The organism is Amycolatopsis sp. cg9 (assembly GCF_041346945.1).
Taxonomy (GTDB): Bacteria; Actinomycetota; Actinomycetes; order Mycobacteriales; family Pseudonocardiaceae; genus Amycolatopsis.
The window spans coordinates 1,299,234-1,356,137 of sequence record NZ_CP166850.1; the positions used below are offsets into that span (position 1 = coordinate 1,299,234).

The 56,904-nt window shown below is 71.3% G+C and carries 54 protein-coding genes, 1 tRNA gene and 1 pseudogene (2 of these 56 running past the window's edge); 18 read left to right on the plus strand and 38 right to left on the minus strand.

The window, feature by feature from the left end:
* On the plus strand, positions 1-586 hold the 3' portion of the coding sequence (locus AB5J73_RS05765) for a hypothetical protein (RefSeq protein WP_370968668.1). Its footprint begins 413 nt before the window's first position; only the last 586 of its 999 coding nucleotides appear in the window; its start codon lies beyond the left edge, outside the window; the stop codon is at positions 584-586.
* Positions 587-1,298: 712 nt separating this feature from the next.
* On the opposite strand, the gene AB5J73_RS05770 is transcribed toward AB5J73_RS05765, so the two are convergent.
* The 4 genes from AB5J73_RS05770 to AB5J73_RS05785 all read right to left on the minus strand — a co-directional run bounded on the left by AB5J73_RS05770 (position 1,299) and on the right by AB5J73_RS05785 (position 5,923).
* Positions 1,299-1,375 (minus strand) — tRNA-Leu (locus AB5J73_RS05770).
* Positions 1,376-1,398: 23 nt separating this feature from the next.
* Entirely contained in the window at positions 1,399-2,727 is a 1,329-nt protein-coding gene (locus AB5J73_RS05775; RefSeq protein WP_370968669.1) for a ricin-type beta-trefoil lectin domain protein, read from the minus strand.
* Positions 2,728-2,918: 191 nt separating this feature from the next.
* Positions 2,919-5,054 (minus strand): hypothetical protein, encoded by a 2,136-nt coding sequence (locus AB5J73_RS05780; protein WP_370968670.1) that lies wholly within the window; start codon positions 5,052-5,054, stop codon positions 2,919-2,921.
* Positions 5,051-5,923, minus strand: a complete 873-nt coding sequence (locus AB5J73_RS05785; protein ID WP_370968671.1) for a purine phosphorylase — start codon at positions 5,921-5,923, stop codon at positions 5,051-5,053. The genes AB5J73_RS05780 and AB5J73_RS05785 overlap by 4 nt, the downstream gene beginning before the upstream one ends.
* Before the next feature lie 169 nt (positions 5,924-6,092).
* Between AB5J73_RS05785 and AB5J73_RS05790 the strand changes: the two genes are divergently transcribed.
* From AB5J73_RS05790 to AB5J73_RS05800, 3 genes are all read left to right on the plus strand, one after another.
* Positions 6,093-6,803, plus strand: a complete 711-nt coding sequence (locus tag AB5J73_RS05790) for an NUDIX domain-containing protein (protein WP_370968672.1) — start codon at positions 6,093-6,095, stop codon at positions 6,801-6,803.
* 70 nt (positions 6,804-6,873) lie between these two features.
* Positions 6,874-7,083 carry a hypothetical protein gene (locus AB5J73_RS05795; protein ID WP_370968673.1) on the plus strand — a complete coding sequence of 70 codons (210 nt, stop codon included), beginning with the start codon at positions 6,874-6,876 and terminating at the stop codon, positions 7,081-7,083.
* Positions 7,080-8,006, plus strand: coding sequence for a toll/interleukin-1 receptor domain-containing protein (locus tag AB5J73_RS05800; protein ID WP_370968674.1), 927 nt, complete (start codon positions 7,080-7,082; stop codon positions 8,004-8,006). Before AB5J73_RS05795 ends, AB5J73_RS05800 begins: the two co-directional genes overlap by 4 nt.
* A gap of 52 nt (positions 8,007-8,058) precedes the next feature.
* Here the strand turns inward: AB5J73_RS05800 and AB5J73_RS05805 are convergent, their stop codons facing one another.
* The 3 genes from AB5J73_RS05805 to AB5J73_RS05815 all read right to left on the minus strand — a co-directional run bounded on the left by AB5J73_RS05805 (position 8,059) and on the right by AB5J73_RS05815 (position 10,817).
* Entirely contained in the window at positions 8,059-9,393 is a 1,335-nt protein-coding gene (locus AB5J73_RS05805; RefSeq protein ID WP_370968675.1) for an NAD(P)/FAD-dependent oxidoreductase, read from the minus strand.
* A gap of 84 nt (positions 9,394-9,477) precedes the next feature.
* On the minus strand, positions 9,478-10,161 hold the full coding sequence (locus AB5J73_RS05810) for a uracil-DNA glycosylase (protein ID WP_370968676.1): 684 nt from the start codon (positions 10,159-10,161) through the stop codon (positions 9,478-9,480).
* Positions 10,158-10,817 carry an endonuclease V gene (locus tag AB5J73_RS05815; RefSeq protein WP_370968677.1) on the minus strand — a complete coding sequence of 220 codons (660 nt, stop codon included), beginning with the start codon at positions 10,815-10,817 and terminating at the stop codon, positions 10,158-10,160. Before AB5J73_RS05815 ends, AB5J73_RS05810 begins: the two co-directional genes overlap by 4 nt.
* Positions 10,818-10,848: 31 nt before the next feature.
* Here AB5J73_RS05815 and AB5J73_RS05820 point away from each other — a divergent pair, with 31 nt between their 5' ends.
* A complete protein-coding gene (locus tag AB5J73_RS05820) occupies positions 10,849-12,342 on the plus strand; it encodes a S10 family peptidase (protein WP_370968678.1) in 1,494 nt (497 codons plus the stop codon).
* Positions 12,343-12,574: 232 nt separating this feature from the next.
* On the opposite strand, the gene AB5J73_RS05825 is transcribed toward AB5J73_RS05820, so the two are convergent.
* From AB5J73_RS05825 to AB5J73_RS05900, 16 genes are all read right to left on the minus strand, one after another.
* On the minus strand, positions 12,575-13,411 hold the full coding sequence (locus AB5J73_RS05825; RefSeq protein ID WP_370968679.1) for a hypothetical protein: 837 nt from the start codon (positions 13,409-13,411) through the stop codon (positions 12,575-12,577).
* A complete protein-coding gene (locus tag AB5J73_RS05830; RefSeq protein ID WP_370968680.1) occupies positions 13,408-14,193 on the minus strand; it encodes a hypothetical protein in 786 nt (261 codons plus the stop codon). Before AB5J73_RS05830 ends, AB5J73_RS05825 begins: the two co-directional genes overlap by 4 nt.
* Positions 14,194-14,242: 49 nt before the next feature.
* Positions 14,243-15,025, minus strand: coding sequence for a hypothetical protein (locus tag AB5J73_RS05835; RefSeq protein WP_370968681.1), 783 nt, complete (start codon positions 15,023-15,025; stop codon positions 14,243-14,245).
* 46 nt (positions 15,026-15,071) lie between these two features.
* On the minus strand, positions 15,072-15,908 hold the full coding sequence (locus AB5J73_RS05840) for a hypothetical protein (protein ID WP_370968682.1): 837 nt from the start codon (positions 15,906-15,908) through the stop codon (positions 15,072-15,074).
* Between the two features lie 83 nt (positions 15,909-15,991).
* Positions 15,992-17,683: a S8 family serine peptidase gene (locus tag AB5J73_RS05845; RefSeq protein ID WP_370972951.1), complete on the minus strand. Its 1,692-nt coding sequence runs from the start codon at positions 17,681-17,683 to the stop codon at positions 15,992-15,994.
* 103 nt (positions 17,684-17,786) lie between these two features.
* Entirely contained in the window at positions 17,787-18,785 is a 999-nt protein-coding gene (locus AB5J73_RS05850) for an ABC transporter ATP-binding protein (RefSeq protein WP_370968683.1), read from the minus strand.
* The gene (locus AB5J73_RS05855; protein WP_370968684.1) at positions 18,778-19,773 is read right to left on the minus strand and encodes an ABC transporter ATP-binding protein; all 996 of its coding nucleotides are present in this window, start codon (positions 19,771-19,773) and stop codon (positions 18,778-18,780) included. The genes AB5J73_RS05850 and AB5J73_RS05855 overlap by 8 nt, the downstream gene beginning before the upstream one ends.
* A 6-nt stretch (positions 19,774-19,779) precedes the next feature.
* The gene (locus tag AB5J73_RS05860; protein ID WP_370968685.1) at positions 19,780-20,733 is read right to left on the minus strand and encodes an ABC transporter permease; all 954 of its coding nucleotides are present in this window, start codon (positions 20,731-20,733) and stop codon (positions 19,780-19,782) included.
* Complete coding sequence (locus AB5J73_RS05865) at positions 20,726-21,655, minus strand: ABC transporter permease (RefSeq protein ID WP_370968686.1); 930 nt, start codon at positions 21,653-21,655, stop codon at positions 20,726-20,728. Before AB5J73_RS05865 ends, AB5J73_RS05860 begins: the two co-directional genes overlap by 8 nt.
* Before the next feature lie 105 nt (positions 21,656-21,760).
* Positions 21,761-23,386 (minus strand): ABC transporter substrate-binding protein, encoded by a 1,626-nt coding sequence (locus AB5J73_RS05870; protein WP_370968687.1) that lies wholly within the window; start codon positions 23,384-23,386, stop codon positions 21,761-21,763.
* 595 nt (positions 23,387-23,981) lie between these two features.
* Positions 23,982-24,935, minus strand: coding sequence for an exopolyphosphatase (locus tag AB5J73_RS05875; RefSeq protein WP_370968688.1), 954 nt, complete (start codon positions 24,933-24,935; stop codon positions 23,982-23,984).
* A gap of 140 nt (positions 24,936-25,075) precedes the next feature.
* Positions 25,076-26,248: a lytic transglycosylase domain-containing protein gene (locus AB5J73_RS05880; protein ID WP_370968689.1), complete on the minus strand. Its 1,173-nt coding sequence runs from the start codon at positions 26,246-26,248 to the stop codon at positions 25,076-25,078.
* A gap of 140 nt (positions 26,249-26,388) precedes the next feature.
* Positions 26,389-26,898, minus strand: coding sequence for a DUF501 domain-containing protein (locus AB5J73_RS05885; protein ID WP_370968690.1), 510 nt, complete (start codon positions 26,896-26,898; stop codon positions 26,389-26,391).
* A gap of 24 nt (positions 26,899-26,922) precedes the next feature.
* Entirely contained in the window at positions 26,923-27,285 is a 363-nt protein-coding gene (locus tag AB5J73_RS05890) for a septum formation initiator family protein (protein ID WP_370968691.1), read from the minus strand.
* 194 nt (positions 27,286-27,479) lie between these two features.
* A complete protein-coding gene (gene eno, locus AB5J73_RS05895) occupies positions 27,480-28,766 on the minus strand; it encodes a phosphopyruvate hydratase (protein ID WP_086865093.1) in 1,287 nt (428 codons plus the stop codon).
* 96 nt (positions 28,767-28,862) lie between these two features.
* Complete coding sequence (locus tag AB5J73_RS05900; RefSeq protein WP_370968692.1) at positions 28,863-29,309, minus strand: VOC family protein; 447 nt, start codon at positions 29,307-29,309, stop codon at positions 28,863-28,865.
* Between the two features lie 72 nt (positions 29,310-29,381).
* On the opposite strand from AB5J73_RS05900, the gene AB5J73_RS05905 reads away from it, so the two are divergent.
* Complete coding sequence (locus AB5J73_RS05905) at positions 29,382-29,786, plus strand: tetratricopeptide repeat protein (protein WP_370968693.1); 405 nt, start codon at positions 29,382-29,384, stop codon at positions 29,784-29,786.
* A 224-nt stretch (positions 29,787-30,010) separates the two neighbouring features.
* Here AB5J73_RS05905 and AB5J73_RS05910 read toward each other — a convergent pair whose 3' ends face one another.
* A complete protein-coding gene (locus tag AB5J73_RS05910) occupies positions 30,011-30,757 on the minus strand; it encodes a murein transglycosylase (RefSeq protein WP_370972953.1) in 747 nt (248 codons plus the stop codon).
* A gap of 370 nt (positions 30,758-31,127) precedes the next feature.
* On the opposite strand from AB5J73_RS05910, the gene efeU reads away from it, so the two are divergent.
* The 7 genes and pseudogenes from efeU (at position 31,128) to AB5J73_RS05945 (ending at position 36,578) form a co-directional block, all read left to right on the plus strand.
* The gene (gene efeU / locus AB5J73_RS05915) at positions 31,128-31,973 is read left to right on the plus strand and encodes an iron uptake transporter permease EfeU (RefSeq protein ID WP_370968694.1); all 846 of its coding nucleotides are present in this window, start codon (positions 31,128-31,130) and stop codon (positions 31,971-31,973) included.
* Positions 31,970-33,115 (plus strand): iron uptake system protein EfeO, encoded by a 1,146-nt coding sequence (gene efeO, locus AB5J73_RS05920; protein ID WP_370968695.1) that lies wholly within the window; start codon positions 31,970-31,972, stop codon positions 33,113-33,115. The genes efeU and efeO overlap by 4 nt, the downstream gene beginning before the upstream one ends.
* Positions 33,112-34,371 (plus strand): iron uptake transporter deferrochelatase/peroxidase subunit, encoded by a 1,260-nt coding sequence (gene efeB, locus AB5J73_RS05925; protein WP_370968696.1) that lies wholly within the window; start codon positions 33,112-33,114, stop codon positions 34,369-34,371. Before efeO ends, efeB begins: the two co-directional genes overlap by 4 nt.
* A gap of 48 nt (positions 34,372-34,419) precedes the next feature.
* Entirely contained in the window at positions 34,420-34,989 is a 570-nt protein-coding gene (locus tag AB5J73_RS05930; RefSeq protein WP_370968697.1) for a TetR/AcrR family transcriptional regulator, read from the plus strand.
* Positions 34,986-35,351: pseudogene (locus AB5J73_RS05935) on the plus strand (lipase); the annotation flags it as partial. The gene AB5J73_RS05930 and the pseudogene AB5J73_RS05935, both read left to right, overlap by 4 nt.
* 247 nt (positions 35,352-35,598) lie before the next feature.
* Entirely contained in the window at positions 35,599-36,150 is a 552-nt protein-coding gene (locus tag AB5J73_RS05940) for a hypothetical protein (RefSeq protein WP_370972955.1), read from the plus strand.
* Positions 36,151-36,167: 17 nt separating this feature from the next.
* On the plus strand, positions 36,168-36,578 hold the full coding sequence (locus AB5J73_RS05945; protein ID WP_370968698.1) for a PPOX class F420-dependent oxidoreductase: 411 nt from the start codon (positions 36,168-36,170) through the stop codon (positions 36,576-36,578).
* 3 nt (positions 36,579-36,581) lie between these two features.
* Here AB5J73_RS05945 and helR read toward each other — a convergent pair whose 3' ends face one another.
* The 10 genes from helR to AB5J73_RS05995 all read right to left on the minus strand — a co-directional run bounded on the left by helR (position 36,582) and on the right by AB5J73_RS05995 (position 47,750).
* Positions 36,582-38,765, minus strand: coding sequence for an RNA polymerase recycling motor ATPase HelR (helR, locus tag AB5J73_RS05950; protein WP_370968699.1), 2,184 nt, complete (start codon positions 38,763-38,765; stop codon positions 36,582-36,584).
* 8 nt (positions 38,766-38,773) lie between these two features.
* Positions 38,774-40,207, minus strand: coding sequence for a rifampin monooxygenase (gene rox / locus AB5J73_RS05955; protein WP_370968700.1), 1,434 nt, complete (start codon positions 40,205-40,207; stop codon positions 38,774-38,776).
* Positions 40,208-40,234: 27 nt separating this feature from the next.
* Positions 40,235-41,458: a glycosyltransferase gene (locus AB5J73_RS05960; protein WP_370968701.1), complete on the minus strand. Its 1,224-nt coding sequence runs from the start codon at positions 41,456-41,458 to the stop codon at positions 40,235-40,237.
* 154 nt (positions 41,459-41,612) lie between these two features.
* Positions 41,613-42,176 carry a hypothetical protein gene (locus AB5J73_RS05965; RefSeq protein ID WP_370968702.1) on the minus strand — a complete coding sequence of 188 codons (564 nt, stop codon included), beginning with the start codon at positions 42,174-42,176 and terminating at the stop codon, positions 41,613-41,615.
* Complete coding sequence (locus AB5J73_RS05970) at positions 42,173-43,531, minus strand: hypothetical protein (protein ID WP_370968703.1); 1,359 nt, start codon at positions 43,529-43,531, stop codon at positions 42,173-42,175. Before AB5J73_RS05970 ends, AB5J73_RS05965 begins: the two co-directional genes overlap by 4 nt.
* Positions 43,531-44,334, minus strand: coding sequence for an ABC transporter ATP-binding protein (locus AB5J73_RS05975; protein ID WP_370968704.1), 804 nt, complete (start codon positions 44,332-44,334; stop codon positions 43,531-43,533). Before AB5J73_RS05975 ends, AB5J73_RS05970 begins: the two co-directional genes overlap by 1 nt.
* 10 nt (positions 44,335-44,344) lie before the next feature.
* Positions 44,345-45,175 (minus strand): zf-HC2 domain-containing protein, encoded by an 831-nt coding sequence (locus AB5J73_RS05980; protein WP_370968705.1) that lies wholly within the window; start codon positions 45,173-45,175, stop codon positions 44,345-44,347.
* Positions 45,172-45,729, minus strand: a complete 558-nt coding sequence (locus tag AB5J73_RS05985) for an RNA polymerase sigma factor (protein ID WP_370968706.1) — start codon at positions 45,727-45,729, stop codon at positions 45,172-45,174. Before AB5J73_RS05985 ends, AB5J73_RS05980 begins: the two co-directional genes overlap by 4 nt.
* A gap of 54 nt (positions 45,730-45,783) precedes the next feature.
* The gene (locus AB5J73_RS05990; protein WP_370968707.1) at positions 45,784-46,716 is read right to left on the minus strand and encodes a MazG family protein; all 933 of its coding nucleotides are present in this window, start codon (positions 46,714-46,716) and stop codon (positions 45,784-45,786) included.
* The gene (locus AB5J73_RS05995; RefSeq protein WP_370968708.1) at positions 46,713-47,750 is read right to left on the minus strand and encodes a hypothetical protein; all 1,038 of its coding nucleotides are present in this window, start codon (positions 47,748-47,750) and stop codon (positions 46,713-46,715) included. Before AB5J73_RS05995 ends, AB5J73_RS05990 begins: the two co-directional genes overlap by 4 nt.
* Before the next feature lie 85 nt (positions 47,751-47,835).
* On the opposite strand from AB5J73_RS05995, the gene AB5J73_RS06000 reads away from it, so the two are divergent.
* On the plus strand, positions 47,836-48,243 hold the full coding sequence (locus AB5J73_RS06000) for a hypothetical protein (RefSeq protein WP_370968709.1): 408 nt from the start codon (positions 47,836-47,838) through the stop codon (positions 48,241-48,243).
* A 66-nt stretch (positions 48,244-48,309) separates the two neighbouring features.
* Here AB5J73_RS06000 and mfd read toward each other — a convergent pair whose 3' ends face one another.
* A complete protein-coding gene (mfd, locus tag AB5J73_RS06005; RefSeq protein WP_370972957.1) occupies positions 48,310-51,864 on the minus strand; it encodes a transcription-repair coupling factor in 3,555 nt (1,184 codons plus the stop codon).
* A gap of 52 nt (positions 51,865-51,916) precedes the next feature.
* Positions 51,917-52,840 (minus strand): LLM class flavin-dependent oxidoreductase, encoded by a 924-nt coding sequence (locus AB5J73_RS06010; RefSeq protein ID WP_370968710.1) that lies wholly within the window; start codon positions 52,838-52,840, stop codon positions 51,917-51,919.
* Positions 52,841-52,914: 74 nt separating this feature from the next.
* On the opposite strand from AB5J73_RS06010, the gene AB5J73_RS06015 reads away from it, so the two are divergent.
* Entirely contained in the window at positions 52,915-53,688 is a 774-nt protein-coding gene (locus AB5J73_RS06015; protein WP_370968711.1) for a helix-turn-helix domain-containing protein, read from the plus strand.
* On the opposite strand, the gene AB5J73_RS06020 is transcribed toward AB5J73_RS06015, so the two are convergent.
* Positions 53,664-54,152, minus strand: a complete 489-nt coding sequence (locus tag AB5J73_RS06020; protein WP_370968712.1) for a DedA family protein — start codon at positions 54,150-54,152, stop codon at positions 53,664-53,666. The genes AB5J73_RS06015 and AB5J73_RS06020 overlap by 25 nt on opposite strands.
* Positions 54,124-54,720: a class I SAM-dependent methyltransferase gene (locus tag AB5J73_RS06025; RefSeq protein ID WP_370968713.1), complete on the minus strand. Its 597-nt coding sequence runs from the start codon at positions 54,718-54,720 to the stop codon at positions 54,124-54,126. Before AB5J73_RS06025 ends, AB5J73_RS06020 begins: the two co-directional genes overlap by 29 nt.
* A 132-nt stretch (positions 54,721-54,852) precedes the next feature.
* On the opposite strand from AB5J73_RS06025, the gene AB5J73_RS06030 reads away from it, so the two are divergent.
* The 3 genes in view from AB5J73_RS06030 to AB5J73_RS06040 are tightly spaced (at most 46 nt apart) and all read left to right on the plus strand, a layout consistent with a single transcriptional unit that may run on beyond the window.
* Positions 54,853-55,971 carry a sensor histidine kinase gene (locus AB5J73_RS06030; protein ID WP_370968714.1) on the plus strand — a complete coding sequence of 373 codons (1,119 nt, stop codon included), beginning with the start codon at positions 54,853-54,855 and terminating at the stop codon, positions 55,969-55,971.
* Positions 55,968-56,624: a response regulator gene (locus AB5J73_RS06035; protein ID WP_370968715.1), complete on the plus strand. Its 657-nt coding sequence runs from the start codon at positions 55,968-55,970 to the stop codon at positions 56,622-56,624. Before AB5J73_RS06030 ends, AB5J73_RS06035 begins: the two co-directional genes overlap by 4 nt.
* Positions 56,625-56,670: 46 nt before the next feature.
* Positions 56,671-56,904 carry the 5' end (the start) of an alpha/beta fold hydrolase gene (locus AB5J73_RS06040; RefSeq protein ID WP_370968716.1) on the plus strand. It continues 612 nt past the right edge of the window, so only the first 234 of its 846 coding nucleotides appear in the window; the start codon lies at positions 56,671-56,673; the stop codon falls past the right edge of the window.

A 56,904-nucleotide genomic window follows, 5' to 3' on the forward strand; every position in this document is an offset into this window, starting at 1 on the left:
TCAGTTCGAAGCTACGCCATTGCGCCTGCTGATCGACTTCATGAAGAACGTGTACCCGTTCGCCGAGGAGGATGCAAAGAAGGCACTCGCGGCCCTCCCGGAAGTTAAGCGAAATCAGCGTCGATCTGGCTCTCAGCAGGGACGAGCTGACGAATTGCATCAAGTCGACGCGGCGCGCGAAGAAATCCTGAAGCGTATCGAAGAGCAGGAAGGGATCATGCGAACAATTGAGATATTGGAGCGCGACCTCTTGTCTTCGCCGATGGTTGACTTGATATTTCGACAGTCTGGATTTTCTGGACTGGTAACTGCGAATCGCGAGTACTTTACCTCGGAGGTTGCGGCGGCGCTTGTGGGCGGCCGGTTCTCTATGATCGGTAAAGTCACCGCAGTAGACGTGAGGGAGAATGCTTCTAATTCGGTTGTCCGCAGGGGCGGAATGGGAGCATTTGCAAATAGTATCGTTGTGCCAATGTTGAAGCAAATGAGAGAAGATATGCCAATTCACGGAGTCGAAATAGAGTTGCCTGAAGCTCACATCGGAGGACATTATATTCAGGTTATTCCCTTGGCTATCTTTGTCTAAGAATGCCAGTGAATATCACTTCTTAGTGGGTGGCCTTTCGGCATCTCGACGACCTGGCGCAGCCCGATCACGCTGTGTCAAGGGGGCACTTCCCGCCCGACCGCCGCTGACCTGCTCGGCCGCCCCCTGGACGCGGCGTGATAGCCCTCTGGGAGGTCGTCGAGATGCCGTTTGGCCGCACACGGACGCAACCGCCGCGCACGTCCCGGCCATCTCGATGACCTGCCCGTCCGGCGAGGACATTCTCTTCTTCTTGAGCTGCCGCTCCCGGTGCAGCCGCCGGCCGGTCGCGTGGGTGCCGGAGGCGGGCCCCGCGCGTGCCGGCCGATAGCGGCGCGGCCCCGGAGGGGCCGCCTTGAACAAGAAAAGAAACTCTGAACACAGTGATCAATCGCGCTTAGGCGGGAGCTGTTAGGCCGGAGTGAACTCGGCTAGGCAGCGGTAGCACTTGGAGTCCCAGTAGGACACCTCGCGGTTACCGCAGTTCGGGCACTCGTTCAGGCGCGCGGGGCTACTCGCCGCGCCAGATCGCCGACCTCCTCGGGCACGCGCGCCCGTCGGTTACGCTCGTCCGGTACGTCGGCCGTGGCGCGTGGCTTCGACCATCACGGACGCGATGGAAGACCTCTTGTGAGGGTTGCGGCAAAGCGGGGCGCAAGTGGGACTCATGATCTTCACCGCACCCCACACCGAAACCTCTGACCAGCGTGAATGGTGCCCCCGACGGGACTCGAACCCGCACTGAGTCGATTTTAAGTCGACTGCCTCTGCCGATTGGGCTACGGGGGCACCACACACTCTAGGTCACGCGCTCAGTTCAGCGTCCACGACTGGTTCGCCGCGCCGGTGCACGTCCAGATCTGCAGGGGTGTTCCGTCCGCCGAGCTGGGGCCGGTCGCGTCCAGGCACTTGCCCGAGGCCGGGTTCACCAGCTGCGCTCCCGAACGGGTCCACTGCTGGGCTCCCGTTCCGTTGCAGTCGTACAGCTGGACACGGGTGCCGTTCGCCGTGCCCGCCGAGGACACGTCCAGGCACTTGCCCAGGGCGCGCAGCGTGCCTGACGTCGAGGTCCACTGCTGGGCGTTCGTCCCGTTGCACGTGTACAAGTCGACCGCCGTTCCGTTGGCCGGTGAAGCGCCCGCGACGTCGACGCACTTGCCGCCGTAGCCCGTGATCGTTCCGCTTGACGACGGGGGTGGGGTGGTCGTGCCGCCCGTGATCGCGTTGAAGATGCGCGAGTACGCGTAGCCCGTCGCTCGGTCGTAGTCCTGGAGTTCCCAGAACGACAGCTCCGCGACGCCGTTCTGGGCGGCGAACGATTCGAGCTGCTGGGCGTCGGACTGGCTGAACTGGGCGCCGTCGTCGTTGCGGCCGGCGATCGGGGTCAGGCCCATCATCGCGTACGCCGCCGACGTCGAGATTCCGTACAGGCTTGCCAGCTGGGACGCCGAGGCGCGGGCGGCCGAAAGGGCGTCGCCCAGGACCGGCTGGCCGTCGTAGAAGTCCATCACCATCAGGTTGACCACGCTGACCTTGACGCCTTTGCTCTTCGCGTCGCGCAGCAGGTCGAGCTCGTTCGACGGGATGCCCGACGGGTCGACCGCGAGCGTGTAGTCGACCTGGACCGCCGGGTTCTGCTGCTGCAGCGCGGCCAGCGCCGAGTTGCGGCGCTGGTTGGACGCCGTGTCGTTCAGGACGCCGCCTTCGATGTCGAAGTCGAGGCGGGGGGTGCCATAGGTGTTGACGACGTTCGCGTACGCCGCCGTCAGGCTCGCCGTGTTCGTGCAGGTCTGGGCCAGTTCACCGCCCTCCGCGCCGCCGAAGGACGGGATGACGTTGCCGCCCGCCGCTTGCAGGGAGCTGATCTGGGACTTGAACGAGCCGACGCCGGTGCCGTTCGCCTCCCAGACCGGCGTGCAGCCGGACTGCGGGGTCAGGAACGCCAGCGTGTAGAACTTCGTGCCGGTCGCGCTCATGTCCGCGGCCAGCTGACCGGCGTCGGCGTCGCTGATCTGCAGGTACGGCGCCGCGTAGTGGGCCGGGAACGCCGGGCCGGCCGCGGCCGCGGTGGACGGGATCGCGACGGCGGCGGCGCTCAACGCCGCCGCGCCGAGTGCGGCTTTGGTACGGGAAAAGGGCATGGGAGCTCCAGGGGACCGTGCGGGGAGGGAGCCGGAGCGGACTTATTCCGCGTTGTGAAGAAAGGGTTTACCCGCTCACCGACCCAGTTGTCCAGACCATGTCGCTCACCGGCACACAATCGCCTTTTTCCGGCAATACGCCGAAATCCGTTGTTCCGGCGCAGAATGCCGGAACAACGGATCCGCGTCCGCTACACCTCGACGACGCCACCGTCGAGGAGCCCGGGGCCGCGCTCGCGGCGCCAGTCCTCCGAGCGGCGCCGGCGCCGCTCCTGCTCGCGGCTGATCCAGTCCCGCCCTTCCGCGGACACCGCCTCCAGTACGTGCAGGGCACCCGCGATCCCGGACACCTCGAGCGCGATGCGCTGCAGCGCCGTGTCGCTCTCGAGACTGGCGTCGGACAGGCCGTCGAAGCTCTCCGCCACCACCGAAATCTGTTCGCCGCTGATCAGGCTGAGCCGCAACGCGCGCCGGCGCAGGGATTCCGACTGCAGCAGCGTCGCCTGGTCGCCGCTGAGGATCTGGTAGCGCCACCCGTCGGCGTACCGGATGCCCACTTCGGCGACCCGCGCGGCGGCGAGCGAGGTGTACTGGAACGACGTCCGCTGCTCGTTGTGCACGTTCCCGGTGAGGAAATCGAGCTCGACCTCGATCTCGCGCACGCCGCTTTCGGACAGCAGGAAGATCAGCACGACGTACCGCGAATACCGCATCGGACCGTGGATGACCCGCGCCCGCAACGCGTTCGCCGCCCCTTCGGTCAGCACCACGTGCGTGACCAGGTCCCGGTTGCTCAGGCCGTGCCGGCGCAGCGCCTCGGTCTTCAGGAAGGTCTTGTCCAGGTCGAGCCAGCGCGCCATTTCCGCGTCGTCCGGCCGGTCGCGCAGGACCGCGAGCCAGTCCGCGTAGCCCTGCTCCTCTTCCGCGAGCAATTGCCGGCCGCGCAGCTCTTCCTCGGCGCGATGCCGCCGGTCCGCCACCACCTTGGTGACGCCGTTCAGCGCGAAGAACCCGCCCAGTGCCAGGAAGACCGCCGCCACGGCGAAGCCGTTCTGGCCGCCCAGCATCAGGAGCGCGGCGAAGATCGTCGTGCCGATCCCGATCCGGTGGACGGCGACCGCCGTGCCCGGAGGCCGCAGCTCCTGCCGGTAGGCGAACAACGTCCCCGCGCGCCACTGCGCCGCCGCCCGCTTCGCGTGCCACCGGATGAGCCAGTCGACGGCGTTGGCCTCGACCTGCGCGTTCCCGAACAGGGCCACGAAACGCCACTTGTAGTACTCGCACAGGCCCCTGGTGTCGTTCAGCCAGCTGCCTTCGACGTGCGGGCGCGCGTCCCAGAAGCGGGCTTCCACCAGCTTGTGGATCTGCTGGACGAAGTCCGTCCGCACCCAGTGGCCCGGCGAGGTGGCGGCTTGGTACTGCAGCGGGATCCCGTGTTCGCGATCGCGCTGGACGAGCCGGCGCAGGGCCAGTTCCCGTTCCGCGCCACCCCAGAACGCGGCCGCGACGCCGGCCGCGAAGAGCAGCAGCGCGGGGATGGCGATCGCGGGACGGCCGCTGCCGAAGCTGCCGAGGAAGGTGACCAGGCCGAGCAGCAGGCCGAGGCCGCCGAGCACCGGCTTCGCCCATTCCGACGCCGAAACCTCCGGCGCCTGGGTGGTGAAGTACCGCGGCGCGGCGGGGTCCGGCTCGAAGAACTTCCACGCCCGGCCCGCGCGGTCCGGCTGCAGCCGTTCCTCGCGGACGCGCTGGGCGTCCTCGGCGTCCAGGCTGTCCTGCAGCGCGCCGCCGAGGACCATGGCGAGGTGCCGGGTGATCTCGCCCTGCCGGTCCTTGGGCAGCTCGCGGAAGTTCGAGAGCGCTTTCGCGAGGTCGGCCGAGTCCAGCGTTTCGCCGATCTCCTGCCGCCACACGCAGGAGATCAGCTCCCACACGACGTTGAGCGCGGCGCGCCAGCCGTCGTGCGGGAACCGGCGCGCGGTCACGTCCGCGGTCCGGAACCGCAGGTAGACGTCGTCACCGATCTCGTTGAGCGAGCGGTCGCTCAGCACCGAAAGGGCGTAGTAGTACGCGAGCCGGGTCGACGCGTCGCCGTGGTGCAGCAGGTCCTGGAAGATCGACTCCGCCATCCGGGACGTGCCACCCAGCAGGTGGTTGAGAGCCACCTCGAACTTCCGCTCCGGCGGGTCCGATTCGTTGATGTTGTACGTCGTCTCGTGGCGGTGGAAGGTGCCGCCGAAGATCGCACCCACCTGCTGCTCGACGTGCGCCTGGCCGCTCGCCTCGTTGGTGTTGCGCACACCGGGGAATCCCTGGGGGAACGTCATTTCCGGTCTCCTCGCTGCGGCCCGACGGTCAGGTTCCCGTACACGGCGCCGATCTGCTGCCCCACCCGCGCGTGGTCGGTGGCGAGGTTGACGTTGCTGACCCCACGCGACTCTTCTGACGGACCGCTGGGGGCTTCCGCGTCCCCGTCGTCGATCTCGGCGATGAGCGCTTCGGCGAAGGCGGCCGCGTTGCCGGCAGCGACCGGCTGCCAGCCGGCCTCGTCGGTGACGTCCTTGCCGCCGCCCGCGTGGTCGCTGACGCCGCGGACGCTGATCGCCGGGAGGTCGTCGTTGAGGTGGCCGGCCAGCGCGAAGCCGGCGCTCTCCATTTCGACCGCGACGGCGTCGGTGTAGTTCTCGTGCAGCCACCGCGCGACCTCGGACGTCCGCGAGTCGAGCACGACCTCACCGGAGGCGACCGGCTCGAAGTGGACGCCGGGACGGCCGTTCGCCGGCACGGCGGCGCACCATTCGCCCGCGCGGCCTACCGACCGTGCCAGCTCCAGCAGCCGGTGGGACGGGCTCCACGCCTGCGGGCTGCTCCGCATGCCGTCGTCCGTGCTGCGGCCGCCGTGGTAGGCGTAGACCTTGGTCGCCACGACGACGTCACCGAGCCGGGTCCAGTCGCGGAGCCCGCCCGCGACGCCGACGAAGACCATCGCGGCCGGCGAAAACTCCGCCGCGGCGCGCTCGGCGACGGCGGCGGCCGCGGCGTTGCCCGCCCCCACGAGCCCCAGTGCGACCCGGCGCCGGCCGAGCTGCCCGACGTGGAACAGCGTGCCGGCCCGGTGCGCGCGGACCGTGGCGCCGGTCATCCGGTCGAGCACGGCGGACCGCTCGACCTCCAGCGCGGTCAGGACGACGATCACGCGACCACCACTTCCCCGCGTTCCACCATGACGTTTCCTCCCTCGTTGCGATTTGCAGGGTGCAAAGTAGTCCTGACGGACCGTTCTCGTCAACGAGACGAATATTGACCGGCCGCTACACTGTGCACTATGGACAGTTCCGCCACGGTCGTTCCCCCGGCTGTCGAACATGCCTGAAGCCGAGGAGTGGACGATCCCGGAGGTCGCGCTCGCCGTCGACCTGGCCGTCTTGACGATCCACGACGGTTCCCTGCAGATCATGCTGATCAGGCGGGGAATTCCCCCGTACGAGGGAATGCTCGCGCTCCCCGGCGGCTTCCTCGCCTCCACGTCCGAGGACCTCGACCACGCCGCCACCCGCGAGCTGTCCGAAGAAACGGGTCTGGACGCGAAAGCGTTACACCTGGAGCAGCTGCGCACGTACGGCGCGCCCGGGCGCGACCCCCGGCAGCGCGTGATCACCGTTTGCTACGTCGCGTTCTCGCCCCAGCTCCCGGCCCCCACCGCGGGTGGCGACGCGCGCGACGCCGTGCTCATGCCGGTCGAGAAGGTCCTCCGCCCCCGGACGCAGGTCGCCTTCGACCACAAGAAGATCATCGCCGACGCCGTGGAGCGCGCCCGCGCCAAGCTGGAGTACACGACGCTCGCGGCGGCGTTCTGCGCGCCGGAGTTCACGATGACGGACCTGCGCGAGGTGTACGAAATCGTCTGGGGCGAACAACTCGACCCGCGCAACTTCCACCGCAAGATCACGGGAGTCGAGGGGTTCCTGATCCCGACCGGGGAGCGGGTTTCCCGGCAGCCCGGGCGCCCGGCGGCGTTGTACCGCCGCGGGCCGGCGACCGTGCTGCACCCGGCCATGCTCCGCAGCCGACCGTAATCGTCAGCTTGACGTTAACTGGCGCGCGGGGTTACCGTCATGGGGACAGTAATCGTCAAACTGACGGGAAGTGGTCGAGATGGAGATCCACTGCAACGCCGGGCGCGCGATCCGGACCGTGGCACTGGCGTTCACGATCGGCGCGGTACTGGGCGGCGGCGTCGTGGGTTACGCCTCGGCCGAGCCGGGCGGCCAGGACGAGGTCCGGGGTGCCACGGCGCCCGCGTACGACGTCGTGAAGACTGGCTTCACGGAACCGACATCCCGGGGAGACCATTGAGCGACGGTGGCACCGAGTCGATCGAGCTGTTCATCGCCCACGCGTCGGAGGACAAGGACGCGCTCGTCCGCCCGCTCGCCGCGTACCTGACCAGGGCCGGCGTGCGAGTCTGGTACGACGAGTTCTCGCTGAAGGCGGGCGACAGCCTTTCGCGCTCGATCGACAAGGGGCTCGCGACCGCGCGCCACGGCCTGGTCGTGCTCAGCCCGGCGTTCCTGGCGAAACGCTGGACCGAATACGAGCTCCGGGGGCTCACGGCCAAGGAGATAGCGGGCGACCAGAAGGTCGTCATCCCCGTCTGGCACAACGTCGATGTCCAGGACATCCTGGCTTTTTCGCCTCCGCTGGCCGACAAGTTCGCGGTGACGAGCAAGGACCGCGGCTTCGACGACATCGCGACCGAGGTGCTGCGCGCGATCCGGCCGGATCTCGATGAGAAGCAGTCGGTTCTTCGCAAGCTCATGCGCGGTCCCGGCCCGGATGCCGAGATCTTGCACGTACCCGCGAGCGAGTTGGGCGTCGTGCCCCGACCGAAGGTCGTCGAGGCGGAGGCGCACATCGCCGTCCGTGCCGCGAACATCGTCAACACACTCGGCCGAGCCAATCCGAAGGTCGTCGGCGACTTCAGGACTTTCGTCGCCGACCTGTACCGCGATCTGCACCCGGAGGTGGAGCTCCGGGTGTGGGAGCGGATCGCCGCGGTCTTCATCCTGGTCGACGGGATGACCGAGCTTTCCCCCGAGCAACGGGAACGGCTGGTCAGCCTCATCGTGATGATTTCCCTCGGGAACTTCGACGAGCTCGATCGAGAGGACCTTCCCCGGCACATCGCGGCGTTGACCGCCGAGAAGTGGCTGGCGTTCTCGGAAATCGCCGAACACGAGTGGGTCCGGTTCTCCACCGAAGGCATGCCCGAGGACTGAACCGCCGAAGGCCTCCCGCGCGGACACGGGAGGCCTTCGGGAAGCGAAAACGTCAGGACTTCGAAACGCGCGCGAACTCGTCCTTCGGGTTGTTGATCTGCCCCAGCGAGATGACCTCGCGGCGGAACAGCCCACCCAGGATCCAGTCGAACAGGATGCGGATCTTGCGGTTCCACGTCGGCATCGCCTTGAGGTGGTACGCGCGGTGGAAGAGCCAGGCCGGGAAGCCCTTGATCTTCAGGTTCAGCGCGTCGGCGACGCCCTTGTGCAGGCCGAGGCTGGCGACCGCGCCGAGGTTCTTGTGGTAGTAGTCCTTCGGCTTGCCGCCGCGGATCACCTTGATGATGTTCTTCGCCAGCAGGGTCGCCTGGCGGACCGCGTGCTGCGCGTTCGGCGGGCACGTCGCCGTCGGGTCCTCTTCGGTGCGCGAGAGGTCCGGGATCGCCGCGTTGTCGCCCGCGGTCCAGACGTCCGGGTGGCCGACGACCTGCATCGCCGCCGTCGCCTCGACGCGGCCGCGCTTGTCGAGCGGCAGGTCCGAGTTCGCCAGCACCGGGTTGGCCTTCACGCCGGCGGTCCAGATCAGGGTGTCGGTGTCGAACTCCGTGCCGTCCGAGAGCACGACGTGGCCGTTCTCGAACGACTTCGCCGCGGTCGACAGGTAGACCTCGATGCCGCGCTTCTCCAGCTGCTCGACCGTGTACACGCCCAGGGTCTCGCGGACCTCGGGCAGGATGCGCCCGGCGGCCTCGACCAGCACCCAGCGGACGTCGGCCGGCTTGATGTTCGGGTAGTAGTTCTCCACCGCGAACCGGGTCATGTCCTCGAGCTCGGCCAGCGCCTCGATGCCGGCGAACCCGCCGCCGACGACCGTGAAGGTCAGCAGGCGCTTGCGCAGCTCGGGGTCCAGCGTGCTCGCGGCCTCGTCGAGCTTGGTCATGATGTGGTTGCGCAGGTAGATCGCCTCGCCGATGGTCTTGAAGGCGATGCCCTCTTCGACCAGGCCGGGGATCGGCAGGATGCGCGCGACGGCGCCGAGCGCGACGACCAGGACGTCGTAGCCCAGCTGCTCGATGTGGCCGTCGGCCGCCTCGACCGTAACCGACTTCTTGTCGTTCTCGATCTTGGTGACGCGCGCGGTCAGCACGTGGCAGCGCTTCAGCACCCGCCGCAGCGGCACGACCACGTGCCGGGGCTCGATCGCGCCGGCCGCGGCCTCCGGGAGGAACGGCGCGTAGGTCATGTGGGGCTGCGGGTCAACGACGGTCACGGAGGCCTCGTTGGCCCGGAGCATCTTCTGGAGGCCGTACGCCGTGTAGAGCCCGACGTACCCACCACCGAGGACGAGGATCCGAGTCGGTTCCGACTTCGACTTCGCAGCAGCCATGTCCTCATGGTGACACCTTCGCCGCGACCTCGCTCGGGGGCCCCATCCGGCTGTGACCAGCGTCGCTGCGGTTTCCGTAACGATTCAGTCGTGCCCCGTCACCGAGGTCGCGGCGCGGAACACGTCCGCCACCATGGCGTGGGTCACGCGGTGAGTCTGGACATTGCGCGGCGAGACGTGGTAACAGCCGAAAAGCCGCAGGTCGCCCAGCTCCACGACGGCTCCGTGGGCGAACGCCGGACGCGGCTGGGGCACCGGCCAGCCCGCTTCGGCGAGCACGGGCAGTAACGCCTGCCAGCCGAACGCCCCGAGCACCACGATCGAGCGCAGTGTCGGACGTAACAGCGTCAGCTCCTCCGCGAGCCACGGACGGCACGTGTCCCGCTCGGCCGGCGTCGGCTTGTTCTCCGGCGGGGCGCAGCGCACCGGCGAGACGAGCCGCGTGCCGTACAGCTCTAGGCCGTCGCCCGGCCGCTCGGACGTCGGCTGCGACGCGAGCCCGACCTCGTGCAGCACCCGGAAGAGGAAGTCACCCGACGGGTCGCCGGTGAACATGCGGCCGGTGCGGTTCGCGCCGTGCGCCGACGGGGCCAGCCCGACGACCGCGAGCGACGCGTCGGGCGGCCCGAAGCCCGGCACCGGGCGCGCCCAGTACTCCTCGCCGCGGAAGGCCGCCTTCGTGCCCGCGACGCCTTCGCGCCAGGTGACCAGCCGTGGGCAGGCCCGGCAGGACGAGACCGCCGTGTCCAGCTCGGCCAGTGACCTCATCGCAGCGCTGCCCGGGACAGCCGGTCGGCCCGCCGGGTCGTCTCGGGCAGGCGGTAGCGCGGGGTCAGCGCCAGGGTCAGCCGGCAGGCGTGCGCCAGGTCGATCCGGTGGCCGGCCGAGACGTACACCGGTTTGACGCCGTCCTGGGTCCGCAGCACCGCGCCGACCTCCTCCCCGGCGTCGAGCAGCGGGACCGACGAGCCCCGGGCCACCGGCGGCTCGGGGTGGGTGCCGACGAACCGCGTCTTGCCGACGCCGAAGGCGGGCAACCCGGTCAGCACGCCGAGGTGGCAGGCCAGGCCGAAGCGCCGCGGGTGGGCGAGGCCGTGGCCGTCGCAGACCAGGACGTCCGGCTCGCGCGCCAGCTCTTCGAGGGCGGCCAGCAGCGGCGGCAGCTCGCGGAAGGCGAACAGGCCCGGCTCGTACGGGAAGACGGCCTTCGCGCGGTGCGTGCGTTCCTCGACCACGGTGAGCCCGGCGGTCTCGAGGGTGACGACGGCCGCGGCGATGCCGTCGTCCTCGTCGTAGGCGACGTCGAGGCCGGTCACCGTCGGGGGCAGCTCCGGCAGGTCGTCGGTGCGGTCGACCCGCCCGCGCAGCGTCTCCTGGACGGCGAGGGCCTCCTCGGCCGTCGACGGCCAGTCCCCGGTGTGCACCAAGTCACCCTGCCACAACTAAGTTGGGGCCATGGCGGACACGACCCCCGAAGAGGCTCCCGAGAAGAAGGCGCCCGAAACCGCGGAGCTCCCGGCCGAGCCGACCGACGACATCGTCACGACCCAGCACACGCTCACCGTGAAGCGGAAGAAGCTCGCTTACACGGCGAAAGCGGGCCGGGTCGTGCTCCGCAAGGAGGTCGTCAAGGACGGCAAGTCGGAGGGCTTCAAGGCGAAGGCGGAGGTGTTCGTCACCTCCTACACCCTCGACGACGCCGACCCGGGCACGCGGCCGGTGACGTTCGCCTTCAACGGTGGCCCCGGCTCGTCGAGCATCTGGCTGCACCTGGGCCTGCTGGGCCCGCGCCGGGTGCTCTCCGGCGACGTCGACGACCTGGTGCCGCCGCCCTACGGGCTGGCCGACAACCCCGAGACGCTGCTGGCGCACAGCGACCTGGTCTTCATCGACCCGGTGTCGACCGGCTACTCGCGGGTCGCGGGCGGCGAGGAGACCAAGGACTTCCACGGCTACCAGGGCGACATCGAGTCGGTCGGCGAGATCATCCGGCTGTGGGTGTCGCGGCACCAGCGCTGGCTGTCGCCGAAGTTCCTGGCCGGCGAGTCGTACGGCACGCTGCGCGCCGCCGGGCTGGCCGCGCACCTGCAGGACCGGCACGGGCTCTACCTCAACGGCCTGCTGCTCATCTCGTCGGTGCTGGACCTGGGCACGCTGCAGTTCACCGAGGGCAACGACCTGCCGTACTCGCTGTACGTGCCGACCTACGCGGCGATCGCGCACTACCACGGCCTGCACGGCGACCGCCCGCTCGACGACGTCCTGGCCGACGCGGAGGACTTCGCGGCGAAGGACCTGCCGTGGGCCCTCTCCCGCGGCGCGCGGCTGTCCACCCGGGACCGGGCCGAGGCAGTGGCCACCCTGGCGTCGCTGACCGGGCTCACCGAGTCCTATGTGGACCGCGTGAACCTGCGGATCGAGCACGTCCGCTTCTTCACCGAGCTGCTGCGCGACCGCGGCCTGACGGTCGGCCGGATGGACGGCCGCTTCACGACCTGGGAGCCGGACGGCGGCCGCGAGCACATGAGCGACGACCCGTCGATCTCCCGCGTGGTCGGCGCCTACGCGGCGGCGTTCAACCACTACGTGCGGGCGGAGCTCGGGTACGAGAACGACCTGCCGTACGAGATCATCCACGAGGACACGTTCAAGGCCTGGTCGTACAAGGAGTTCGAGGGCCGCTCGGTGTCGGTGGCCGACTCGCTGGCCACGGCGATGCGCGCGAACCCGCACCTCAAGGTCCACGTGGCGTTCGGCCACTACGACGGCGCGACGGCGTACTTCGCGGCCGAGCACGTGCTGGCCCACCTGCAGATCCCGGAGGAACTGCGCGACAATCTCGACACGGCTTACTACCCGGCCGGGCACATGATGTACATCCACGAGCCGACCCGGGCGCAGCAGTCGAAGGACCTGGCGAAGTTCGTCAAGAAGGCTTCGAACCGGTGAGTTCCGGCTCGTAGCGGGCGCCCGGCAACCGCGTCACGGTGTCGGGCGCCGGGCGATGCCGATCAAGACGGCGTCGGCAGGTCTGCGTGGTTCGCCCAGGCCCCCGCCGGTCGCCGAAAAGGCCGACGCAGAGCAGCGCGTCGACGACGAACACCGTGGTGCAGGCGCTGGGCTCGCTCTTGCCGCGGCGAACGCTCAGCCGGCCACTTGACCGCCGCCCGCTCGGCGGGGGTCACCGCGATCGCCGGGCCACCCCGGGCTGGGCCGGCAGCGGGACGCCGTAGCCGCCCGGTGGGAGCGCCGGGCGGCGCCGCCAGTGGCGCAGACCGCCGACGAGCTGCAGGGCGAGCGCGAGCCCCGCGTACCCGATGAGCCACGGCCCGAAGCCGGGCGGTTGCCGGTTGCCGGTGAGCAGGTCGATGAGCACCGGCAAGGCGCAGTACGACGGCATCGCCAGGTACAGGTCCTCGATCCGCACCACCGCGTCGACGGCGGCGGACGGCTCGTCCTCCGCGAGCACCGGCCGCCGCAGGATCCCGGTCGCGATCACGCCGAAGACGGCTCCGCCCAGCGCGAGCACACCGAGCCAGCTCCAGGCGTAGGTCCGGTACGGGGTCGCCAGGAACATCGTGATCCCGAGCGCGGCTCCCCCGGCGAAGGTGACCGCCGCCGACGCGAGGAACCAACCGCCCGGCAGCTCCCACCACGACGGCGGCGGCCGGTCGGACCGCTGGGCGCCCAGCTGGTGCGCGGCCCGCCGGTCCCCCGCCCGGATCGCGGACCAGAAGGCCAGTTGCAAGCCGAAAAGCAGGAAGTAGCAGATCTTGCTCTCGGTCATCTCCACGCCGCGGACGCCGGGCAGGTACTGCAGGCACTGGTAGCCGACCCCGCCGGCGATCGCCACCGGGAAGAACGCCGCCAGCCGGATCAGCAGCGTCCGTGTGTGCGCGCCCCCGCGGACACCGAGGCGGGTCGCCAGCAGGCGCGTCGGGACCCCCACGCGGACGCCGTGCTTGCCCAGCCACACCGCGGCGTGGACGAACTCGCCGCGGCTCGGTTCGTCCTTCATCGCGGCGCCACCTCCGGGTTGGGCCGGAGGACCCGGGAACGGCGGCGGTGCAAGACCCAGCCGACCAGCTGCGTCCCGACCGCGAGCACCGCGTACGCGACGACCACGGGCCGGGCCGACGGCGGAACCGGTACCGCGAAGAGCAGGTCACCGCAAGCCAGGTAGGCCAGGACGGCCGGGGCCGCGTAGGAGTGCGCGTCCTCGACCCGCAGCACCGCGTCGACCATGAACGACGCGGGATCGACCGCGACGACCGGCTCCCGCAGCACGGACCACCAGACGAACCCGGACTGGACGGCACCGAGCGCCAGCAACCCCAGCCACAGCGGCGCGGCCGGCGGCGCCAGCGCGAGGAAGAGCACCAGCCCGCCGGCGTAGGCGACCACCACCGACGTCAGGTACCAGCCGCCGAGGAGACCGAGGGTCCAGCGCAGGGCCGGCCGCGCGGCCGGGCGCACCAGCGCGGCCGCCGGCCGGTCGGCTTCGCGGACCGTCACCCAGCGCCACACCTGCGCCAGAACGACCAGTGCGCCGAGGACGAAGCCGCTACCGACCGCCAGGTCCCCGAACGCCTCGTGCGCCACCTCCATGCCGAAGGTGTTGACGAAGGCGATGGCGAACCCCACCGCCACGCCCACGCCGGGGCGCTTGGCGCGCAGCCGTTCCCGCACGCCGAGGCGCAGGGACAGCAACGGGACCGGCGTCCCCACAACGACCCCGTGCCGGGCCAGCCACTGCACGGCCATCGCCGCGTCGATGGGTCTCGGTACCTCTCCACCCACGGAAACCTCCCCCTTGTCCCGGAGTACACGCCCGAAGCGGCGTAAAGGTTTACCGGCCGCGATTTTCGCCGAGCGCGGCCCGGGGCTCCGTTCCGTAGTGGCCGGGCGGCAGGCGGCGGCCCCGGACCTCGAGCACGGCGCGGACGTGGACCACCGCCGCCAGGACGAAGTACGCGACCACCGGCACGACCCGCGCCGGCGGCCACGGCCAGTCGGTGGACAGGTCGATCCAAGCGAGGAACGTGAACACGAACGGCGCCGCGAACACCCGGGAGTCGTAGGTCCGCAAGGCCGCGTCCACGGCACGGGAAGCCTCGTCATCGGCGATCACCGGGGCGCGCAAGGCCCGGCCGAGGACCGGTGCCGCGCTCGCGGCGCCGATCACCAGCGCGGCGGCCCAGCCCACCGGGTTGACGGCGAGCGTCGCGCACAGCACCGCGCCGCCGCCGAACGTCGTCGCCACCGCGGCCAGGTACCACCAGCCCACCTGCCCCGCCGCCACCCGGAACGACGGCCGGGCACCGGCGGCGACCAGGCGGGCGGCGGCGCGATCGGCCTTGCGGATCCGGCGCCACAGCAGCAGCGGGTGAACGACGACGAGCGCGGTGAACACCAGGAACCGGGCGCGCACCGGGACCGGCGGGAGCAGGGCGGCCACCCAGACCACCGGGGAAAGCACGCCGTAGACCTGGTAGGTCCGCGTGGCCGGCACCCGGGCTCCGATGCGCACCGCGAGCAGCGGCGTCGGCTCGTCCACCGCCACGCCGTGGCGGTCCAGCCACATCCGCGCCGCCTGCCTTTCGGCGAGCGTCGTCCACGCCACTTCCACCATCGGACCTCCCCTGTCCCGCCTTGCACGGCCGAGAAGCCGAACCGGTTTACCGGCCGTAGTAGCCGGGCGGCAGCCGGCGGTGGCGACGGCGGACCAGCAGCCAGCCGAGCAGCTGCAGACCGAACACGACAACCAGGTACGCGAGCGAAATCCAGCCCAGCGGGCCCGGCCACGCCCAGTCGACCACGGACACCGGCATCGCCAGCACGGCATACGTGGCGGACGGGGCGAACCGGTAGGGGTCCTCGGCGCGCAGCACCCCGTCGACCACGCGCGACGCCGCGTCCTCGGCGATCACCGGCGCGCGCAGCACCCGGCCGAGCACCAGCGCCGTCGCGCCGGCGCAGCAGGCCAGCGCGAACGTGTTCAGCCCGATCGCGACCTCCGGCGGGTACCAGTGCTTCCAGGAGAACCGCGGCCCGGTCAGGAACGCCGCCGCGCACAGCGCCGCCCCGCCGAGGAACGTGAGGCCCGTCGAGACCAGGTACCACCAGCCGACCTGCCCGGCCGCCACCCGCAGCGGCGGCGGCGTGCCGGGCCCGGTCCAGCCCTCGGCGAGCTGCTCACGGCTCTGCGTCCGGCGCCAGCGCGTCACCTGGAACGAGGCGTAGAGCACAGCGAGGACCGCGGCTTGCCCCGGCAGGTCACTCTCGTGGTACACGGCCCCGGTGAGCGACCACAACACCGCGAATACGATCGCGAAGACGGGTGTTCCCCGGGTCCCGATCCCCCGGCCGCCGAGGCGCAGGGCGAGTACCCGGGTCGGCAGCCAGACCGGTGCCCCGCGCCGGGCCAGCCACAACCGCGCCTTGCCGACTTCGAGCACGGTCGGCTCGCCCGGCCACCGCGGATCGACCGGCAGCGCCGGTACACGCACGTCCACGCCGAATTCCCCCCTCGTCCGGCTCTACCACGCAGCAGGCCCCGGGAAGGTTGCCTCCCCGGGGCCTGCTTGCGGAACTCTCGTTACTTCAGGTACTGCGACCCGCGGGTCACCGCCGCGTAGGCGTCGACGGCGCCGTGGCCGTAGAAGCCGTTGAACGACGGGTCGCCCTGGCAGGTCGCGGTGAACTCCGGCCCGCGGCCTTCGTCGGTGTAGTCGACCGTCCGCGGGACCGGGCAGGCGATGTCCGACGCCGTGCCCTCGAGGACCCGCTGGACCTTGTCCGGATCCAGACCGAAGTCGCCGTGCGACTTCTTGCCGTACTGCGAAACGATCAGCGCCGCGACACCGGCCGCGTGCGGGGTCGCCATCGACGTACCCTGCAGCCACTGGTAGTAGCCGACCCGGCCGTCGGCCGCGGTCGCCTTCTTGATGCCCGCCGCGACACCGGCCGGCGTGAGGTTGCCGTCCGCGTCGATGTTGCCTTCGACGATGCCGACGTTCTTCGGGTACGCCGAGAGGATCTCGTTCTCGACCGTGCGGAACCACGGCGTGCCGAAACCGTCGCGGAAGTAGCCGCCCGGCGCGGAAACCGAGATCTGCTCGGTGCCGTAGTTCGAGTAGTCCGCCTTCGCCTGCGACGGGCCGAACGAGCTCACGCCGATCGTGTGGTTGCCTTCGACCGGCAGGTTCAGGCAGCTCGCGTTGTCGATCTGGCGCGGGTGCGTCGTGTTCGCCGGGTAGTCCGGGCTCGTGGTGTCCGGCTGCGGCGCGCCGAGGTCGGTGTGCTGGTTGCCCAGCGCGACGACCATGGTGACGCCCTTGCGGTGCGCGTAGTTCAGCGCCCGCTGGGTCGCCTCGATGATCGTGCGCTGCTCGGCCTGCTCCGCGGCCGAGTCGGCCGGGTTCGCCGTGCAGTTGTACAGCCACGGGTCGGTGTAGAACGACATGTTGACCACGTCGATGCCGGCGTCACCGGCGTAGGTCAGCGCGTCGACGGTCGGCTGCAGGAAGAAGTACCCCGAGTCCTGGCCGGCGCGGATGTTCACCAGCGTCACGTTCGGCGCGACACCCGAGATGCCGAAGCCGTTCGCCGCCGCGGCGATCGTGCCGGCGACGTGCGTGCCGTGCGCGCCGTCGTCGTGGTTGACCGGGTCGACGCAGCCGCGGAACTCGCACGGGCCGTCGACCTCGACGCCGTTGACGTCGAACGGGATGTCCTTGACGAAGTTGCGCGAGTCGGCCGCGTCGAAGTTCGGCGCGATGTCGGGGTGCGTGCCGTCGATGCCGGTGTCGATGACGCCGACCTTGACCTGCTTGCTGCCGGCCTGCTTGGTGCGCGAAAGGTCCGAGCGGACGGACTTGAGGCCCCAGAGCTGGTCGTCCAGCGGGTCCATCCCGACGGCCTTGTTCGCGGCGGCCTTCTTCGCGGCGGCGCCGCGGCCTTCCTTCTCGACGTTGTCGCTCTTCGTCTTCTTGCCGTCCTTCGGCACCGAGCCGATGACCTGCGCCTTGGCGGCGCCGAAGACCGCGCGGTTCGAGGACACGCGCTCGGTGAACCCGGTGGCCGGGGCGCTGGCCTTGATCAGGCCGACCGCGGAGTTGGTCTCCAGGACCGTGCCTCCCGCGGCCCGGATCGCCTGCTGCGCGGTCGCGATGCTCTGGACGTCCTTGGCGAGCACGGTGAACTCGGTCGCCGGGCCGGCCAGCGCGGGCTGGGCCGAAGCCACCGGCACCGCGACGGCCGTGATCGCCCCGAACAGCGGGACGGCCATGGCCGCGGCGAGAAGCCTGGGTCTCTTCACGATTCTCCTCCTCGGGAAAGCGGTTCCTGCACCGTATAGATCGGACATTGCGCAAACAACGGCCAAACGTACGTTATGGAACAACCGACTTCTGCTCCGCGAAGTGACAAGCTGACAAGTGCCCGTCCGTCCTGGGCTCGAGCGCCGGTACCTCCTCCGCGCACTTCTCTTGCGCTTTCCAGCACCGCGTGCGGAACCGGCACCCGGACGGGGGATCCAGGGGACTCGGCACGTCGCCGGTCAGCCGGATCACCTGGCGGCGGCCGCGCACGGCCGGGTCCGCCACCGGCACCGCGGACAGCAGCGCCTGGGTGTACGGGTGGGACGGTCGTTCGTAGATCTCCTCGTCGGTGCCGACCTCGACGATCTTGCCGAGGTACATCACCGCGACCCGGTTGGACAGGTGCCGCACCACCGACAGGTCGTGCGCGATGAACACGTACGACAGCCCGAACTCGCTCTGCAGGTCGCCGAGCAGGTTCATCACCTGCGCCTGGATCGAAACGTCCAACGCGGACACCGGCTCGTCGCAGATGATCACCTTGGGCCGCAGGGCCAGCGCCCGCGCGATGCCGATGCGCTGGCGCTGCCCGCCGGAGAACTGGTGCGGGTAGCGGTTGAGGTGCTCGGGGTTGAGCCCGACGACGTCCAGCAGTTCACGCACCTTCGCCGCGCGCGACCCCTTGGGGGCGACCTCGGGGTGGATTTCGAACGGCTCGCCGACGATGTCGCCGACCGTCATCCGCGGGTTGAGCGAGGTGTACGGGTCCTGCAGCACGATCTGGATCTCGCGCCGCAGCTTGCGCAGCTCGGCGCCGCGCATCGAGAAGATGTCGCGGCCCTCGAACTTCGCGGTGCCCGCGGTCGGCTCCTCCAGGCGCATCAGCACCTGGGCGAGCGTCGACTTCCCGCAGCCGGATTCGCCGACGACGCCGAGGGTTTCCCCGGGCAGCAGGTCGAACGAAACGCCGTCGACCGCCTTGACCTGGCCGATCGTGCGCTTGAACAGGATTCCGGTGCGGACGGGGAAGTACTTCTTCAGGTCGGTGACCGACAGGATGGGGTCAGGCACGGGAGTTCACCACCTCTTCGGCGAAGTGGCACGCGCTCGTCCGGCCGAAGCCGATCCCGAGCGGTGGCGGGACTTCCTCGGAACAGCGCGCTTCGGCGCGCTTGCACCGCGGGTGGAACGCGCAGCCGGGCGGGATGTCGAGCAAGCTCGGCGGCAGGCCCTTGATGGTCTCCAGTGTCTGTCCTTTGAGGTCCAGCCGCGGCAGCGAGTCCATCAGCGCGGCGGTGTACGGGTGGGCCGGGGCGCGGAACAGCTCGCCGACGTCGGCCTGCTCGACGATCCGGCCCGCGTACATGACCGCGATCCGGTCGGCGACTTCGGCGACGACACCGAGGTCGTGGGTGATCAGCACCAGCCCCATCTTGCGTTCGGCCTGGATCTCGGCCAGCAGGTCCATGATCTGGGCCTGGACGGTGACGTCGAGCGCGGTGGTCGGCTCGTCGGCGATGAGCAGGTCCGGGTCGAGCGCGAGCGACATCGCGATCATCGCGCGCTGGCGCATGCCGCCGGAGAACTGGTGCGGGTAGTCCTTGATCCGGCGCTCGGCGGCCGGGATGCGGACGGTGTCGAGGAGTTCGATCGCGCGCTTCCGCGCGTCCTTTTTGGACATCCCGAGCCGGACGCGCAGCTGTTCCTCGATCTGGAAGCCCACGGTGAACACCGGGTTCAGCGCCGAAAGCGCGTCCTGGAAGATCATCGCGATCTCGCTGCCGCGGACTTCGCGGCGGCGGTCCTCCGACGCCGTCAGCAGGTCTTCGCCGCGCCAGCGCACGGCCCCGCCGGTGATCACGCCGGGCGGCGTGTCGAGGATGCCCATCACCGTCTGCGCCGTGACGCTCTTCCCGGAGCCGGATTCCCCGAGCACGGCCAGGGTTTCCCCGGCGTGCACGGAGTAGCCGACGCCGTTGAGCACGTTCGCCACGCCGTCGGAGGTCCGGAACTCGACGTGCAGATCCTCAACCTCGAGCAGGAGTTCGTTGTCGGACAAGGGGATCTACCTCGACTTCGGATCGAGCGCGTCGCGGATGCCGTCGCCCAGCATCACGAAGGCCAGCACGGTCAGGGTGACGAAGGCACCGGGGAACAGCAGCATGTGCGGGTCGACGCGGAAGTAGTCCCGCGAGTCGCTGATCATCACGCCCCACGAGATCACCGGCGGGCGCACCCCGATGCCGAGGTAGGCCAGCGTCGCTTCGGCGCCGATGAACGCGCCGAGCGCGATGGTCGCGTACACCAGCACCGGCGCGATCGTGTTCGGCAGCAGGTGCCGGAAGATGATCCGCGGGGTGCTGGCGCCGAGGCCGCGCGCGGCCTTGACGTAGTCGAGCTGCTTGGCCACCAGCGTCGCCGAGCGCATGATGCGCATGGCCACCGGCCAGCTCAGCACCGCGATCGAGCAGACCACCTGGACGATGATCGTGACCGCGCCGGGGTTGGTGCCGGGCGCGTTGAACGTCGTCAGGATGACGATCGCGCCGAGCACGAACGGCAGGCCGGCGAAGATGTCGCCGAAGCGGGACAGGAGGCTGTCGACGAGCCGGCCGTAGTAGCCGGCCAGGATGCCGACGATCGATCCGATGAGGACGGTCAGCAGCGTCGAGAACACCCCGACCAGCAGCGACGCGCGGGCGCCGTAGATGGTGCGCGCGTAGACGTCGTAACCCTGGTTGTCGTACCCGAACCAGGCGTCCCCGGACGGGCCTTCGTTGGCGTGCGTGAGATCGCTGAAGCCCGCGTCGCGCGAGCTGAACAGGCCGGGCGCGATCGCGATCAGCACGATCAGGGCGATGATCACGGCGGAGGCGACGAACGCCGGCTTCCGGCGCAGCTGGCGCCACGCGTCGCTCCACAGGCTGCGGGGCTTGTGCGGGCCGGCGGCGGAGTCGTCGACGCGGGACAGCTCGGCCGCGTCGGCCCCGCCGCCGCCCACCAGGTTCGGGTCAGTCATAGCGGATCCTCGGGTCGAGAACGGCGTAGAGCAGGTCGACGATCAGGCTCATCAGCAGGTACACCAGCACCAGCAGGACGACGACGCCGACGACGGTCGCGCTCTCCCGGTTCTGGATGCCGCGGAAGATGAGCCCGCCCAGTCCGTTGATGTTGAACACGCCTTCGGTGACGATCGCGCCGCCCATCAGGGCGCCGAGGTCGGTGCCGAGGAACGTGAGCACCGGGATCACCGAGTTGCGGAGCAGGTGGACGCCGACGACGCGGCTGTTCGGCTGCCCCTTGGCGATCGCCGTCCGCACGTAGTCGGCGCGGCGGTTCTCGGCGATGCTCGTCCTCGACAGCCGGGCCACGTAGGCCATGGACAGGCTGCCGAGCGCGATGCCCGGGACGATCAGCTCGCCGATGCCGGGGTTGTCGGAGACGCTCGCTTCGATCAGGCCGAGCCCGTTGCTGCCCAGGGCCAGCTGCAGCACGATCGCGGTGACGAACACCGGCAGCGAGATCAGGAACGTGGTCGAGACCAGCACGAGGTTGTCGAGGAAACCCTTGCCGCGCAGGCCGGTCAGCACGCCGGCGGTGAGGCCGATGACCGCCTCGATGACGACCGCGACCACGGCCAGGCGCAGCGTGATCGGGTACGACGTGCCGATCAGCTCGCCGACCGACGTGCCGTTGAAGGTTTCGCCCCAGTCGCCGGTGAACAGGCTCCCGAGGTACTTGAAGTACTGGACGAACACGTTGTCGGCCAGGTTGAACTTCTCGGTCATCTGGGCGATGTAGGCCGGCGGGCAGGCGGCCTGGCCGCACTTGCCGGAGAAGGGGTCGCCCGGCACGGCCCAGACGAGGACGTAGATCAGGAACGTGGTGCCGAAGAACACCGGGATCAGCTGGAGCAGCCGTCGCAGGACATAGCGGATCATGACGAGTTCCTAGTGCGCGCCGGCCGTCGTGAGTGTTTAGGGCGGTAAGAACCGCCCTAAACACTCACGACGGCGTGGTGGTGGTTGCGGCAGGTCAGCGCGCCACTACTTCTTCAGGACCTCGATGGACTGGTAGTCCGGCATGCGGCGGAAGTCCAGCGCCGCCGACTTGAGGTTCTTCGACTTCGCCGCGACGCCCTTCTCGTCCCACACCGGGATCGAGGGCAGGTCCTTCGCGATCAGGTCCTCGGCCTGCTGGTACAGCTTGACGGCGGCGTCCTTGTCGGCGGTGCCGTCGGCCTGCGCGAGAACCGCGTCGACCTGCGGGTTCGAGTAGTCGGAGTCGTTCGAGGACCCGCCGGTCTTGTAGATCGGGTTGAGGAAGTCCTCGATGGACGGGTAGTCCGCCGACCAGTCCGAACGGCCCATGCCGGTCAGCTTCTTGCCGGTGACGATGCTGCGCCACTGGCCGAAGTCGGTCGCGGGCACGAAGTCGCACTCGACGCCGAGCGTGTTCTTGATGCTGTTGCACGCCGCGACCAGCGGTTCCTTGCGGCCACCGTCCGCGTTGGACGCGATGGTCAGCTTGCCCTTGAAGCCGGACTTCGCGAAGGCCTCCTTGGCCCCCGCGGGGTCGAACTTGCAGAACTGGCAGACGCCGGGCCGCGCGCCCGGGATGCCCTGCGAGATGTAGCCGTCGGCCGGCACGTAGGTGTCGTTCATGACGGTCTTGGTGATCTGCGCGCGGTCGATCGCCATCGAGATCGCCTTGCGCAGCTCGAGGTTGTTGTAGCCGGGCACGTAGTACGGCACGGCGATGGTGCTGATGCCGAGCAGGTGGCCGGTGACGAGCCGGTCGCCCAGGTCGGCCTTGTACTTGCCACCCGCGACCGCCGACGGCGGCAGCGCCTCCATGAAGTCGAGCCGCCCGCTCAGCAGGTCCTGGTAGGCGGTCTCCTGGCTGGCGTAGATCTTGATGTCGAGGTTCTTGAAGTTGACCTTGTCCGCACCCGGGTAGTCGTCGTTGCGGGTGAGCTTGATGTCCTGGTTCGGCGTCCGCGAGACGAACTTCAGCGGGCCGTTGCCGATCGGGTGCTGCTCGTAGCCCTTGGGGTCCTTGAAGAACGAGTCCGGCAGCGGCGCGAAAGCGGTGTAGCCGATCTTGATCGAGAAGACCGAGAACGGCGCGTCCAACGTCACTTGGAACTCGTAGTCGCCCTTCGCGACCAGGCCGGACATCTTGTCCGTGGTCGGCTTGGCGTTCTCGTCCGCGGGGTGGACGTCCTTGTAGCCCTGGATGTTGGCGTAGAAGTCGGTGTTGAGCTGGCCGTTCGGGGCGTAGGCGCCGTAGTTCCAGGCGTCGATGAAGTTGTGCGCCTTCACCTCGGTGCCGTCGTGGAACTTCCAGCCCTGCTTGATCTTGATGTCGTAGACCTTGGAGTCGGTCGTGGTGATCGAGTCCGCCATCAGGTTGAACGGCTGCGCGTCCGCGCCCTTGAACCCGACGAGCGTGGCGAACATCGGCTGGACGGCCTTCGTGCCGCCCAGCTCGTTGGTGTTGGTGGGGACCAGCGAGTTCTGCGGTTCGGTGCCGTAGACGCTGACCGTGCCGTCCGGGTCCGCCCCGCCGGCCCCCGCGGAACTACCCGACCCGCCGCCGCACGCGGCGAGCACGAGCGCCAGCGAAGTCATCACCACCGTGGGTCCCCAGAGCCTGCGCGAACGACGCATGATCCCCTCCATCTCCGTCTGCCCGAAAGGTGAGACGCACGCTATCGGGGGCGGTGAAGCCGATCACAGGACTGCGGTGTTGCAAATCAGTGACGACCGTCAGGACCACCTGGTTGGAGCACAACCAAGGTAGGAAACGGGATGGTCCGGACGGCCCAGCGCGGACTGCTGGTCATCACCCGCTCACCCAGGGTTTCCCTTGTGGCGCAAGCTCTTTCGGGCGGCCGAACGGTCGGTCGGGAGGCCGCCCGGCCATCCGGCGAGCGGGCGGGCACCCGCGGCGAGCCGCGACGGTCCGGACCACGGCCGTGCCGCTGCTGGTGGGCCGGGGCAGCCAGGCCGCGGCTGAGCCGGACGGTCCCGGACCCGACGTCATGAACGAGTCGTTCACCGCCCGACGACAGGGTCCCGGCAAAGTCAAGACGCGTTCCTCTGCCGGCAACACCGGCTCCGCCAAGGTCGCGAATGACTCATTCGCGACACCACAGCAGCCAGCACCACCCGACCTCACCGGCAACACGGCCCGAAAGCGTCATGAACGGGTCGTTTACCGCGCCCGACGTCGTGAACGACCCGTTCATGACATCCGGGAGGCTCAGGCGAGCGACAGGGCGATGCCGTCGAGGATGTCGTGCTCGCTCACGACCAGCTCGGTCGGGCCGCCGCGGGCCGCGAGCTGCTCGGCGAGGGTCTGGACCACCACGGCGCCGCCGCCGATGACGTCGACGCGGCCGGGGTGGATGACCGGGTTCGCCGCGCGGGTGGCGTGGTCGCTCTGCAGCAGTTCCGAAGCCAGCCGGTCGATGTCCGCCGGGCTCAGCTTGGACAGGTGCACCCGGTCGCTGTCGTACTCCGGCAACCCCAGCGCGATCGCGGACAGCGTGGTCACCGTGCCGGCGACGCCCACCCACGTGCTCGCGCGGGCGACGTCGACGACATCGAACGCGTCGGTCAGCACCTTGCCGGCCAGGTCGCGCGCGGCGGCGATCTCGTCGGCGGTCGGCGGGTCGCTCTTGAGCGCGCGCTCGGTGATCCGGACGCAGCCGATGTCGACGGACTTCGCGGCGAGCACTTCGGCCTGCCTGCCGTCCCAGGTGCCGAGGACCAGCTCGGTCGAGCCGCCGCCGACGTCGACCACGACGAAGGGACCGTCGTCCGGGTCCTGCTCCCCGACGGCGCCGGTGAAGCTGAGCCGGGCTTCCTCGTCCCCGCTGATCACCTCGGCCTCGACGCCGAGGGTCTCGCGGGTCATGCGGAAGAAGTCGTCTCGGTTCTTCGCGTCCCGGGTGGCGGAGGTGGCGACCATGCGCACCTTCTCGGCACCCTTGCGCCGTGCGGCGATCGTGTAGTCGGCGAGCGCGGCCCGCGTGCGTTCGAGCGCTTCGGGCGCCAGCTGCCCGGTGGCGTCGACGCCTTGGCCGAGCCGGACGATCCGCATTTCGCGGTGCAGGTCGCGCAGGTCGACCGTGCCGTCGTGGCGCGGCGTCAGCTCGGCGACGAGCAGGCGGATGGAGTTGGTCCCACAGTCGATCGCGGCAACACGAGGCATGCGATCACCCTAACCGGCGCAGGCATCCCACCCGGCCGAGCGCCCCAATGTGGCGTTGGTTGCGTTGAACGCACCCAATGTGGCGTTCGGTGCGTCAGACGCACCGAACGCCACATTGGGGCGCTTGGGGGTTGGGCCGCTCAGGGCGAGGTGGGCACCACGGTGGTCGTGGTCGTCGGAGTGGTCGACGTGGTGACCGAGGTGACCGTCGCCCCGCAGGTCGGCGTGGGGGTCGTGGTCGGCGGTGGGGTCGTCGTGCCATCGGACGACGGCGGGTTCGTCGGCGACGGCACTGTCGTGATGCTGGTGACCGTCGTCGTGGTCACCGTCGTCGTCGGCGAGGCGCACGGGATCGACGGCTTCGAAGTCGGCACGGTCGGCGTCGTCGTCGGAGGCGGCGCGCTGGTCGGCGTCGTGGTCGGCACCGGGGGCGGCGGGACGGACGGCGGGGCCGGGGCCAGCGCCGCGTTCGGGGCGCCGATCGGGACCGTGCTGTCCGGGACCTGCATGATCCCGTTGCGGTACGCGTCCGCCCAGAGGATCACCGTGTTCACATACGTGTCGGAGTTGTTGTACCGGTAGATCGCGCCGCGCAGCTGGTCCGGCTTGGCCAGGTCGAACCCGCCGGAGCACAGGTAGCGGCCGGTGGCCAGCGCCGCGTCGTAGATGTTGTTCGGGTCCGACTTGCCGTCGCCGTTGCCGTCCGACGCGTAGCCCTTCCACGTTCCCGGGATGAACTGCGTCGGGCCGACCGCGCGGTCCCACACCGGGTCCGTGTCCAGCAGGCCCTGGTCGGTGTCCGGGATCGCGGCGAACCCGCCCTGGCCGTTGAGCTGCGGGCCGAGGATCGGTTCGCGGGTGGTGCCGTTCGCGTCGACGTAGCCGCCGCGGGCGTGGTTGGACTCGATGCGGCCGATGCTGGCGATCAGCGCCCAGTCGATGTGGCACGCGGCCTGCTCGCGGCCGAGGATGTCGGCTGCGTTCCGGTACGCGGAGACCGCGGTGGCCGGGATGCCGAGCGGGCCGTCGGGGAGTTCGTAAGCCGGGAGCGGCAGCGGGGTGGGGGCGCCGGGGAGGGTGCCGTCGACGGCGATCTGCTGGATGGCGGCGTGGCCGGGGTCGTAGCCCTGGCCGAGCGCGGCGTCGCGGGTGTGGTCACCGCTCCCGCCGAGCCAGCCGAGGGTGCCGCCGCCGGCGATCAGCGCCGGGATCACCGCGAAGATGCCGGTGATCAGGGGGTACGCCGTGCGGTGGCGGAGCCCGAGTCTTCGGGTGTAGCTCCCGACTGCGTCTGGCAGCCGCCGCACGCGCATGACTCAGAGCCCTCCTGGCCGGATCGATCCCGCTCTCGGGTGACAGCCTGCCCTACCCGAGGCAAGGTTTCACCCCTTCGAGAAGTCCGATCGGGGTTTTCGCTCACCCAGCCCAGTTATCTCTTCACGCGGCGCGAGTGTTACGCGGCGCAGTCACCCGAGGGCCACCCGTTCGCCTTAAGCATGGCGAGGGTCTCGTCACCGAACGGGTTCACCCCGGGACCGACCGCCAGCGTGTGGGCCACGTGCACGTGCAGGCACTTGACGCGGCCGGGCATGCCCCCCGCGGTGACCTGGTGACCGAGCGGCTCGATGGCGTCGCGCTCGGCGAGGTACGTCTCGTGGGTGCGCTGGTACCGCGCGGCGAGCTCGGGATCGGTCGTGAGCCGCTCGGTCATCTCCTTCATGATCCCGGACGCCTCGATGGTGCCGATCATCGAGTTCAGCTTCGGGCACGTCAGGTAGTAGAGCGTCGGGAACGGGGTGCCGTTCTCCAGCCGCGGGCTGGTCTGCACCACCGACGGGTGCCCGCTCGGGCACCGCGCGGCCACGGCGCGCAACGCCCGCGGCGGCCGTCCGAGCTGCTCCGCGATGACCTCGCGATCGGCTTCGGTGACGGGCTCGAACCGGTGCTGCTGCGTGCTGTTCACGCGCTCAAGGTTAGAGCGTGCCCCTCAGCCGCCCGAGACCTGGTTCCAGAGGTTCTCGTACCAGGAGCTGCCCGCGACCTGCTGCTGTCCCGCCGGCGGGGCCGCGTCCGGTGCCTTGTCCTCCGGCAGCTGGACGATGTACGGCGTCTCGCCCGGCTTGACGTACCGCAGCCGCCGCCGGGCTTCCGCTTCGATCTGCGCGGGGTCGCTCAGCTCCGCCTTGCGGCCCTGGAGCTGAGCGACCTCCTGCTGCAGCTGTGCTTGCTGCGCCTGCTGTTCGCGGACCTCGGTCCGCTGGGCGAGGTACGTGCGCAGGGGCACGGCGATGGTGAACGCCAGCGCGCACACCACGATCGCCACCACCGCCGCGCGGCGGGTGGTGGACATGCCGAGCACCTTCGCCGCGCCCGACGCGCGCTTCGCCGCCAGGCTCCGGCGCAGTCGCGCCCGGGTGGTGTCCGCGTCGGCGGCGCGCCGCCGCACCGCTTCGGGGCGGCGGGCGGCGCGGGCCGGTTGGCCCGCGTGGCCCCGCCGCCGCCTCGGCGGTTGCGCGTCGTCCTCCCCCGGTCCGCCATCGGCGCTCAGCCCTCGGCGCTGAACCGCGGGAAGGCCAGCTCGCCGGCGTACCGGGCGGCGTCACCGAGGGTCTCCTCGATGCGCAGCAGCTGGTTGTACTTGGCGATGCGCTCGCCGCGGGCCGGGGCACCGGTCTTGATCTGGCCGACGCCGGTCGCGACCGCCAGGTCCGCGATGAACGTGTCCTCGGTCTCGCCGGAGCGGTGGCTCATCATCGACTTGTAGCCGAACGACGTCGCCAGCGAGATCGCGTCGAGCGTCTCGGACAGGGTGCCGATCTGGTTGACCTTCACCAGCAGCGCGTTGGCGGCGCGGCGGGTGATGCCCTCCTCGAGGCGGTCCGGGTTGGTGACGAACAGGTCGTCGCCGACGATCTGGACCTTCTCGCCGACCTCGGCGGTCAGGGTGACCCAGCCGTCCCAGTCGTCCTCGCTCAGCGGGTCCTCGATGGACACGAGCGGGTAGTCGCGCAGCAGCTCGGCGTAGTACGCCGACATCTGCTCCGCGCTCTTCTTGCTGCCTTCGAAGGTGTACGCGCCGTCGGCGAAGAACTCCGTCGCGGCGACGTCCAGCGCGAGCGCGACGTCGCGGCCCGGGGTGTAGCCGGCCTTCTCGATGGCCTGCAGGATCAGGTCGAGCGCCTCGCGGTTGTTCGCCAGGTTCGGCGCGAAGCCGCCCTCGTCGCCCAGACCGGTCGAAAGGCCGCGGCCCTTCAGCACCGACTTCAGCGAGTGGTAGACCTCGGCGCCCCAGCGCAGGGCCTCGCGGAAGGTCTCCGCGCCGATCGGCGCGATCATGAACTCCTGGACGTCGACGTTGCTGTCCGCGTGCGAACCGCCGTTGAGGATGTTCAGCATCGGGACCGGCAGCACGTGCGCGTTCGGCCCGCCCAGGTAGCGGAACAGCTCCAGCTCGGCCGACTCGGCGGCGGCCTTCGCGACGGCCAGCGAGACGCCGAGGATGGCGTTCGCGCCGAGGCGGGACTTCGCCGGCGTGCCGTCGAGGTCGACCAGCTTCTGGTCGACGATCCGCTGGTCGACGGCTTCGATGCCGACCATCTCCGGGCCGATCTCGTCGAGCACCGCGGCGACCGCGCGCTCGACGCCCTTGCCGTTGTAGCGGCCGGTGTCGCCGTCCCGCAGCTCGACCGCTTCGTGCTCACCGGTCGACGCACCCGACGGGACCGCGGCCCGCGCCAGGGTGCCGTCGTCGAGAGCCACCTCCACCTCGACCGTCGGGTTGCCGCGCGAGTCCAGAATCTCGCGCGCGCCTACCTGCTCGATGAGAGCCACGCCATGCTCCTCGGTGCGTCGTGCCTGCGGTGACGCGCCCAGCCTAGCCGTCGCCGCAGTTCACCCGTTGGAGGCACGGCCGGTAGCGGGTGGTCCTCAGCCGTCCGTGCGGATGGCCTGCCAGCCGGGCGGCAGCTCGACGGTCTCGGACGTCTGCTGCCAGAACGTCCAGCTGTTGCCGCCGAGGTCGGCGACGGTGAACACCCGGGCGCCGTAGGGCTGGTCCTGCGGCGGGTCCAGCTCGCCTTCGTCCCCGAGCGCGGCCTCGATCCGCCCGAAGTGCTCGTCGACGTCGTCGACGTAGACGATGTTGAGCTGGCCGACCGGCCCGTCGACGCCCTTGGCCTGCCAGTAGTCCGCTCCGACGCCCGCGATCTGGACCTTCGCGTCGCCGACGCGGAGGGTCGCCTGGAAGACCTCGCCCGCGGCGTCGGCGAAGCGGACCTCCTCGGTGAACCCGAAGACCCTGGTCAGCCAGGCGAGCGCCGCGGTGGCGTCGGCGTAGTAGAGGTAGGGCGCCAGGCCCCGGTACCCGCTGCTCATGGCGGCACAGTCCATCACGTCCCGTTCGGCGGCGTGTGCAAGCCCCTCCTCCGGGGTAACGTGGGAGTGACCATGACGGACGCCGCAGCTGCTTCGCAGCCTCCCGAAGAGTCGCGGTTCCATGCCTTCCGCCAGGCCGAAGACCTGGTAACGCGCCGCCGTCCGCTGGACGCGCTGAAGGTGCTGCAGCCCCTGCTGGAGTCCGAGGACGACAAGCCGTCGGTCCACCTGCTGGCCGGGCGCGCGTACTTCCACTCCGCGCAGTTGCGGCGGGCCGAGCAGGCGTTCACCCGGGTGCTGGAACTGGATCCGACCGACCACTACGCACGGTTCATCCTGGGCCGGACCCTGCAGCGCCTCGGCCGGTTCGTCGAGGCGCTGGCCCAGATCCGGATGGCGTCGGCGATGAACCCGGTCCCCGAGTACCTCGAAGCGGCCAACGAGGTCAAGGCGCGCATCGCGCTGCGCGAATCCTGAGCGACCACGGGCACCAGGGCCGTTCGGCCCGCGGCCGGTCAGACTTTCGGCCGATCAGCGCGGGCCCGTCGGCCGATCCGCGGACCCCCTCCCGGCGGCGAAGCTGGTTCCAGACCGAAACCGGGAGGAACCGAAATGTCGATCTTCACCACGTTGGGTGCTTACGCCGGGGTGCTGCTGCTGGTGCTGATGGCCGTCACGCCGTTCTTCGCCGACCGCGAGCTCTAGGGCGCGACACTCGCTTCGGCGTAGGCGTCGGCCGCGCTGAAGACGTCCTGCGCGTACGCGACCGCCTGGTTGTAGAACAGGATCGCGCGCCACCAGCCGGCCGGGGTGCCGAGGTCGTCGCCGCCCGAGCACAGGAAGCGGGCCGCCGTGAAGGCCGCGTCGTCGACGTTCTGCGGGTCCGGCGCGCCACCGTCGCCGTTCGCCCGCTCCTGGTACTTCTTCCACGTCGACGGCAGGAACTGCATCGGGCCGATCGCGTGGTCCCACGACTTGTCGCCGTCGAGCTTGCCGCCGTCGGAGTCGTGCACCGCCGGGACCCCCGGCGAACCGTCGAGGGGCGGCCCGACCACCGGTTTCACCAGGCGGCCGCTCGCGCTGATCGCCGAGAGGTCGAAGTCGCCGCGCTCGGTCTCGACCCGGCCGATGCCGGCGAGGGTCGCCCACGAGAGGTGGCACGTCGGCTTCTGGCGCTGCATCCACATCTCCGCCCGGCCGTACGCGGCGAGCACGCGCGCCGGGATGTGCGTCTTGCCCGCGACGCGGGTCGCCCACGCGTCCAGCTCGGCCTGGTCCGACACCTGGGGCCGGTCGACCGGGGCGGCGAGCCCGGCTCGCGGCGCTTCGGCGCCGGGCTGCGGGCGCTGCTCCGGGATGGCCAGCGCGGGCTGGACGGCCGGCGGTGCGGCGGGTTCGTCCGGGTTCTGGACACCGATGGTGACCACCAGGACCACCCCGGTGACCACCAGGCCCAGCGAAAGCGCGATCCGGCCGACGTACCGCCTGGGCGGGCCGCCCGGGGGCGACGACGGAGGCGTGACGGTCGGCTGAGCGGTTTCGGCCACCCGATCAGGTTACGGAGCCACTCAAGAGGGACCCCCGGGCGCCTGACCAGGCAAGCGGAGGGTAAAAACGAGGCCGCTGCCAGCGACGTCACAAAATTCGTTATCGAGTCGACGCGCAAGGCCCTGACCTGCGGTTACCCTAACCTAACTTCGCGGTCGAGTCCCTTTTGCCCGATTGCATCGTTTCGAGCCGACGGCCGCCCGCTGGACTTACAGGTGAGCCTTACCTAAAAACTTCCTGGAGCCAGCAGAACCCAGGGAGGCGGAACCGGTGTTGTTCTCGAGCGCGCTGATCGGGCTGCGGGAAGGCCTGGAGGCCGCGCTGGTCGTCAGCATCCTCGTGGCCTTCCTCGTGAAGACCGAGCGGCGGCACGCGCTGCGCTGGGTGTGGCCCGGCGTCGGCGCCGCGGTGCTGCTGTCGGTCGCCGTCGGCGCGATCCTCACCTACACGACCGCGCAGCTGTCGTTCGAGCACCAGGAGCTGCTCGGCGGGAGCCTGTCGATCGTCGCCGTCGTGTTCGTCACCGCGATGATCTTCTGGATGCGCAAGGCGTCGAAGAGCATCGCCGCCGAGCTGCGCGGGAAGATGGACGACGCGCTCGACGTCGGCCCGGCGGCCGTGCTGCTGCTGTCGTTCCTCGCGGTCGGGCGCGAAGGGCTGGAGACCGCGGTGTTCTTCTACTCCGCCGTCCAGACCGCGCAGTCGGACACCGTGCAGCCGCTGATCGGCTTCGCCATCGGCATCGCGGCCGCCGTCGTGCTCGCCTGGCTGCTCTACAAGGGCGCCGTCCGGTTCAACCTGGGCAAGTTCTTCACGATCACCGGCGTCCTGCTCGTGTTCGTCGCCGCCGGCGTGCTCGGCTACGGCCTGCACGACCTGCAGGAGGCCGCGTTCCTGCCGGGCATCGGCACCCTCGCCTTCGACGCTTCGGCCACGCTGCCCGAGACGTCCTGGTACGGCGCCCTGCTGAAGGGCATCTTCAACTATTCGCAGCAGACGACCGTGCTGCAGGCCGTCGCGTGGGTCGCCTACGTCGCCATCGTGCTGCCCCTGTTCCTCAAGCCCAGCAAGAAGACCGCGCCGGCGCCCGCCGCCGCGGCCGCCTCGAAGGAGTGACCGTGCGCAAGACCACCCCGCTGGCCGTCGTGGCCGGCGCCGCCGCCCTGGTGGCGCTGTCCGCCTGCGACAGCAAGAGCGACACCGCGGGTGCCGCGGCGGCAGGCGGCCCGATCAAGGTGTCGGCGTCCGACACCGCCTGCGAGGTCTCCGCCACCACCGCCGGCGCGGGCAACGTGACCTTCGAGATCACCAACAAGGGCACCAAGGTCACCGAGTTCTACCTCTACGCCGAGGGTGACCGGATCATGGGCGAGGTCGAGAACATCGCGCCCGGGCTGAACCGCCGGCTGATCGTCGAGGTCGCCGACGCCGGCAAGTACCAGACCGCGTGCAAGCCGGGCATGGCGGGCAACGGCATCCGCGGCGACTTCACCGTCACCGGCGGCGTCGCCAAGCAGAACAACACCGACGCGCAGAAGGCGCAGGCCACCAAGAGCTACGCCGACTACATCGCGAACAACACCGCCGCGCTGCAGGAGGAAACCGGCAAGTTCGCCGACCTCGTGAAGGCGGGCAAGGTCGACGAGGCGAAGGCCGCGTACGCGCGCACCCGCGTCTACTACGAGCGGATCGAGCCGGTGGCCGAGAAGTTCGGCGACCTGGACCCGGCCATCGACGTCCGCGAGGCCGACCTCGAACCGGGCCAGCAGTTCACCGGGTTCCACCGGCTGGAGAAGGACCTGTTCAAGACCGGCCTGCAGGCGGACAGCGGCCAGATCGCCGACAAGCTGGTGACCGACGTCAAGGACCTGGTCGCCAAGTCCAAGACCCTGGAACTGTCCGCTTTGGACCTCGCGAACGGCGCGAAGGGCCTGCTCGACGAGGTCGCGACCGGCAAGATCACCGGCGAGGAGGAGACCTTCTCGCACACCGACCTCTGGGACTTCCAGGCCAACCTGGACGGGTCGAAGGGCGCGATCACCTCGCTGCGGCCGATCCTGCAGGCGAAGGACCCCGCCCTCACGTCCACTTTGGACAAGGAGTTCGCGAACGTCCAGGGACTGCTGGACAAGCAGCGCGCCGGTGACGGCTTCAAGCTCTACACCGAGCTGTCCCAGGACCAGGTCAAGGAGTTCGCCTCGGCCGTCGACGCGCTGAGCGAGCCGCTGAGCAAGGTTGCGGAGGTCGTCTCGAAGTGACGTCGGCAGAGGGCACGCGGGTTTCGCGGCGGAAGCTGTTCGGCCTGGCGGGCGCGGGGGTCGCGCTCGCGGGGGCGGGAGCCGCCGCCGGCATCGGGATCGACAAGGCGACGAGCGGCAGCGCCGAGGCGTCGGTGAACACCGTCGACTTCCACGGCGAGCACCAGGCGGGGATCGTCACGCCGACGCAGGCGAACCTGCACTTCGCGGCCCTCGACGTGACCACGAAAGACCGCGAGAAGCTGCGTCAGCTGTTGAAGACGTGGACCGACGCGGCCCGCCGGATGACCGCCGGTCAGGAGGTCGTGGCGGGCGGCGCGATCGACGGCGGCCAGTACGCCCCGCCCGGCGACACCGGCGAGGCGCTCGACCTGCCGGCGGCGAACCTGACGCTGACCATCGGCTTCGGCCCGTCGCTGTTCGACGGCCGGTTCGGCCTGGCAGGCAAGCGGCCGCCGCAGCTGATCGACCTGCCGCTGTTCCCGAAGGACAAGCTCGACCCGGCCCGCAGCGGCGGCGACCTGTGCATCCAGGCCTGCGCGGACGACCCGCAGGTGGCGGTGCACGCGGTCCGCAACCTGGTGCGCCTCGGCTTCGGCGTCACCGAGGTCCGCTGGTCGCAGCTCGGTTTCGGCCGCAGCTCGTCGACGTCGCGGGCGCAGGCGACGCCGCGGAACCTGTTCGGCTTCAAGGACGGCACGAACAACATCAAGTCCGAGGACACCGACATCCTGCGCGACCAGGTGTGGGCCGAGGCCGGCGACGGCCAGGCCTGGATGGCCGGCGGTTCGTACCTGGTCGCGCGCCGGATCCGGATGCACATCGAGACGTGGGACCGCGAGTCCCTCGACGGCCAGCAGCAGATCGTCGGCCGCACGAAGGGCACCGGCGCCCCGCTCGGCCAAGCCGCGGAGTTCGACGAGCTGGACCTGGAGGTCGGCGGCGCGGGCGGCGAGAAGGTGATCGCGGCGGACGCCCATGTCCGGCTGGCCTCGCACCAGGCCCTGAAGGGCGTCCGGATCCTGCGCCGCGGCTACAACTTCGTCGACGGCTCCGACGGCGTCGGGCACCTGGAGGCGGGGCTGTTCTTCCTGGCGTTCAACCGGGACACGCGCACGCAGTACGTGCCGATGCAGCAGGCGCTGTCGTCGAAGGACGCGATGATGGAGTACGTCCAGCACACCGGTTCGGCGCACTTCGCGGTCCCGCCGGGCGTGACCCGCGAGTCGAGCTGGGCGGACGCCCTCTTTTCCTAAGGTATTTAGGCTGAGCTACACTCCCTTTAGGCAAGAGGGAGTGAGTTCATGGTTCGAGCCGGGCTGACCACGGAGCGCGTCGTGCGCGCCGGCGCGGAGCTGGCCGACGAGGCCGGCTTCGACAGCGTGACGCCGTCGGAGCTCGCGCGGCGCTTCGGCGTCAAGGTCGCGAGCCTGTATTCGCACGTCAAGAACGCGCACGACCTGCGGACGAGGATCGCGCTGCTCGCACTGGACGAGCTCGCCGACCGCGCCGCCGCCGCGCTGGCGGGGCGGGCGGGCAAGGACGCGCTCGTGGCCTTCGCCGACGTCTACCGCGACTACGCCCGGGAACACCCCGGCCGCTACGCCGCCACGCGGTTCCGGCTCAACCCGGAAACCGCCGCCGCGAGCGCCGGGCCCCGCCACGCCGAGATGATGCGCGCGATCCTGCGCGGCTACGCCGTGACCGGCCCGGACGAGACGCACGCCGTGCGCCTGCTGGGCAGCGTCTTCCACGGGTACGTCGACCTGGAGGCGCACGGCGGGTTCGACCACAGCTCGCCGCCCTCGCCGGAGTCCTGGAACCGGATCCTCACGGTGCTCGACACCGTGCTTCGCGATTGGCCCACCGCATGATCACCACCCCGCTGACCGCCGGCCTCGTCCGCGGCGCCGTCGAACTCGAGCGGACCGGGCGCGGCCTCGCCCCGCACCGGCTGCCCGCCCGGGCCCGCGCGCAGAACACCGACCCGCGCCTGGCCGTCGCCGAAGCGCAGCCCGCCGGTGTGCGGGTGCGGTTCCGGACCAGCGCCGACGTCGTCGAACTCGAGACGGTGCCGACCAAGCTCGTCTACACCGGGGCGCCGCCGCGGCCGGACGGGGTGTACGACCTGGTCGTCGACGGCGAGCTCGTCGCGCAGGCGAGCGTGGCCGGCGGCGCCACGCTGACCGTCGACCCGCGCACCGGCGCCGGCGAACACCGCGACGGCCCGGCCGGCACCGTGCGGTTCGACGGGCTGGGCGCGCGCCCGAAGGACGTCGAGATCTGGTTGCCGCACCACGAGATCACCGAACTCCTCGCCCTGCGCACCGACGCTCCCGTCGAGGCACTGCCCGAGCGCCGGGTGTGGCTGCACCACGGCAGTTCGATCAGCCAGGGCTCGAACGCCGCGAGCCCGGCCGGCACCTGGCCCGCGCTGGCCGCCACCGCGGCCGGCGCTGGCCGCCACCGCGGCCGGCGTCGAGCTGGTGAACCTCGGGTTCGGCGGCAACGCGCTGCTCGACCCGTTCACCGCCCGCGCGCTGCGCGACACCCCCGCCGACCTGATCAGCGTCAAGCTCGGCATCAACGTCGTCAACGGCGACGTCATGCGCCTGCGCGCGTTCGGCCCGGCCGTGCACGGCTTCCTCGACACCATCCGCGAAGGCCACCCGGACACGCCGCTGGTCGTCGTCTCCCCGCTGTACTGCCCGATCCACGAGCGGACGCCGGGGCCGGGCGACTTCGACCACGAGGCGCTGGCCGCCGGCGAGGTCCGGTTCCGGGCGACCGGGGACCCCGCCGAGCGGGCCGCGGGCAAGCTGACCCTGGAGGTCGTCCGGGCGGAGCTGGCCCGGATCGTCGCGCGGCGGCAGGCCGAGGACGCGAACCTGCGCTACCTCGACGGCCTCGAGCTGTACGGCGAAGCCGACTTCGCCGAGTTCCCGTTGCCGGACGCCCTCCACCCGAGTCCCGCGGCCCACCGCCGGATCGGCGCGCGGTTCGCCGAGCTGGTCCTTGACTTCAAGGGAGCTTGAAGTCCGAGACTGGCCGCATGTTCACGGACGCAGAACTCGCCTACCTCGCCTCGCAGCCGCTCGGCCGCCTCGCCACCCGCCAGCCGAACGGGACGCTGCAGGCCAACCCCGTCGGCTTCCGCTACAACCCGGACGAGAAGACCGTCGACGTCACCGGGCACAACCTGCGGAACAGCAAGAAGTTCCGCAACATCGCGACCGACGACCACGTCGCCTTCGTCGTCGACGACCTCCCGTCGACGAACCCGTGGCGCGTGCGGTGCCTGGAGATCCGCGGCCGCGCCGAAGCGCTGACCGGCGTCAACCTGCCGGACAACCACTTCGACGACGCCGTGATCCGCATCCACCCGGAGCGCATCCTCGCGTTCGGCGTCGAGGACTGGGACCGCGAGCCGCTGGAGCTCGAGACGAACATCCGGAACGTCTGAGCGTCACGGCACCGGCACCGGGGTCTCGGCGAGCCCGGCCAGCTCCGGCGGCAACGGGCCCCGGTGCAGGACGCCGAGGCGCTGGGTGGCCCGGGTGAGCGCCACGTAGAGCTCGGCCGCGCCGCGGGGCCCGGCGGCGAGGATCCGGTCCGGGTCCACGACCAGCACGGCGTCGTACTCCAGGCCCTTCGTCTCGGACGCCGGCACGGCGCCGGGCACCCCCGGCGGCCCGATCACGACGCTGGTGCCTTCGCGCCCGGCTTCGGCGCCGGCGAACTCCTCGACGGCCGCGGCGAGTTCGTCGTCGGTGACCCGCCGCGCCCACGGCTGGACACCGCACGCGCGCACCGATTCCGGCGGCCGCACGTCGGGCGCGAACCCCGCCAGCACCGCGGCGGCGACCCCCATGATCTCCGCCGGGGTGCGGTAGTTCACCGTCAGCGAGCGGTAGACCCAGCGGCCGGGCACGTACGGGTCCAGCATCGCGGCCCACGACCGCGCCCCGGCCGCCGACCGGCGCTGGGCGAGGTCGCCCACCACCGTGAACGACCGCCCCGGGCAGCGCCGCATCAGCACCCGCCAGTCCATTTCGGACAGTTCCTGGGCCTCGTCGACCACGACGTGCCGGTAGGTCCAGTCCCGGTCCGCCGAGGCGCGCTCGACGAGCGTCCGGGTGTCGGTTTCGACGAACCGGTCCGCCAGGTCCTCGCCGTAGAGCAGGTCCTTGGCGACCAGGCCGACGTCCTCGTCGACGTCCTCGCGCTCGATGAGGTTGTCCAGGACGTCGGCGGCGTAGGCGGCCTTCGCCTTGCGCTCGCGCTCAGCCGCCCGCTCCACCGCCCTCTCGGCCGCGAGGTCCCGGCCCAGCAGGTCGACGAGCTCGTCGAGCAGCGGCACGTCCGACACCGTCCACGCGTCGCCCTCGGCCCGCGCGAGCACGGCGTCGCCGCCCGCCGCGCGCAGCCGCTCCGGCGACGAATACAGCTGCGCCAGCAGGGTTTCCGGGGTCAGGATCGGCCACAGTTCGTCGAGCGCGCGGGTGAACACCTCGTCGGCGTTCAGATCCTTGACCAGTTCGGCCCGGAACCGTTCCCAGTCCTCGCGGTCGTCGCGGCTCAGCCAGCCCTGGCCGATCCGCTTCATCGCCCGCTCGGTGAGCACGTACGTGACGATGTCGGCGAACACCGCGCGGGCTTCGTTGTGCGGCTGCCCGCTGTCCCGCGCCTCCTGCCGGGCCCACTCCGCGGTCGCGGCGTCGATCCGGACGGTCGCGTCCCGCAGCTGGATCTCCACCGGCTCCCCGGGAAGCCGTTGCCGGTCGGCGATGGCGGCCGCGAGCACGTCCAGGATCTTCCGGGAACCCTTGAGCCGCGCGGCTTCCGGCGCGTCCTCGGCGGTGACGTGCAGGCCGGGCACGAGGCCGCCGGTCGTCGTGAAGACGACGTCGGTCTCCCCGAGCGACGGCAGCACGCGCCCGATGTGGTTCAGGAACGCCGGGTTGGGCCCGACCACGAGCGCGCCGTGCCGTTCCATCCGCTCCCGCTGGGTGTAGAGCAGGTAGGCGACGCGGTGCAGCGCCACCACCGTCTTCCCGGTGCCCGGCCCGCCTTCGATCACCAGCACGCCGGGGTGGTCGAGCCGGATGATCTCGTCCTGCTCGGCCTGGATCGTCGCGACGATGTCCCGCATGCCTTCGCCGCGCGGCGCGTTGACGGCGGCGAGCAGCGCCGCGTCCCCCGACGCGTCCCCGCCCGGCCGGCCGAGGTCCTCGTCGGTGAAGTCGACGACGTCCCGCCGGTGGGTGTGGAACTGCCGCCGGCGGCGCATGCCCTCCGGGTTCGCGCCGGTGGCGGTGTAGAACGGCCGCGAGGCCGGCGCCCGCCAGTCGAGCAGCACCGGTTCGTGGTCGTTCTCCTCGTCGAACAGCCCGATCCGGCCGACGTACGAGCGCTCCCCCGAATCGGCGTCGAGCCGCCCGAAGCACAGCCCGTTGTCGACGACGTCCAGCCGCCGCACCTCCCGGCCCAGCGCCCGCACCCGGACGTCCCGTTCCATGGCGCCGACGTCGTTGCCGCCGAGCGACGCCTGGTACTCGGCCCGCACGCGCTCGCGTTCGGCGTCGAGCCGGGCGTAGAGCCCGGCCACGTGGGCGCGTTCCGCGCGCAGTTCCGTTTCGTGTTCCGTCATGCGTCCCCTCACGCCTCGGCCGGCGCGCCGAACCACCGCGCCAGCCGGTCCCGCAGTTGTTCCTGGTCTTCGCCCACCCAGGCGACGTGGCCGTCCGGCCGCACGAGCACCGCGGACACGTCCAGCTCTTCGCTGACGTCCACGACGTGGTCGACCCGGTCCGCCCAGCCGGCCACCGACAGGCTCCCGGTCTGGTCGAGCAGCAGCCCGCGGCCGCCGTGCATCAGGTCGTACAGGCGCCCCTGCTTCAGGGTGAGGTCCCGCAGCCGCCGTCCGGCCAGGTCGTGCTCGTCGCCGAAGTCGTAGCGGATCTCGATCCCGACGATCCGCCCGATCAGGTACCGGTTGACCTCCTCGAAGTCCATCAGCTTCGCCAGCAGCCGGCGCACGGCCTGCGGCCCGGCGTCGGGCCGCATCAGCTCGCCCTGGGCCCGGGTGTTGTCCAGCACGTCGGCGGCCACCGGGTGCCGTTCGGCCTGGTAGGTGTCGAGCAGCCCGGCCGGGGCCCACCCGCCGAGCTCGGCGGCCAGCTTCCAGCCGAGGTTCAGCGCGTCCTGGAGCCCGAGGTTGAGGCCCTGCCCGCCCAGCGGCGGGTGGATGTGCGCCGCGTCGCCCGCGAGGAAGACGCGGCCGTCCCGGTAGCGCTCGGCGAGCCTCGTCGCGTCGCCGAAGCGGGACAGCCACAGCGGCGAGTGCACGCCGAAGTCGGTGCCCGCGTACACGCGCAGCTGCTGCCTGAACTCCTCGAGGGTCGGCGGGACCGAACGGTCTTCGCTCACCTGCGCGGCGGGCACGAGCACCCGGTACCGCCCCGTTTGGCCGAGCGGGCCGAGCCCGAAGAACTTCTCCGTCTTGCGGATCTCGGTCACGATGGCGGCCACCTCCTCCGCCGGCGCGGTCACCTCCATCTCGCCGAGCAGCGTCTCGTGCCGGGCGGGCTCGCCGGGGAACCCGATGCCGAGCAGCTTCCGGACGGTGCTGCGCCCGCCGTCGCAGCCGACGACGTAGCGCGCCCGCAGCCGCTCACCCCCGGCCAGCTCGACGGTGACGCCCTCGTCGTCCTGGCTCAGCCCCACCACCTCGGCACCGGGCCGGATCTCGGCGCCGGCTTCGACGGCGTGCTCGGTCAGCAGCCGCTGGGTGACCGGCTGCGGGATGCCGAGGACGTACGCGTGCGCGCTGTCCAGCCGTTCCGGCCACGGCTTGTCGATGCCGGCGAAGTACCCGGCCATCTGGAACTGCTTGCCTTCGGCGAGGAAGCGGTCCAGCAGGCCGCGCTGGGCCATCACCTCGATGCTGCGCACGTGCAGGCCGAGCGACCGCACCTCCTTCACCGGCTCGGGTTCGCGCTCCAGCACGAGCACCCGCACGCCGTGCAGCCGCAGTTCCGCGGCCAGCATCGTGCCGGTCGGGCCGCCGCCGGCCACGATCACGTCGATCATGAATCTCCCCTGTTCGTCGAAGCTGGTTCAGGCGGGCTGGGTTTCGCGGCTGCCGAGCAGCAGCGCCGCGGCCACTTCGGCGCCGTCGGCGCGGATCGTGGCGGCCACCGCGGCCGCCCGCGCCCGGGTCGACGGCGCCAAGGCCGTCTCGAGCGCGGCGGACAGCGAAGCGACGGTCGGCACCGGACCGTCGTGGGCGACCCCGGCACCCAGCCCGGCCACCCGGCTCGCCCAGTACGGCTGGTCCGTCGCCTGCGGCACCACGACCTGGGCCGCGCCGGCCCGCGTCGCGGTCATCGTGGTCCCCGCCCCACCGTGGTGCACGACGGCCGCGACCCGGCCGAACAGCTCCTGGTGGTTGACCTCCCCGACGACGAAGCAGTCGTCGCCGTCGTCGAGCAGGTCCAGGTCGGCCCAGCCGCGCGAGACGACCACGCGGCGCCCCTGCGCCCGGACCGCCTCGACCGCGACCTGGGCGACGTCCGCCGCCGCGGCCATCGGCATGCTCCCGAAGCCGACGTACACCGGCGGCTCACCGGCGGCCAGGAACTCCTCCAGCGCGGCCGGGAGCGGCCGCTCGTCCGGCACGACCCACGCGCCGGTCTGCCGGACGTCGAGCCCGGGCACCGCCTCCCACGGGTCCAGCACCGGGTCCGTGGCCAGCCAGATCGGGTTCCGGAAGACGTACCCGCGGACGTCACCGACCGGCGGCAACCCGTTCGCGACGCGGTTGGTGTCGAGCGCCTCGCCGAAGAGCGCGTTCACGTTTTCGGCGTCGTGCTCCCACAGCACCCGGTTGTCGGTGACCCCCGCCGGGAACGGCTTGCCCGGGTACGCCAGCGGCGCGTGGTGCGGGGACGGCAGGACGACCTTCTGGAAGGTCACGACCACCGACGGGATGCCCAGCTTCTCCGCGACCGACAGCGCGCCGGCCATGGTCGGCAGCAACCCGGTCGCCACGACCACGTCGCACCCCTCGGCCGCCGCGGCCACGACGTCGAACTGGGCCGCGATCAGCTGCGCGGCGCGCTCGGGCAGGGACGACCGCCCGGGCGCCGCCTTGGTCAGCGCCTTGGCCGACGGCCCGTACGGCACGAACTCCACCCCGGCCTCGGCCAGCCGCCGGGCGAAGTCCTCGTCGGGCGGGGCGCACACCCGCACCTCGGCGCCCTGGGCCCGCAGCGCCACCCCGAACCCCGCCATCGGTTCGACGTCCCCGCGCGACCCGTACGTAGACAGCAGAACACGCACTCGCAAAACCCCCGTTTGATCCCCCGAGCCGGGGTTTTCCGGCTCAGGGCGACGATTTTGCGGGATGACCGGGGTCTTGCGGCAAGCCCCCCAGTGCGATATACGTTTAACATGGAGGGAGTTGGTTTTCCTCCATTCACTCTTCCGGGGTCCTTCAGCGACGCCCTCCCCAGCCCGTGTATGCCACCGCACCGGTGACCGCGAGCACTACCGCCGTCCAGGTGGCCGCCGGTGTTCCCGGGGGTTGCAGCAGCCACGCCGTGACGCGGGTGGCCGTCGTGTCGTCCGGCGGGACGAGCGGGCTGATCGCGCACCAGGCCAGCGGCAGCGTCCAGCCGAACTGCCCGCCCGCGACCGTGGCGGCCAGTCCCGCCAGCCCGGCCAGCCCCGCCGCGTCCCGGGTGACGATCGACAGGTCGACCGCCCCCGGCCCCAGCTCCTGCACGCCGGCCACCAGCGCCCCGGTGGCCACGCCGATCAGCGCGAGGTGCGCGAACCGCCGCAGCGGCCACGGGAGGGCCGCCGCCCGGTCGAGGTCGGCGTCCTGCCCGCTCAGGCCGATCGCCGCCACCGCGACGCCCGCCGTCAGCGTCACGACCGCCGGGATCACGCTCCAGGAGTCCCGCCCGAGCAACCACACCCCGGACGTCACCACGAGCAGCGCCGCGGCCGCCGCCGGCAGCTGGCGCGAGCGGGCGTACAGCGCGGCCCACCTCATCGGAGCGCTCCGGGGACGAGTGTGTCGAGCGGTTCGCCCTCGCAGGTCAGCAGCGATCGCCGCAGCGCGGCGATCCGGGTGGCTTGCACTTCGGGTGGCAGGGCGCGGAACTTCGCCCACACCTGTTCGACGGCCGGGAATTCCCGCTTGAACCAATTCCGGGTGTATTCGGGCAGCGGTTCGAGCTTTCCGGTGAAGTAGGCCGCCGCGATCGCCCGGGCGGCCTGGTCCGGCAGGCTGCCGACGCTCGGCCGCAGGCAGCTGGGCACGCCGGCCCCGGACAGGACGGCCAGCCGCAGGTCGCCGGCGCCCGCCGTGAGCAGGACGTCGTTGCGCTGGAAGTCCAGGTAGACCACGTGCGGATCACGCGGCCCCGGCCCGGTCACCGAGGGCGCCGCGACTTGTTCTTCGATCCGGGCCGGCGGATCGGGCAGTTTCGCCAGCATCGCGAGCGCTTCACGGCCGGGCCGGTCCAGCGCGGCCAGCCGCTCCCGGTGCAGTTCGGACACGCAGATCGGCCCGTCGCAGACCTGCCGGCCGGCGACGCCGTCGATGGTGAGCGCGTCGGCGGGCACCGCCGGGAACAACGGCAACGCCACAGCGACCCCGGCGACCAGCGGCAGCAGGCTGAGCAGCCGCGCCCGCACCGAACGCGCGGACAGCAGCAGGAACGCGGTCACGGCCAAGCCGAGGAACCACGCGGCCTGCCCGAGGTCGAGCGACACCGTCGTCGTCACCATCTGGCCGCGCGGCTCCGCGAGCGTCGGCGCCAGCGGACCCACACGGGCGGGGAGCACCGGATCCACCCCGGTCTCGAGCGACATCCAGCAGAGGATCGTCAGGACGAACGCCAGCACGGCCGCCCCGGGCGCGGCCAGCGGGTGCGGCAGCAGCCGCCCGACCGCCAGCCCGAGCCAGCTGCCCGCGAGGACCCCGAGCGACCCGACGAGCAGCACCGGCATGAAGCCGAGCGAGAAGAACCCGTCGTGCGCGAGGATTTCGACGGCCCCGACGGCGAACACGACCAGGAACCCGGCCACGCTCAACCCACCGACGGCCCCGGCCAGTTTCGCCGCCCGCTGCCACCCGGGCCGCGAAGTGGTGGCGAGCAACTCGACCACGCCCGACCGGCTGTCGCGCATGCCCTGGATGGCACCGGCCCCGACGACGACGGGCCAGAGGAAGACCAGCAGGAACCGAAGCCACAACGCGGTGGTGGTGCTGTGCGCGGTCCACGGCGCGGGCGCCTTCCACCACGGACCGGAGAGCAGGAAGAGAAACCCGAGCGCGACGACGACGAGCGCGAGCCCGGCCCAGGGCGCGATGGAGCGGCGGAGTTCGGTGCGGAGGACCATCACCACGCCCCCGTGCCCGGTTCGTGGTTCAGCAAAGCCGAATAGCCGCGCTCGATCGGGCTGTCGCCGACGTGCTCCAGCGTCCCCGCTTCGGCCAGCTCGCCCGGTGTCCCCTGGAACACCAGCTTTCCCCCGGCGAACAGCACCACGTCCGTGCACGCCGTCGCGACGTCTTCCACCAGGTGCGTCGAAATCAGCACGCACGAGTCGCGGCCGAGTTCCTGCACCAGTTCCCGGAACCGCACGCGCTGCGCCGGGTCGAGGCCCGCCGTCGGCTCGTCGAGCAGGAGGATGTCCGGGTCGTTGACGATCGCCTGGGCGATCCCCACCCGCCGGACCATGCCGCCGGACAGGGTCTTCATGCGGTCGTCGGCGCGGTCGGCCAGCCCGACGCGCTCGATCGCGCGCTGGACCGCGCCCGGGATGTCCTCTTTGGACATCTCCTTGAGCCACGCCAGGTACTCGACGAACTCCCGCACCGTGAACCGCTTGTAGTAGCCGAAGTTCTGCGGCAGGTAGCCGATCCGCCGGCGCAGAGCGCGCTGGCCGGTGTGCCCGCCCGCTTGCGTGCCGAGCAGCGTCAGGCTGCCGTCCGCCGGCCGGAGCACCGTCGCGAGTGCCCTGATCAGGGTCGTCTTGCCCGCGCCGTTGGGCCCGAGCAGACCGTGCACCCCCTGGCCGAGGGACAGGTCCAGCCCGTCCACGGCCATCTTCCGCCGCCCTACCCGCACCCTCAGCCCCTGCGCCTGGATCTCCCAGGCGTAGGTCGCCGGTGCGACCTCGGCGGCCCCCACTGCCCGCATGTCTTCCTCCCTAGTGGTGCGCGCCGAGCCTGGTGTACGCCGCCCGGTGCAGGGCGACGACCACCGTGGTCAGCGCGAAGATCCCCGCCCACACCGGCAAGGCGCCGGTGGTGAGCGCAAACGCTTGTCCCCGCTGGACGAACGCGGGCAGCACGACGATCGCCACCCACACCGCGATGAGCGCGTACGCCGCCCGGCTGACCCCGATCACCCCGCCGAGCGCGAGCGTGCCGGTGGTGAACGCCAGGCTCGGCAGCAGCCAGAGCGCCGGCGCGGTGCCGGCCAGCCACCCGGCGACGCCGAGCACCGGCAGGACGACGGCGAGCACCGCCACCGTCCGCCGGGCGACCAGGTAGAGCCCCGCCCGCGGCGTCGCGGCGACGACCTCGTACGCCGGGTCGAGCCCCCGCGCCCACGACGCCGCGACCCCGAGCACCGGCAGCACCGGGGCGAAGAGCTGCACCGCCGGCACGTCGACCACCGCGTGCCAGACGCCGTCGAGCAGCACCGCGACCAGGGTGACCGCCACGATCATCGCCAGCCACGGCGCCATCGCCGGCGTGACCCAGGTGTCGAGCCACCGCCACCTGCGCCGCCGCCGGGGCCGCGGCTTCGGCACGGGCGGCCCGTGGAACGGGACGCCCGACAGCCGGAACTCGATCTCGGGCGCGAGCCGGTTCCAGACGACGTCCACCACCGGCTGGACGGGCGCGACCTCGGCGACCTTCGCCCGGCACACCCGGCAGCTCTCGAGGTGGGCCTCCAGGCCCCACAGCTGGTCACCCGGGAGGTCGCCGCCCGTCACGTACACGGCGATGAGCCGGTCCGGCGCGTGGTTCATGACAGTGCCTCCCGCATCGCGATCCGCGCCCGGCGAGCGCGGGTCTTGACGGTTCCTTCCGGCAGTCCCAGCAGGACGGCGGTTTCGCGGACGGTCAGCCCGTCGAGCACCATCGCCTGCAGGACCGCCCGCAGTTCGGGCGCGAGGTCGCGCAGCGCGTCGCCGATCTCGTCGCCCAGCGCCACCGACAGCGCCTCGTCTTCGGCCGCCGCCACCGGCGCGCAGTCGAACGCGATCGCCGGCGGCGGCTGCGCGTGGTGCGCGCGACGGCGGAACGCGTCGACCAGCCGGCGCGCCGCGATCGTCCACACCCAGCCGACCGCGCTCCCGCCGGTGACGGCCCCCGCGAACGAACCCGCCGCCCGCCAGACCGCCAGGTACGTCTCCTGCATGACCTCGGCGACGATCTGGTCGTCCGCGCACCGGCGGCGCAGGCGCACGGCGAGCCAGGGCGACGTGCGGCGGTAGAGCTCCTCGAACGCCGCGCGGTCGCCCTTGGCCGTGCGCCGGACGAGGTGCTCCTCGTCCGCGCTGTCCAGTGGCAGGTGTCTCACACCAGGCAAGACGCCCGGTGATCGGAAACGGTTCTCACCCGGATGTGTGCTGCGTCACACCGAACGGGCGGGCCAGAACTTCCGCCAGCCGTCGGCCTCGAGGGTCGTCGGCTCCAGCCCGGCGTCGCGGGCGGCCTGCTCGGCAGCCCGGACGTCCTGCGCGAACTGCTTCGCCAGCGCCCGCAACTCGCCTTCGGGGTCGACGCCCGCGCGCCGCGCCGTGGCCGCGATGCGGAACAGCTGGGCGGCGGTTCCCGACCCTTCGGGGAAGAGGTCGAGCGGGATGCCCGCCCGGCCGGAGCGCTGCCCCAGCTTGCCCGCCAGCGCGACGGCGGGCTGCCCGAGCGCCACGCCGTCCACAATGGACTTGCGTTGCTTCTCGCGCTGCTTCAGCTCTTCCCACTTGAGGTTCTGGTGCTCGACCGTGTGCACCTTGTCCGCGTCGGCGAACACGTGCGGGTGCCGCCCGATCAGCTTCGCGACGAGCGCGGCGGCGACGTCGTCGATGCCGAACGGGTCGGCGGGGTCTTCGGCCGCGACACGCGCGTGGAACAGCACCTGCAGGAGGACGTCGCCGAGTTCCTCGCGCAGCGCCTCGCGGTCGCCGTCCTCGATGGCGTCGAGCAGTTCGTAGGTTTCCTCGACCAGGTACTGCCGCAGCGATTCGTGCGTCTGGACCGCGTCCCACGGGCAGCCGCCCGGCGAGCGGAGCCGGTCCATCACGTCGGCGGCCTCGACCAGGGGCGGCACCGGCGTCTCGATGACGACCGCGCCGGTCGCGATGAGCAGCGACGCGGCGGGCTCGTCGCGGGAACCGGCGAGCAGCACGACGTCCCTCAGCGAAGGCGCCTCGGTGACGGCCGGGACCCCGAACGCGGCGGGGTCGACGTCCGTGGCCGCGTAGACCGCGGACGACTCACGAAGGATCTTCAGTGCCGCGCCGGGCAGCGTCGTCCCGCGGACGACCACGACGACACCCGTGGTCACTGCTGCGCGGGAGCGGCACCGCGCACGGGCAGCACGATGCCCTGGGTGGCGTCGGAGTTCGGCACGAGGTTCATGCCCACAACATCCCACACGCCGTAACGCGGGTTGACGCGCAGTCCGCTCTGCCCGAGGTACGGCTGCAGCAGCCGGGTGCCGATGGACGTCAGCTGCGCGTCCGTCGGCTTCTGCGCCTCCTGGTCGGCCGGCACGGCCTGGTCGGTGCCGCGGGCGCGGATGACGAAGACGAACCAGTCCGGGCTCTGCGGCTTCTGCGCCTGGAAGACGACGACGCTGTTCTTCTCGGAACCGAAGAGCGCGGTCTGCGCGAGGCCGGGGTACTGCGCGGCACCGAAGAGCTCGGCCGTCTGGCCGGCGGAGTACTCGCTCTCCGGGGCGGGCATCCCGGTTTGCTGGGCCTGCTGGGCGAGCTGGGCGTCCTTCTGCGCCTGCTGGATGACCCCCTGGACCTTGCCGGGGTCGTCGGCGATTTCCTTGGCGAGGTCGAAGGCGCGGGTGCGGGCCGCCCGGTCGTCGTCCGCGGTCGCCTTGATGCCGATGTAGTCGGCGCCGACGGACAGCTTCGACAGCGTCTTCTGGGCGAGCTGCTGCTCCAGGACGACGTCGCTCGCGACCTCGTTGCGGTCGCGCAGCTTCGAGACGATCTGCGTGACGGCGACCTGGTCGCCCTGCCCGGTGTCGGTGACCGGGGCCGCGGTCACCTGCGCGGCCAGCCCGGCGATCTTCGCCTGGTCCGCGACGAGGTTCTCCTGCTTGGTGGCGCGCAGGGTCAGCTCGTGCAGGACGGTCTGCCGGACGATCTCGCGGCCCAGCAGGTCGAGCTTGTGCTCACCGGCGAGCTTCTTCGCGTACGGGTGTTCGCGGACGGCCTGGTCGATCATCGACTGGACCGAGTCGAGCGAAACCGACCGGTCGCCGACGATGACGGCGCTGCCGACCTGGCTGGGGCCCGCACCGCACCCGGCGAGCAGAAGAGCACCGGCAACGACCGCGACCAGCGCGCGAGGGCGCCCCATGATCCGCATCACAACGCATACCCTCTCACACCATCGGTGCCGAACCGCAACACCCATGGGGTGTCGGCGGCCGTAATGTCGACTTATGGACCATTGGCTGACCATCGAAGTCTTCGACGGTGAGCACACGGCCACGACGTGGCGGCTCGCCTACGGTGACGCACTCGCGGAAGCGGCGCTGACGAACGGCGCCGAGCAGTGGGTGTGGCACGAGCACCGGTGGGGTGTGGTGCTCGAGATCGAGTTCGGGAGCGAAGAACGGCGGGACGCGTTCCGGAGCCTGCCGGTGGTGACGGCGGCGTTGGACGCGGTTCCGGATCCGGCCCGCGGACTGCTGGTGTACCCGGGGCGCGGCGGGGGTTCGGGGTCGCGGATGCCGCGGAAACCCCGGCCGCTGCCGATGGCGGGCGCCGGCGCGGTGCCGGTGCCGGAAGAGCAGGTGCGGATGGGACTGGCGCAAGCGCACCCGCCGATGTTCAGCGAAGTCGGCTGACCCGGGATTCGTGAAGGCCACCGCGAGGAACTCGTCGTTCCTCGCGGTGGCCTTCACGTACTTCCGCTAGACCGCGGCCGGTTTCTTCGTGAGCTGCAGCAGCAGCTTCGTGCACCAGTCCAGGAGTTCCTCGTCCCGCAACGTCGGCGCGCCGATCCGGCCGCCCGCCGGGCCCTCGGTCGGCTTCGGCACCGACACCGTGTTCGTCACGGCCTTGAACGTCGCCTTCGGGTACAGCCGCTTGAGGCGCACCAGCTGCGAATCGGCCAGCGGCAGCGGCGCGAACCGGATGGTGTTGCCCTGGACCGCCACCTCCGTCACGCCCGCCTCTCGGCACGTGTGGCGGAACTTCGCCACCGCCAGCAGCCGGTTCACCGCGGCCGGCGGCTGGCCGTAGCGGTCGATCAGCTCTTCGCGCACCGCGTCGAGGCCTTCGGTGTCCGGCGCCGCCGCGATCTTGCGGTACGCCTCCAGCCGCAGCCGCTCGCCCGGGACGTAGTCGTGCGGGAGGTGGGCGTCGATCGGGAGGTCGACGCGGACGTCGGCCATCTCCTCGTCCTCCGCCGGCTCCGCGCCCGCGTGCCGCCGGAACGCGTCGACCGCTTCGCCGACCAACCGCACGTAAAGGTCGAAGCCGACACCCGCGATGTGCCCCGACTGCTCCGCGCCCAGGATGTTGCCCGCGCCGCGGATCTCGAGGTCCTTCATCGCGACCGCCATGCCCGCGCCCAGCTCGGTGTTCTGGGCGATCGTCGCCAGCCGGTCGTGGGCCGTCTCCGTCAGCGGAGCCTCCGGCGGGTACAGGAAGTACGCGTACCCGCGGTCGCGGCCACGGCCGACCCGGCCGCGCAGCTGGTGCAGCTGGGCCAGCCCGAGCAGGTCACCGCGCTCGACCAGCAGCGTGTTCGCGTTCGAGATGTCCAGCCCGGTCTCGACGATCGTGGTGCACACCAGGACGTCGTACTCGTTCTCCCAGAAGCCCTGGATGATCTTCTCGAGCTTGTCCTCGTTCATCTGGCCGTGCGCGGTGACGACGCGCGCCTCCGGCACCAGCTCCCGGATGTGCCGCGCCGCCTTCTCGATCGAGGAGACGCGGTTGTGGACGTAGAAGACCTGGCCGTCGCGCAGCAGCTCGCGCCGGATGGCCGCGCCGACCTGCTTGTCGTCGTACGCGCCGACGTACGTCAGGATCGGGTGCCGGTCCTCGGGCGGGGTGAGGATCGTGGACATCTCGCGGATGCCGGCCAGCGACATCTCCAGGGTGCGCGGGATCGGGGTCGCCGACATGGTGAGCACGTCGACGTGCGTGCGCAGCGCCTTGATGTGCTCCTTGTGCTCGACGCCGAAGCGCTGCTCCTCGTCGACGATCACGAGACCGAGGTCCTTGTAGCGGATCCCGGTCTGCAGCAGGCGGTGCGTGCCGATCACGATGTCGACCTCGCCGGCCGCGAGCTGCTCCAGGATGAGGTCCGACTCGGTCTTGTTCGTGAACCGGGACAGGCCCTTGATCGTCACCGGGAACGAGCGCATCCGCTCCTGGAAGGTGTTCAGGTGCTGCTGGGCGAGCAGCGTCGTCGGGACGAGGACCGCGACCTGCTTGCCGTCCTGCACCGCCTTGAACGCGGCGCGGACGGCGATCTCCGTCTTGCCGTAGCCGACGTCGCCGCAGATCACGCGGTCCATCGGGACGCCGCGTTCCATGTCGGACTTGACCTCGTCGATCGCGGCGAGCTGGTCGTTGGTCTCGGTGAACGGGAAGGCGTCCTCCAGCTCGCCCTGCCACGGCGTGTCCTGGCCGAACGCGTGGCCGGGGGCGGCCTGCCGCGCGGCGTACAGCTGCACGAGCTCGGCGGCGATCTCCTTGACCGCCTTCTTGGCCCTGGCCTTGGTGTTCTTCCAGTCGGAGCCGCCGAGCTTGTTCAGCGTCGGCAGCTCGCCGCCGACGTACTTGGACACCTCGTCGAGCTGGTCGGTCGGCACGAACAGCCGGTCGCCCGGGTGCCCGCGCTTGGACGAGCCGTACTCCAGCAGCAGGTACTCGCGGGTGGCGCCGGCGACCGTCCGCTGCACCATCTCGACGAACCGGCCGATGCCGTGCTGCTCGTGCACGACGTAGTCGCCGGCCTTCAACGCCAGCGGGTCGACGGCGTTGCGCCGCCGGGACGGCATCTTGGTCGTGAGGTCCTTTGTGGACGTTCCGGCACCGGAGCCGCGGCCGGTCAGGTCCGCCTCGGTGAGCACGACCAGGGCGCGCTCCGGGGAGATGAAGCCGTCGGTGAGGCCACCGCAGGTGACCGTGACGACGCCCGGCGCCGGCACGCTCTCCAGGCCTTCGCCCGCCAGCGTGGCCGGGACGTCGGCGGCCGAGAACTGCTCGACCGCGCGCGCCGCGGTGCCGTGGCCGGCGACGACGAGCACCGCGGTGCCACCCGACGCGACGTGCGCGCGCAGATCCGTCGTCGCGCGTTCCAGCTCGCCGCGGTACGCCGGCGCGGCTTCGACGGAAACGCGGTATACGTCGGGGTCTTCGCTGGTCAGCTGGGTGAGCGTCCACCACGCGCGCTTGGTGTCCTGCGCGTGCGACGCGATCTCGTCGAGCCCGCGGTAGGCGGACGCGCCGAGGTCGATCGGGGCCTGGCCGCCCGCCGCGGCCGTCGTCCAGGACGCTTCGAGGAACTCCTGGCCGGTGCGGACGAGGTCGGCGGCGCGGGCGCGGATCTTCTCCGGGTCGGTGAGCAGCACGTGCGCACCGACCGGCATCGCGTCGGTGAGCAGCTCCAGCTCGCCTTCGCAGAGGACCGGGATGAGCGCCTCCATGCCTTCGACCGGGATGCCGTCGGCCAGCTTGGTGAGCATTTCGGCCAGGTGCGCGTCCGCTTCGTACGTCTTCGCCAGCTCCGCGGCCTTTTCCTTGACCGGCGGCGTGAGCAGCAGCTCGCGGCACGGCGGCGCGGTGACGCGCGGGATCTCGCCGGGCAGCGACCGCTGGTCGGAGACGGCGAACGCGCGGATCTCGCTGACCTCGTCGCCCCAGAACTCGACGCGGACGGGGTGCTGCGCGGTCGGCCCGAACAGGTCGAGGATGCCGCCGCGGACGGCGAACTCGCCGCGCTTCTCGACCATGTCGACGCGGGTGTAGGCCAGCTCGACGAGCCGTTCGAGCAGGTCCTCGAACGGCTCCTCCTCGCCGACGACGAGGTCGATCGGCTCGAGCGAGCCGAGGCCGGGCGCCATCGGCTGGATCAAGCTGCGGACGGTCGCGACGACGACGCGCAGGGAGTCGTCCCCGGTCTTGAGCCGGTGCAGCACCTCCAGCCGGCGGCCGACGGTGTCCGCGCGGGGCGAGAGCCGCTCGTGCGGGAGCGTCTCCCAGCTCGGGAAGTCGGCTACGCTCCGCGCGCCGAGCAGGCCGCCGAGCGACGCGGTCAGCTCGTCGGCCTCGCGGCCGGTGGCGGTGACGGCGAGCACGGGTTTGCCCGCGCCCTCGTCCGCCGCGAGGGCGGCCGCGACGAGCTGCCGGGCGGCGATCGGGCCCTGCAGTTCGAGCAGCGGCGCGCCGGCGCGCTCGACCACGCCGCGCAGGGCCGGGTCGGGAAGTATGGCGGTGAGGAGTCCGGACAGTGGAGCTTCGGTCACGATCCCAGCCTACGTGCCACCCCCGACAAGTTTCCGATCACGGCTGGTCGCGCAGCAGTTCCGCCACCTCCGCGACCCTGCTCAGCTGCCCGTCGAACACCTTCGGGTCGGTGCTCGCGATCCGCAGCAGAACGTGCTCCGCGCCTTCGTACTCCCGCAGCCGCGAAGCGACCTCCGCGGCGCTCCCGGTCACCTGCATCTGGATGCCCTGGACGAAGTCGGCCGGCATCCCGTAGTTGCGCAGGCAGTACTCCTCCAGCAGTTCGCGGCCCCGCACCGGGTCGTCCTCGACCAGGACCGTCGCGAACAACGCCGGCGTCACCGGGCGCGTCGCCCGTGCGCGGATCCGGGCCAGGCCGGACCCGTAGTCCGCGGGGTCCGGCGGGTACGGCAGCCAGCCGTCGTAGAGCCGGCCGACCCGCTCCAGCGCCCCCGGCGTGTACGCCGCCAGCCACACCGGCGGGCCGCCGTCCCGCGCGGGCAAGGGGAACGCGGGCAGTGAGTCGTAGTCCAGCACCTCGCCGTGGAACGACGACTCGCCGCGCCAGGCCGCCCGCCACAGGCCCACGATGTCGTCCAGGCGGGCCCGCCGCCGCTCCCACGGCACCCCCACGAACGCGAATTCGGGCTCGCTGCGCCCCGCGAACCCCGCGCCGACCGCCACCGTGAGGCGACCTTCGCTGAGCAGGTCGAGGGACAGCAGCTGGTTCGCCGAGAGCACCGGGTCCCGCAACGCCGGGAGCAGCGCGGACGTCCCCAAGGACACCCGGGAGGTCCGGGCGGCGAAGGCGCTCAGCATGGTGAACGCGTCCAGCGGGGCGCGCGCGAGGGTGTCGCCGACCCACACCGAGTCGAGACCGAGGCGTTCCGCTTCGACGGCGACGCCGACCAGCTCGGGCGCGGTCCGCCCGGCGTCGAGGATGGGCTGGTAGGTCGGGACGACCAAGCCGTATTTCGTCATGGCCGCAGCGTCGCGGAACCGGGGTATGCCCTCAATTCCCCACGGGGAATGGCGCGGGCGAGCAGGATGGACGCGTGAACTTCGGAACGGCGCTCAAGGACTGGCGCACGCGGCGGCACCTCAGCCAGCTCGACCTGGCGTTGCGGGCCGGGACGACGCAGCGGCACGTGAGCTTCATGGAGAGCGGGCGCTCACTCCCCGGCCGCGGCATGGTGCTGCGCGTCGCCGAGTCGCTCGAACTGCCGCTGCGCGAGCGCAACGGCCTGCTGCACGCCGCGGGTTTCGCGCCGTCGTACCCCGAGACGCGGCTCGACGACCCGGCGATCCGGCCGGTGCTCGACGGGCTGCGGCGGTTGCTCGACGGCCACCGCCCCTACCCCGCGATCGTCGTCGACCGCTACGGCGTGCTGGTCGCGAAGAACGACGCCTTCTCGCTGCTCACCGAGGGTGTCGCGCCGGAACTCCTCGAAGCACCGGTCGACACGCTGCGGCTCGCGCTGCACCCGCGCGGGATGGCGCCGCGCGTGCGCAACCTGGACGACTGGGCGCGGCACATCCTCGAACGCCTCCGCAACGACCTGGCCCGCATCCCGGACGAGCGGCTGGCCGCCCAGCTCGCGGAGCTGGCGGGGTACCTGCCGCCGGCGGCCGCGCCGGGCCCGGAGCACCTCGGGTTCGCGGTGCCGGTCCGGCTGGCCAGTTCGGCCGGCGAGCTGCGGCTGATCACGGCGATCACGACGTTCGCGACGGCGGCGGACGTGACGGTCTCGGAGCTGAAGCTGGAGACGTTCCTGCCCGCGGACGCCGAGACCGCGGAACGGCTTCAGAGCACCAGCGCCGTCGTGTGACCCACCAGCAGTTCCGCGCCCGCCCACAGCACCGCCGCCGCCACGCTGCCCGCCGCGAACCGGCGGTACGGCATGGCCGCCGAGCCCGCGACGCGCGGCACCAGCGTCCGCAACCCCACCAGGCAGCGGCCGGCGATCACCGCCGGGACGCCGTACCGCGCGAGCACGGACTCCGCGCGGTCCCACCGCTGCCGGCCGACGCGCCGCGCGAGCCTCGGCCCCCAGCGCCGTCCTTCGAGGTAGGCGAGCTGGTCGCCGAGGACGGCCGCCGCGACCGCCACCGTCAAAGCGAGCCCGAAGTCGAGCGTGCCGCGCTCGGCGAGGAAACCCATCAGCAGCAACGTCGACAGCGTCGGGAGCACGATGCCCGGCAGCAGCGCGGTTTCCGCCGCGATCACCAGCGCGCAGACCAGGTAGACGACCGCCGGGGGCGCGTCAAGCAGCGGCCGCAGCAGGCTGTCCACGCCGGGCCCTCCCCACCGCGACCGGGAGCGCCGCGCGGTAGACGAACGCGGGCGGCAGGTTGCCCCAGACGACCGGAGTGCGCTCAACGACCGCGAAACGGCTTCGCAGTGAAGCGGCGAAGCGGCGCGCGGGCGGGGTCCAGGCCGTGTGGGCGTACGCGAACGTCGTGAACCGGCCGTTCGGGGCCAGTGCCGCGACGACCGCGTCGAGGATGCGGTGCTGCCGGGCCGCGGTCATCGCCGTCCACGGCAGCCCGGAGACGACGACGTCGACGCCGGCCTGGTCGAGGTGTTCGGCGGAACCGGTGACGACTTCCACCTGGGGAAAGCGCTTGCGCAGCGCGTCGGCGAAGCGCGGGTTGATCTCGACGGCGGTCAGGTGCGCTTCGGGGCGAAGCAGCGCGAGGACCGCTTCGGTGAAGACGCCGGTGCCCGGGCCGAGCTCGGCGACGCGCGTCGCGCGTTCCAGGCCGAGGCCCGCCGTCATCGGTTCGGCCAGCCGCGGCGAGCTGGGCGCGATCGCACCCGTCAGCAGCGGGTGGCGGAGGAATTCACTGGTGATCGACATGACCCCGACGGTAGGAACGGCGGGGGTGGCCGCGAATCCGTCGGATCGACCGGTCGTGTCCTCCTTCGGGAGGACACGACCGGACCGAAGTGATGACGACGCGGGCCGGGCCGCCGCGTTACGTTCGGTGGCGTGGAACGACTCGTGAAGTGGGTGCGCGGACACCGGTGGACAGTGGATCTCCCGCTGTACGCGGTGTTCCTGTTCCTCGCGCCGAACTGGGCCGGGGAGACCCCCTGGCCGGTTCGCGCGCTCTCGATGGTCTTCGTGCTGCCGGTGGTCGTGCGGCGGCGGTTCCCGCGCACGGCCGCGGTGCTGATCATCGCCGGGGCCGCGTGCGTGTACTTCAACGAGATCTGGGCGTACGACCGCGGCCGCACCGAACTGGCCATGGCGGTCGTGCTGTTCAACCTGGTGAAGCTGGGCGACCGGCGGTTCGCCGCGGTGATCGCCGTGGCGGTCTTCGCGCTCGGCTGGCAGTGGGGCTTCCTCTGGGGGACCTACACCGACAACCCGACGATCACCATCGTCGGCATCTGGCCGCTGCACATCGCGGCGTGGGCGCTCGGGGAGTTCTTCCGCGCCAAGGAACAGCTGACCGCGGAAGAGGAGAAACTCGGCGAAGCCCAGTCGCGGGCCGCGGTCGCGGAGGAGCGCACCCGGATCGCGCGCGAGCTGCACGACGTCGTCGCGCACAGCATGAGCGTGATCGTGCTGAACGCCGAAGGCGCGAAGCTGGCCCGGCACCGCGATCCCGAAGCCGTCGACCGCACGCTCGACACGATCGTCCACACGGGCCGTGACGCGCTGGCCGAACTGCGGCGGCTCCTCGAAGTGCTGCACGCCGGCCAGGCGGCGCGCAGTCCGCAGCCGACGCTCGACGAACTGCGCGACCTCGTCGAGCAGTCCGGGCGGGACGTCGCGCTCGACGTCACCGGCGACCCGGGCGGGCTGCCCGCGAGCGCCGCGCTGCAGGCGTACCGGATCGTCCAGGAGGCACTGACCAACATGATCAAGCACGCCCCGGCGGACGCGACCGGCCGCGTCCGCGTCGCCTTCGAGCCACCGCGGATCCGGATCGAGGTGACGAACACCGGCGGCCGCGCGTCGCCGTCCCCCGTCCTGCCGTCGTCCGGGCGCGGGCTGACCGGGATGCGCCAGCGCGTCGAGATGTACCGCGGCGAACTGACCACCGGACCGCTTCCCGACGGCGGGTACCGCGTGTGCGCGAGCCTGGTGGTCGGGCCGTGACCACCCGGATCCTGCTCTGCGACGACCAGCAGCTGGTCCGCGTCGGCCTGCGGATGATCGTCGAAAGCCAGGACGATCTCGAAGTCGCCGGAGAGGCAGCCAACGGTGAGGAGGCCGTGGCCCTGGCCCGGGAGCTGCGGCCCGACCTGGTGCTGATGGACGTCCGGATGCCGGTGCTCGACGGCGTCGCGGCGACCGCGCGGATCTGCGCCGAGCTGCCGGACGTGCGCGTCCTGATCATCACGACCTTCGACCTCGACGAGTACGCGTACGCGGCGTTGCGCGGCGGGGCCAGCGGGTTCCTGGTGAAGGACGCGCCGTCGGAGGAGATGCTCGTGGCGATCCGCGGAGTGCTGCGGGGCGACTCGATGGTCTCGCCGTCGGTCACGCGGCGGCTGCTCGACCGGTACCTCGCCGACGAGCGCGACCCGGTGGACACCGCCCGGCTCGGCGCGTTGACCGAGCGCGAGAAGGACGTGCTGGGGCTCATCGCGCGCGGGCTCTCGAACGGCGAGATCGCGGCGAAGCTGTACATCGGCGAGACGACGGTGAAGACGCACGTCGGGCGGATCCTCGGCAAGCTGCGGCTGCGCGACCGGGTGCACGCGGTGGTGTTCGCCTACGAGTCCGGACTGGTGCGCCCGGGTTCCTGATCGTTCCCTATACAACTCATTTGGAGGTTTGTTTAGAGTATTTTTCATGACGATATACAAGTCCGAAGCGGGTGCACGCCTGCTCAGGGAGCGCTATCTCGACGCCTTGCGGGCCTGGCCCGTCCCCCACGATCAAGTGCGCGTGCCGACGCCGGACGGCGAGACGTTCGTCCTGGTGTCCGGTCCGGAGAGCGCGCCGCCGCTGGTGCTGCTGCACGGCTCCGGGAGCAACTCCGCGGAGTGGGCCGGGCGGCTGCCCGCTCTGGCCGGGGCGTTCCGG

Excerpts from the sequence above, each read along its gene's own strand:
- AB5J73_RS05775 (WP_370968669.1), bottom strand. The coding sequence starts at position 2,727 with ATGCCCTTTTCCCGTACCAAAGCCGCACTCGGCGCGGCGGCGTTGAGC.
- AB5J73_RS05780 (WP_370968670.1), bottom strand. The coding sequence starts at position 5,054 with ATGACGTTCCCCCAGGGATTCCCCGGTGTGCGCAACACCAACGAGGCG.
- AB5J73_RS05790 (WP_370968672.1), top strand. The coding sequence starts at position 6,093 with ATGCCTGAAGCCGAGGAGTGGACGATCCCGGAGGTCGCGCTCGCCGTC.
- AB5J73_RS05805 (WP_370968675.1), bottom strand. The coding sequence starts at position 9,393 with ATGGCTGCTGCGAAGTCGAAGTCGGAACCGACTCGGATCCTCGTCCTC.
- AB5J73_RS05810 (WP_370968676.1), bottom strand. The coding sequence starts at position 10,161 with ATGAGGTCACTGGCCGAGCTGGACACGGCGGTCTCGTCCTGCCGGGCC.
- AB5J73_RS05820 (WP_370968678.1), top strand. The coding sequence starts at position 10,849 with ATGGCGGACACGACCCCCGAAGAGGCTCCCGAGAAGAAGGCGCCCGAA.
- AB5J73_RS05825 (WP_370968679.1), bottom strand. The coding sequence starts at position 13,411 with ATGAAGGACGAACCGAGCCGCGGCGAGTTCGTCCACGCCGCGGTGTGG.
- AB5J73_RS05835 (WP_370968681.1), bottom strand. The coding sequence starts at position 15,025 with ATGGTGGAAGTGGCGTGGACGACGCTCGCCGAAAGGCAGGCGGCGCGG.
- AB5J73_RS05845 (WP_370972951.1), bottom strand. The coding sequence starts at position 17,683 with ATGGCCGTCCCGCTGTTCGGGGCGATCACGGCCGTCGCGGTGCCGGTG.
- AB5J73_RS05860 (WP_370968685.1), bottom strand. The coding sequence starts at position 20,733 with ATGACTGACCCGAACCTGGTGGGCGGCGGCGGGGCCGACGCGGCCGAG.
- AB5J73_RS05865 (WP_370968686.1), bottom strand. The coding sequence starts at position 21,655 with ATGATCCGCTATGTCCTGCGACGGCTGCTCCAGCTGATCCCGGTGTTC.
- AB5J73_RS05870 (WP_370968687.1), bottom strand. The coding sequence starts at position 23,386 with ATGCGTCGTTCGCGCAGGCTCTGGGGACCCACGGTGGTGATGACTTCG.
- AB5J73_RS05875 (WP_370968688.1), bottom strand. The coding sequence starts at position 24,935 with ATGCCTCGTGTTGCCGCGATCGACTGTGGGACCAACTCCATCCGCCTG.
- AB5J73_RS05880 (WP_370968689.1), bottom strand. The coding sequence starts at position 26,248 with ATGCGCGTGCGGCGGCTGCCAGACGCAGTCGGGAGCTACACCCGAAGA.
- AB5J73_RS05890 (WP_370968691.1), bottom strand. The coding sequence starts at position 27,285 with ATGTCCACCACCCGCCGCGCGGCGGTGGTGGCGATCGTGGTGTGCGCG.
- AB5J73_RS05900 (WP_370968692.1), bottom strand. The coding sequence starts at position 29,309 with ATGAGCAGCGGGTACCGGGGCCTGGCGCCCTACCTCTACTACGCCGAC.
- AB5J73_RS05905 (WP_370968693.1), top strand. The coding sequence starts at position 29,382 with ATGACGGACGCCGCAGCTGCTTCGCAGCCTCCCGAAGAGTCGCGGTTC.
- AB5J73_RS05930 (WP_370968697.1), top strand. The coding sequence starts at position 34,420 with ATGGTTCGAGCCGGGCTGACCACGGAGCGCGTCGTGCGCGCCGGCGCG.
- AB5J73_RS05945 (WP_370968698.1), top strand. The coding sequence starts at position 36,168 with ATGTTCACGGACGCAGAACTCGCCTACCTCGCCTCGCAGCCGCTCGGC.
- helR (WP_370968699.1), bottom strand. The coding sequence starts at position 38,765 with ATGACGGAACACGAAACGGAACTGCGCGCGGAACGCGCCCACGTGGCC.
- rox (WP_370968700.1), bottom strand. The coding sequence starts at position 40,207 with ATGATCGACGTGATCGTGGCCGGCGGCGGCCCGACCGGCACGATGCTG.
- AB5J73_RS05965 (WP_370968702.1), bottom strand. The coding sequence starts at position 42,176 with ATGAGGTGGGCCGCGCTGTACGCCCGCTCGCGCCAGCTGCCGGCGGCG.
- AB5J73_RS05970 (WP_370968703.1), bottom strand. The coding sequence starts at position 43,531 with ATGGTCCTCCGCACCGAACTCCGCCGCTCCATCGCGCCCTGGGCCGGG.
- AB5J73_RS05975 (WP_370968704.1), bottom strand. The coding sequence starts at position 44,334 with ATGCGGGCAGTGGGGGCCGCCGAGGTCGCACCGGCGACCTACGCCTGG.
- AB5J73_RS05980 (WP_370968705.1), bottom strand. The coding sequence starts at position 45,175 with ATGAACCACGCGCCGGACCGGCTCATCGCCGTGTACGTGACGGGCGGC.
- AB5J73_RS05995 (WP_370968708.1), bottom strand. The coding sequence starts at position 47,750 with ATGGGGCGCCCTCGCGCGCTGGTCGCGGTCGTTGCCGGTGCTCTTCTG.
- AB5J73_RS06000 (WP_370968709.1), top strand. The coding sequence starts at position 47,836 with ATGGACCATTGGCTGACCATCGAAGTCTTCGACGGTGAGCACACGGCC.
- AB5J73_RS06010 (WP_370968710.1), bottom strand. The coding sequence starts at position 52,840 with ATGACGAAATACGGCTTGGTCGTCCCGACCTACCAGCCCATCCTCGAC.
- AB5J73_RS06025 (WP_370968713.1), bottom strand. The coding sequence starts at position 54,720 with ATGTCGATCACCAGTGAATTCCTCCGCCACCCGCTGCTGACGGGTGCG.